Origin of the sequence: Gilvimarinus xylanilyticus, assembly GCF_024195295.1 — a bacterium.
GTDB lineage: Bacteria > Pseudomonadota > Gammaproteobacteria > Pseudomonadales > Cellvibrionaceae > Gilvimarinus > Gilvimarinus xylanilyticus.
Window position 1 is genome coordinate 1,038,089 of sequence record NZ_JAMFTH010000001.1, and the last position, 57,671, is coordinate 1,095,759.

56 protein-coding genes and 2 tRNA genes (2 of these 58 running past the window's edge) are annotated in these 57,671 nt (G+C 53.5%); 16 read left to right on the plus strand and 42 right to left on the minus strand.

What is annotated here, in order from left to right; genetic code table 11:
- Nucleotides 1-717, minus strand: partial view of a microcin C ABC transporter permease YejB gene (locus M6D89_RS04370; protein ID WP_253966805.1) — the 5' portion only. 345 nt of this gene lie to the left of the window's left edge; only the first 717 of its 1,062 coding nucleotides appear in the window; it begins with the start codon at nt 715-717; the stop codon falls past the left edge of the window.
- A 38-nt stretch (nt 718-755) separates the two neighbouring features.
- Nucleotides 756-2,597 (minus strand): extracellular solute-binding protein, encoded by a 1,842-nt coding sequence (locus tag M6D89_RS04375; protein ID WP_253966806.1) that lies wholly within the window; start codon nt 2,595-2,597, stop codon nt 756-758.
- 258 nt (nt 2,598-2,855) lie between these two features.
- Here M6D89_RS04375 and M6D89_RS04380 point away from each other — a divergent pair, with 258 nt between their 5' ends.
- On the plus strand, nt 2,856-3,461 hold the full coding sequence (locus M6D89_RS04380) for a histidine kinase (protein WP_253966807.1): 606 nt from the start codon (nt 2,856-2,858) through the stop codon (nt 3,459-3,461).
- A gap of 20 nt (nt 3,462-3,481) precedes the next feature.
- Nucleotides 3,482-4,444 carry a GGDEF domain-containing protein gene (locus M6D89_RS04385; protein ID WP_253966808.1) on the plus strand — a complete coding sequence of 321 codons (963 nt, stop codon included), beginning with the start codon at nt 3,482-3,484 and terminating at the stop codon, nt 4,442-4,444.
- A 60-nt stretch (nt 4,445-4,504) separates the two neighbouring features.
- Here M6D89_RS04385 and M6D89_RS04390 read toward each other — a convergent pair whose 3' ends face one another.
- The 14 genes from M6D89_RS04390 to ffh all read right to left on the minus strand — a co-directional run bounded on the left by M6D89_RS04390 (nt 4,505) and on the right by ffh (nt 22,521).
- The gene (locus tag M6D89_RS04390) at nt 4,505-6,370 is read right to left on the minus strand and encodes a SurA N-terminal domain-containing protein (protein ID WP_253966809.1); all 1,866 of its coding nucleotides are present in this window, start codon (nt 6,368-6,370) and stop codon (nt 4,505-4,507) included.
- 144 nt (nt 6,371-6,514) lie between these two features.
- Complete coding sequence (hupB, locus tag M6D89_RS04395; protein WP_020209663.1) at nt 6,515-6,787, minus strand: nucleoid-associated protein HU-beta; 273 nt, start codon at nt 6,785-6,787, stop codon at nt 6,515-6,517.
- Between the two features lie 270 nt (nt 6,788-7,057).
- Complete coding sequence (gene lon, locus M6D89_RS04400) at nt 7,058-9,472, minus strand: endopeptidase La (RefSeq protein ID WP_253966810.1); 2,415 nt, start codon at nt 9,470-9,472, stop codon at nt 7,058-7,060.
- A 132-nt stretch (nt 9,473-9,604) separates the two neighbouring features.
- Nucleotides 9,605-10,909 carry an ATP-dependent Clp protease ATP-binding subunit ClpX gene (gene clpX, locus M6D89_RS04405; protein WP_253966811.1) on the minus strand — a complete coding sequence of 435 codons (1,305 nt, stop codon included), beginning with the start codon at nt 10,907-10,909 and terminating at the stop codon, nt 9,605-9,607.
- A 116-nt stretch (nt 10,910-11,025) separates the two neighbouring features.
- Nucleotides 11,026-11,664: an ATP-dependent Clp endopeptidase proteolytic subunit ClpP gene (gene clpP, locus M6D89_RS04410; RefSeq protein ID WP_253966812.1), complete on the minus strand. Its 639-nt coding sequence runs from the start codon at nt 11,662-11,664 to the stop codon at nt 11,026-11,028.
- 174 nt (nt 11,665-11,838) lie between these two features.
- Nucleotides 11,839-13,146, minus strand: a complete 1,308-nt coding sequence (gene tig / locus M6D89_RS04415) for a trigger factor (protein ID WP_253966813.1) — start codon at nt 13,144-13,146, stop codon at nt 11,839-11,841.
- An 85-nt stretch (nt 13,147-13,231) separates the two neighbouring features.
- Nucleotides 13,232-13,316, minus strand: a tRNA-Leu gene (locus M6D89_RS04420).
- 134 nt (nt 13,317-13,450) lie between these two features.
- Nucleotides 13,451-14,803, minus strand: a complete 1,353-nt coding sequence (locus tag M6D89_RS04425; protein ID WP_253966814.1) for a hypothetical protein — start codon at nt 14,801-14,803, stop codon at nt 13,451-13,453.
- 40 nt (nt 14,804-14,843) lie between these two features.
- Complete coding sequence (gene fadA / locus M6D89_RS04430; protein WP_253966815.1) at nt 14,844-16,019, minus strand: acetyl-CoA C-acyltransferase FadA; 1,176 nt, start codon at nt 16,017-16,019, stop codon at nt 14,844-14,846.
- An 11-nt stretch (nt 16,020-16,030) separates the two neighbouring features.
- A complete protein-coding gene (gene fadB / locus M6D89_RS04435; RefSeq protein ID WP_253966816.1) occupies nt 16,031-18,166 on the minus strand; it encodes a fatty acid oxidation complex subunit alpha FadB in 2,136 nt (711 codons plus the stop codon).
- Between the two features lie 70 nt (nt 18,167-18,236).
- Nucleotides 18,237-18,794, minus strand: coding sequence for a helix-turn-helix domain-containing protein (locus M6D89_RS04440; protein WP_253966817.1), 558 nt, complete (start codon nt 18,792-18,794; stop codon nt 18,237-18,239).
- A 19-nt stretch (nt 18,795-18,813) separates the two neighbouring features.
- Nucleotides 18,814-20,499 carry an NAD-dependent malic enzyme gene (locus M6D89_RS04445; protein ID WP_253966818.1) on the minus strand — a complete coding sequence of 562 codons (1,686 nt, stop codon included), beginning with the start codon at nt 20,497-20,499 and terminating at the stop codon, nt 18,814-18,816.
- Nucleotides 20,500-20,530: 31 nt separating this feature from the next.
- Entirely contained in the window at nt 20,531-20,965 is a 435-nt protein-coding gene (locus tag M6D89_RS04450; protein WP_253966819.1) for an META domain-containing protein, read from the minus strand.
- Nucleotides 20,966-21,141: 176 nt separating this feature from the next.
- Nucleotides 21,142-22,521, minus strand: coding sequence for a signal recognition particle protein (gene ffh / locus M6D89_RS04455; RefSeq protein ID WP_253966820.1), 1,380 nt, complete (start codon nt 22,519-22,521; stop codon nt 21,142-21,144).
- 210 nt (nt 22,522-22,731) lie between these two features.
- Between ffh and M6D89_RS04460 the strand changes: the two genes are divergently transcribed.
- Both M6D89_RS04460 and M6D89_RS04465 read left to right on the plus strand, forming a co-directional pair.
- Complete coding sequence (locus M6D89_RS04460; RefSeq protein WP_253966821.1) at nt 22,732-23,523, plus strand: cytochrome C assembly family protein; 792 nt, start codon at nt 22,732-22,734, stop codon at nt 23,521-23,523.
- Nucleotides 23,524-23,592: 69 nt separating this feature from the next.
- On the plus strand, nt 23,593-24,870 hold the full coding sequence (locus tag M6D89_RS04465) for an HlyC/CorC family transporter (protein ID WP_253966822.1): 1,278 nt from the start codon (nt 23,593-23,595) through the stop codon (nt 24,868-24,870).
- Nucleotides 24,871-24,944: 74 nt separating this feature from the next.
- Here M6D89_RS04465 and M6D89_RS04470 read toward each other — a convergent pair whose 3' ends face one another.
- From M6D89_RS04470 to M6D89_RS04530, 13 genes are all read right to left on the minus strand, one after another.
- Nucleotides 24,945-25,160: a hypothetical protein gene (locus M6D89_RS04470; protein WP_253966823.1), complete on the minus strand. Its 216-nt coding sequence runs from the start codon at nt 25,158-25,160 to the stop codon at nt 24,945-24,947.
- Entirely contained in the window at nt 25,160-25,513 is a 354-nt protein-coding gene (locus M6D89_RS04475; RefSeq protein ID WP_253966824.1) for a rhodanese-like domain-containing protein, read from the minus strand. The genes M6D89_RS04470 and M6D89_RS04475 overlap by 1 nt, the downstream gene beginning before the upstream one ends.
- Before the next feature lie 28 nt (nt 25,514-25,541).
- Nucleotides 25,542-26,933 (minus strand): cysteine--tRNA ligase, encoded by a 1,392-nt coding sequence (cysS, locus tag M6D89_RS04480; RefSeq protein ID WP_253966825.1) that lies wholly within the window; start codon nt 26,931-26,933, stop codon nt 25,542-25,544.
- Between the two features lie 26 nt (nt 26,934-26,959).
- A complete protein-coding gene (locus tag M6D89_RS04485; protein ID WP_253966826.1) occupies nt 26,960-28,663 on the minus strand; it encodes a glutamine--tRNA ligase/YqeY domain fusion protein in 1,704 nt (567 codons plus the stop codon).
- Nucleotides 28,664-28,745: 82 nt separating this feature from the next.
- The gene (gene mltG, locus M6D89_RS04490) at nt 28,746-29,795 is read right to left on the minus strand and encodes an endolytic transglycosylase MltG (RefSeq protein WP_253966827.1); all 1,050 of its coding nucleotides are present in this window, start codon (nt 29,793-29,795) and stop codon (nt 28,746-28,748) included.
- On the minus strand, nt 29,795-30,652 hold the full coding sequence (pabC, locus tag M6D89_RS04495; RefSeq protein WP_253966828.1) for an aminodeoxychorismate lyase: 858 nt from the start codon (nt 30,650-30,652) through the stop codon (nt 29,795-29,797). The genes mltG and pabC overlap by 1 nt, the downstream gene beginning before the upstream one ends.
- Nucleotides 30,653-30,692: 40 nt before the next feature.
- Nucleotides 30,693-31,934 carry a beta-ketoacyl-ACP synthase II gene (fabF, locus tag M6D89_RS04500; RefSeq protein WP_253966829.1) on the minus strand — a complete coding sequence of 414 codons (1,242 nt, stop codon included), beginning with the start codon at nt 31,932-31,934 and terminating at the stop codon, nt 30,693-30,695.
- Between the two features lie 153 nt (nt 31,935-32,087).
- The gene (gene acpP, locus M6D89_RS04505; RefSeq protein WP_253966830.1) at nt 32,088-32,324 is read right to left on the minus strand and encodes an acyl carrier protein; all 237 of its coding nucleotides are present in this window, start codon (nt 32,322-32,324) and stop codon (nt 32,088-32,090) included.
- 188 nt (nt 32,325-32,512) lie between these two features.
- Nucleotides 32,513-33,256: a 3-oxoacyl-ACP reductase FabG gene (fabG, locus tag M6D89_RS04510; RefSeq protein WP_253966831.1), complete on the minus strand. Its 744-nt coding sequence runs from the start codon at nt 33,254-33,256 to the stop codon at nt 32,513-32,515.
- Nucleotides 33,257-33,285: 29 nt separating this feature from the next.
- Entirely contained in the window at nt 33,286-34,221 is a 936-nt protein-coding gene (gene fabD / locus M6D89_RS04515) for an ACP S-malonyltransferase (RefSeq protein ID WP_253966832.1), read from the minus strand.
- A 27-nt stretch (nt 34,222-34,248) separates the two neighbouring features.
- The gene (plsX, locus tag M6D89_RS04520) at nt 34,249-35,247 is read right to left on the minus strand and encodes a phosphate acyltransferase PlsX (RefSeq protein ID WP_256504430.1); all 999 of its coding nucleotides are present in this window, start codon (nt 35,245-35,247) and stop codon (nt 34,249-34,251) included.
- Between the two features lie 25 nt (nt 35,248-35,272).
- Nucleotides 35,273-35,455 (minus strand): 50S ribosomal protein L32, encoded by a 183-nt coding sequence (rpmF, locus tag M6D89_RS04525; protein WP_253966834.1) that lies wholly within the window; start codon nt 35,453-35,455, stop codon nt 35,273-35,275.
- Between the two features lie 54 nt (nt 35,456-35,509).
- Nucleotides 35,510-36,049: a YceD family protein gene (locus M6D89_RS04530; protein ID WP_253966835.1), complete on the minus strand. Its 540-nt coding sequence runs from the start codon at nt 36,047-36,049 to the stop codon at nt 35,510-35,512.
- 142 nt (nt 36,050-36,191) lie between these two features.
- Between M6D89_RS04530 and M6D89_RS04535 the strand changes: the two genes are divergently transcribed.
- Nucleotides 36,192-36,785: a Maf family protein gene (locus M6D89_RS04535; RefSeq protein WP_253966836.1), complete on the plus strand. Its 594-nt coding sequence runs from the start codon at nt 36,192-36,194 to the stop codon at nt 36,783-36,785.
- On the opposite strand, the gene M6D89_RS04540 is transcribed toward M6D89_RS04535, so the two are convergent.
- Both M6D89_RS04540 and rluC read right to left on the minus strand, forming a co-directional pair.
- Nucleotides 36,782-37,423, minus strand: a complete 642-nt coding sequence (locus tag M6D89_RS04540; protein WP_253966837.1) for an HAD-IA family hydrolase — start codon at nt 37,421-37,423, stop codon at nt 36,782-36,784. The genes M6D89_RS04535 and M6D89_RS04540 overlap by 4 nt on opposite strands.
- Nucleotides 37,424-37,426: 3 nt before the next feature.
- Nucleotides 37,427-38,431: a 23S rRNA pseudouridine(955/2504/2580) synthase RluC gene (rluC, locus tag M6D89_RS04545; RefSeq protein WP_253966838.1), complete on the minus strand. Its 1,005-nt coding sequence runs from the start codon at nt 38,429-38,431 to the stop codon at nt 37,427-37,429.
- A gap of 646 nt (nt 38,432-39,077) precedes the next feature.
- On the opposite strand from rluC, the gene rne reads away from it, so the two are divergent.
- From rne to M6D89_RS04580, 7 genes are all read left to right on the plus strand, one after another.
- Complete coding sequence (rne, locus tag M6D89_RS04550) at nt 39,078-42,290, plus strand: ribonuclease E (RefSeq protein ID WP_253966839.1); 3,213 nt, start codon at nt 39,078-39,080, stop codon at nt 42,288-42,290.
- A gap of 139 nt (nt 42,291-42,429) precedes the next feature.
- Nucleotides 42,430-42,520, plus strand: a tRNA-Ser gene (locus M6D89_RS04555).
- A 181-nt stretch (nt 42,521-42,701) separates the two neighbouring features.
- On the plus strand, nt 42,702-43,379 hold the full coding sequence (locus M6D89_RS04560; RefSeq protein WP_253966840.1) for a Bax inhibitor-1/YccA family protein: 678 nt from the start codon (nt 42,702-42,704) through the stop codon (nt 43,377-43,379).
- A 44-nt stretch (nt 43,380-43,423) separates the two neighbouring features.
- A complete protein-coding gene (gene tusD / locus M6D89_RS04565) occupies nt 43,424-43,816 on the plus strand; it encodes a sulfurtransferase complex subunit TusD (protein ID WP_253966841.1) in 393 nt (130 codons plus the stop codon).
- Nucleotides 43,817-43,821: 5 nt separating this feature from the next.
- Nucleotides 43,822-44,181: a sulfurtransferase complex subunit TusC gene (gene tusC, locus M6D89_RS04570; protein WP_253966842.1), complete on the plus strand. Its 360-nt coding sequence runs from the start codon at nt 43,822-43,824 to the stop codon at nt 44,179-44,181.
- A complete protein-coding gene (tusB, locus tag M6D89_RS04575) occupies nt 44,181-44,486 on the plus strand; it encodes a sulfurtransferase complex subunit TusB (protein ID WP_253966843.1) in 306 nt (101 codons plus the stop codon). The genes tusC and tusB overlap by 1 nt, the downstream gene beginning before the upstream one ends.
- Nucleotide 44,487: 1 nt before the next feature.
- On the plus strand, nt 44,488-44,811 hold the full coding sequence (locus M6D89_RS04580; protein ID WP_253966844.1) for a TusE/DsrC/DsvC family sulfur relay protein: 324 nt from the start codon (nt 44,488-44,490) through the stop codon (nt 44,809-44,811).
- A gap of 14 nt (nt 44,812-44,825) precedes the next feature.
- Here the strand turns inward: M6D89_RS04580 and M6D89_RS04585 are convergent, their stop codons facing one another.
- The 10 genes from M6D89_RS04585 to M6D89_RS04630 form a co-directional block, all read right to left on the minus strand.
- The gene (locus M6D89_RS04585) at nt 44,826-46,157 is read right to left on the minus strand and encodes an alanine/glycine:cation symporter family protein (RefSeq protein ID WP_253966845.1); all 1,332 of its coding nucleotides are present in this window, start codon (nt 46,155-46,157) and stop codon (nt 44,826-44,828) included.
- Between the two features lie 19 nt (nt 46,158-46,176).
- A complete protein-coding gene (locus tag M6D89_RS04590) occupies nt 46,177-47,169 on the minus strand; it encodes a 1-aminocyclopropane-1-carboxylate deaminase/D-cysteine desulfhydrase (RefSeq protein WP_253966846.1) in 993 nt (330 codons plus the stop codon).
- A 57-nt stretch (nt 47,170-47,226) separates the two neighbouring features.
- Nucleotides 47,227-47,559, minus strand: a complete 333-nt coding sequence (yajC, locus tag M6D89_RS04595; RefSeq protein WP_253966847.1) for a preprotein translocase subunit YajC — start codon at nt 47,557-47,559, stop codon at nt 47,227-47,229.
- Nucleotides 47,560-47,617: 58 nt separating this feature from the next.
- Complete coding sequence (locus M6D89_RS04600) at nt 47,618-48,055, minus strand: helix-turn-helix domain-containing protein (RefSeq protein ID WP_253966848.1); 438 nt, start codon at nt 48,053-48,055, stop codon at nt 47,618-47,620.
- Nucleotides 48,056-48,378: 323 nt separating this feature from the next.
- The gene (gene bcp / locus M6D89_RS04605; protein ID WP_253966849.1) at nt 48,379-48,852 is read right to left on the minus strand and encodes a thioredoxin-dependent thiol peroxidase; all 474 of its coding nucleotides are present in this window, start codon (nt 48,850-48,852) and stop codon (nt 48,379-48,381) included.
- A 2-nt stretch (nt 48,853-48,854) separates the two neighbouring features.
- Entirely contained in the window at nt 48,855-49,556 is a 702-nt protein-coding gene (locus tag M6D89_RS04610; protein WP_253966850.1) for a GGDEF domain-containing protein, read from the minus strand.
- Nucleotide 49,557: 1 nt separating this feature from the next.
- Nucleotides 49,558-50,439, minus strand: a complete 882-nt coding sequence (locus M6D89_RS04615) for a carbon-nitrogen hydrolase (protein ID WP_253966851.1) — start codon at nt 50,437-50,439, stop codon at nt 49,558-49,560.
- Nucleotides 50,436-51,470, minus strand: coding sequence for an agmatine deiminase family protein (locus M6D89_RS04620; protein ID WP_253966852.1), 1,035 nt, complete (start codon nt 51,468-51,470; stop codon nt 50,436-50,438). The genes M6D89_RS04615 and M6D89_RS04620 overlap by 4 nt, the downstream gene beginning before the upstream one ends.
- Nucleotides 51,471-51,505: 35 nt before the next feature.
- Entirely contained in the window at nt 51,506-52,003 is a 498-nt protein-coding gene (locus M6D89_RS04625; RefSeq protein WP_253966853.1) for a hypothetical protein, read from the minus strand.
- A gap of 14 nt (nt 52,004-52,017) precedes the next feature.
- Nucleotides 52,018-53,733 (minus strand): carboxypeptidase-like regulatory domain-containing protein, encoded by a 1,716-nt coding sequence (locus M6D89_RS04630; RefSeq protein WP_253966854.1) that lies wholly within the window; start codon nt 53,731-53,733, stop codon nt 52,018-52,020.
- Between the two features lie 209 nt (nt 53,734-53,942).
- On the opposite strand from M6D89_RS04630, the gene M6D89_RS04635 reads away from it, so the two are divergent.
- Nucleotides 53,943-54,416 carry a J domain-containing protein gene (locus M6D89_RS04635; RefSeq protein WP_253966855.1) on the plus strand — a complete coding sequence of 158 codons (474 nt, stop codon included), beginning with the start codon at nt 53,943-53,945 and terminating at the stop codon, nt 54,414-54,416.
- Here the strand turns inward: M6D89_RS04635 and M6D89_RS04640 are convergent.
- Nucleotides 54,400-55,200 carry a methyltransferase domain-containing protein gene (locus tag M6D89_RS04640; RefSeq protein WP_253966856.1) on the minus strand — a complete coding sequence of 267 codons (801 nt, stop codon included), beginning with the start codon at nt 55,198-55,200 and terminating at the stop codon, nt 54,400-54,402. The genes M6D89_RS04635 and M6D89_RS04640 overlap by 17 nt on opposite strands.
- Nucleotides 55,201-55,252: 52 nt before the next feature.
- On the opposite strand from M6D89_RS04640, the gene M6D89_RS04645 reads away from it, so the two are divergent.
- The 3 genes in view from M6D89_RS04645 to M6D89_RS04655 are tightly spaced (at most 20 nt apart) and all read left to right on the plus strand, a layout consistent with a single transcriptional unit that may run on beyond the window.
- Nucleotides 55,253-55,543, plus strand: coding sequence for a GIY-YIG nuclease family protein (locus M6D89_RS04645; protein WP_253966857.1), 291 nt, complete (start codon nt 55,253-55,255; stop codon nt 55,541-55,543).
- The gene (locus M6D89_RS04650; protein WP_336297535.1) at nt 55,533-56,108 is read left to right on the plus strand and encodes a tRNA-uridine aminocarboxypropyltransferase; all 576 of its coding nucleotides are present in this window, start codon (nt 55,533-55,535) and stop codon (nt 56,106-56,108) included. Before M6D89_RS04645 ends, M6D89_RS04650 begins: the two co-directional genes overlap by 11 nt.
- A 20-nt stretch (nt 56,109-56,128) precedes the next feature.
- On the plus strand, nt 56,129-57,671 hold the 5' portion of the coding sequence (locus M6D89_RS04655; RefSeq protein WP_253967699.1) for an insulinase family protein. The gene runs 1,379 nt beyond the window's last position; only the first 1,543 of its 2,922 coding nucleotides appear in the window; its start codon is at nt 56,129-56,131; its stop codon lies beyond the right edge, outside the window.

Sequence of the window (57,671 nt, forward strand, 5' to 3'; positions counted from 1 at the left end):
AGAATTCTTGGTCAGCATGGTTAAAGTGGCAAAACCACTGATAACCAAGGCCGTTATCGGCAGCGTTAAATGCCAGAAATAGTCGGCCAACTTGCCTCCAAAGCTCAGCTCGGAGAAATTATCAGACACCAGGCCGCGCAAAGGAAACCAGTCAAGGTATGAACCGCCAGCAAAGACGATAATCAACAAAATGGCAAACAGAAAACCCGGAATGGCATTGCCGATCACAATGACCCAACTGGTCCAAATATCAAATTGACTGTGATGGCGTACCGCTTTGCGTATCCCTAAAGGTATCGAGACTAAATAGATAATCAGCGTACTCCATAGCCCAAGGGAAATGGAAACGGGCAAACGATCAACGATAAGCCCGGTTACCGAATTGGCTTTGAATAAGCTGTCGCCGAAATCCAGTAGGGCGTAATCCAGCAACATATCAAAGTAGCGCTCGTGCATGGGCCGATCAAAGCCAAACTGGGCCTCGATCTGGGAGATAATTTGTGGATCAAGCCCCCGGCTGGCGCGGGTGCCCTGCGCAGGCGCCCCTAAATCATCATTGGCGCCGGTGACCCCCATGGAAACCACACCCTGCATACGTGCAATGGCCTGATCCACGGGGCCGCCAGGGGCCGCCTGAACAATAAAAAAGTTGACCGTAATAATCGCCCATATGGTGGGCACGATCAGCAACAATCGCCTTATGGTATAAGCCAGCAAAGGTCTACCCTAGTCTTCTAAAGATTCAGCATGCAGGATTAAGGTTTTAAGGTTTTGGCTTTTTGTTCGTCATACCACCAGGTATCCAACCCTATTTCCAACTTGGGCGAGCTCGCCGGGCGAGAGAATTTATTCCAATAAGCAACCCGATAGTCCGCCGAATACCAGCGGGGAATGCCATAGAAATTCCAAAGAGCCACCCGATCAAACGCCCGTCCATAAGCGGTAAGCAATTCGTCGTCACCTTGATTGGCCGCAATATTTTCTACCATAGAGTCGATCACCGGATCATTGACACCGGCCGTATTCCAACTGGAGTTGACGTTTTTAGAGTGCCAGGTCAGCTCCATATCGGTTGACGGGTAAGGCATTTCGGTAAAATACAATGACACCATCTGAAAGTCTTTTTCGTGTACCCGACTCATATACTGAGACGTATCAACCTTGCGTATGTTCATGGTGATACCTATGCGATCCAGATTCTTTTTAAAGCTGTTGGCATAGCGCTCGGTACTGTTATCGTAGATCAACAACTCAAACTCCATGGGCTCGCCGGTTTTCTGGTTGACTAAACGGCGATCTTTGAGTGTCCATCCGGCCTCTTTTAACAACGCCAGCGCTTCGCGCATGGCACCGCGAATTCGGCCCGAGCCATCCGTTTGGTTGGGGCGCCAGACCTCGCCAAACACCTCGGGGGGCAACTGGTCTTTATACTGGTTGAGAATTTCAAGCTCTTTACCTTCGGGCTTTCCCTCGGCCTTGTATTTTGTGTCTTGAAAGTAACTTTCAGCGCGCGTGTACTCACCGTAAAACAGGGTTTTGTTCAGCGACTCAAAATCCAGCATATAGTTGAGCGCCTGACGCACCTTGCGGTTTGTAAAGGGCGCTCTTTGGGTATTAAAGATTAAGGCGGTGAGGGGCTTGGGGGCTTTGTTGGGAATTTCCGCTTTGACGATATCACCGCGATTGACGGCGGGGATATCATAAGCCTCTTTCCAGTTGGCCATTACCGCCTCGGCGCGAAAATCATACTCGCCCGCTTTAAAAGCCTCTAATGTAACCGAGCGATCAAGAAAGTACTCGAAAATAATAGTGTCGAAATTAAACAGGCCTTTGCGCGAGGGTAGATCTTTGGCCCAGTAATCCTTCACCCGTGAATAGGTAACGCTAGAGCCCATATCAAAATCACTGACCACATAGGGGCCACTGCCCACGGGCGGAGTGGACAAAGGCGCAGATAGGTCTTTGTCTTGCCAATAGTGCTGGGGCAAGATAGTCAAGCCGGCTAGATCAGTAATGTAATTCTTTTGGGGGCTATCAAATTCAAAACGAACCGTATGTTCATCCACGACTTTGGCGTCTTTGACGTGCTTATACAGCACCGCTATCTGAGGCAGCCCCTGATCCACAAACTTGTTAAAACTAAAGGCAACATCTTCGGCGGTTACCGGTTCGCCATCGTTAAACTGCGCCTTGGGATTGATATTATATTCAACCCAGGTGTAGTCCTCGGGGTAAGTCACCGACTCGGCGATAAGTGGATACAAAACCCCGTACTCATCATCGTTGTCGATCATAAGTGTATCGTAGATGAAACGCTGGTAGGGTTTAAGGCCCTCAGCCACCGGGTCACCCCGACGGGCAAAGCGATTAAAGCTGTCGTAGGTACCCAGAGCAGCCATCCGTAAGGTGCCACCTTTAGGGGCGTCAGGGTTTACATAATCAAAGTGAGTAAAGTCTTCGGAGTATTGCGGTGTGAGATGAGAGGATACCGCGTGTACGGTGTGGGTGACCACCTCTGAAGGCTCGGTTTGGGCGGACGCCGGGGCAACGAAGCTTGCCGCTCCCAGCATAAAAAGCGGAACGATCAATGAACGCATCTGTGAATACATACCCTAATCTCAAATATTGACAACAATAGACAAATTGTACGGAAACTAGTGCCCCTGTGTACAACAGGAAAATAGAAAACTTTGACTTAACATCTACCGGTAAGAACGGCCAATACCGGACAACTAACCGACATAATGCTAGTATTAGCCCTAGGGGACGCCCTTATACAGCGATAAAAATCACGCCACTGGCTGCTTTTTAATCAAAAGTTATGCCATTAATATCTATATGATGCGATGACCGCCATGCTTCTTAGTGAAGACCAACGCGACTGCCTACAGGAAATTGCCAATGTAGCAATGGGGCAAGCGGCCGACCGTCTGGCGCGCCTTTTTGATGCCTTTGTGGTGCTCTCTATCCCCCAAGTGGGCATTTTAACCCCTAGTGACATTGCAATGACCCTGGAAAGCCTGCGGGATCAGAGCAGCCAAAACGAGCCCTTAACCGGCGTGGCGCAGGGGTTCATTGGGGACGGCGTCGCCGGTGAAGCACTATTGCTGTTTAATGGCACCCGCTACCAAGACTTGGCCGAGCTGCTTAAATACGACTACCACCCAAACCTGAACCGAGAGCTACTCATGGACACGAGTAACGTCTTGGGAGGGGCTTGTCTGCACGGCCTAGCACGTCAGCTGGACACCCACTTAAGCTTAGGGCCACCCCACTTACTCGATCCGAGCGACGATATAGATCGGTTGCTTACTCAGCGTGATCTCGACTGGAACAGTGCCGCTGTCGTCGAAATCAACTACACTATCGAACACTATCGTATCAATTGCGATCTTTTGCTGGTGATCAGTGAGAACTGCATTGCCGGCCTGCTGGAAAAGTTAGACTATCTGATTGATTAACCAGAGGATGAGCGCAAAGCATGCCGGACCGTGAGCTGAACTCTCTCCTAAAAGACGTCCATTGGCTAATGGACATTCTGCAGAATATCGACGTTGGTTTGGTAGTCATGGATCGCGACTACAACATTTCGCTGTGGAACCAGTTTATGCAAAATCACAGCGGCAAGTTTCCCGAGGGGGTGTTAGAGCGCAATATCTTCGAATTATTCCCCGACCTGCCCCAGGATTGGTTCCGCCGTAAATGCGAACCCGTGTTTTTATTGCAAAGCGCCACTTTTACAACCTGGGAACAGCGTCCCTACTTATTTCATTTTCCGCACTATCGCCCTATTACCGGCACAGCGCGTTTTATGTACCAAAACTGCACCATCCTGCCCCTTTTGGATACACAGGGAAATGTCTCTCACATCTGTCTTATCGTTTACGATGTCACCGACACTGCCGTTAACAAGCGAGCGCAAATAGAGGCCAATCAACAGCTGCAAGCGCTTAGTCGTATTGACCATTTAACGCAACTCTACAACCGAGGTTACTGGGAGCAAAACCTACATCAGGAGTTTTTGCGCTTCGACCGCTATGAAATCCCGGCGACCTTAATATTGTTTGACATCGATCACTTTAAGAAGGTGAACGACACCCATGGCCATACCGTCGGTGACGAGGTAATCCGCCAGGTGAGCCAATGCCTTCGTGAGCAGCTGCGCGAAACTGACATCGCAGGGCGCTACGGCGGAGAGGAGTTTGGGGTCATTTTAACCGCGACGACTCAAGAAGGCGGTTTAGATTTTGCCGAGAGGTTGAGGCGAACCGTCGAACAAAAAGCGATACAGACTGACCGACAGCAAATACACGTTACTATCAGTCTGGGTGTGTGTGAATTAGCCGCAGATATTAAAACCGAACAAGAATGGCTTCAATTAGCCGACCAGGGGCTTTACTACTGTAAAGAACACGGTCGCAACCAAAGTCGCTGCTACCCTTAACAGCCATCCAATAAAAAAGGCGCAAACCTGATGGGTTGCGCCTTTTTTATTGACGATGAATTAATTCCGTTCGATCTCGGCGGTTTCACGCAGATAATTGACAAATGATTCAAAGTCGGCCGAACCATGCATCCCCGCCAAACCTTGTTTAATCTGTGCCAATTGATCGTCGTCCAGCTCTTGCTCAGGTAAAGCGACACGATCCAATTGAACCACCGTGTACTCACCATTGCGCAACTGACCGGCCACTTGCGGGGCACCGTCTTTGGGGTGCGGCAGTGAAAAAGCGAATTCTACCACGGCGCGCGGTTGCTCCATATTCGCCCGATCAATAGCGCTCAGCTGCACCGCCTCTAACCCCAGCGCTTCGGCAGCTGCCTGCAGACTCGCACCATTTTCAACCTCGGCCACCAGGTTTTGACCCTGCTCAGCCAGCAGATCAGAGGCTTTCTGCTCTTTAACCGTCGCGACAATTTCGGACTCCACTTGATCCATAGGCTGAACAAAACTTGGCTGATTTTCGAGCAGCTTAAGCACTACAACTCGGTCTGAAGCCAACTCTATCAGCTCACTGGAGTTGCCAAATTCAAGCACCTCTTCGCCAAAAGCGGCGGTGATGACCTGGTCGCGGGCAAAAATACCTTCGCCGCCCTGGCGTGAAAAGGGTTCACTCTGCACTGCCTGCAGCTCTAAGGTGTCCGCCACACTAGCCAGCGAATCGGCGTTGTAAGACATGTCTTCCAGGTTGTCGAGCAACTCGACAAAGCGAGCTTCTGCCTGGGCACGCTTTATACGCTGCTCAATACCATCGCGCTCAGCGGCAAAATCCGGCTCGCCGCCACCGGTGGACTCCAGCAATTTAATAAAATGTACACCGGCATCTGTTTCCACAGGCTCCGATACCTCACCTACAGCCAGCTCACTCAAGGCTTGCTCAAACTCTTCTGGAAAAGCATCGCCGGATGAAAGTCCCAAATCGCCCCCGCTGTCTTTCGAACCCAGATCTTCCGAGTACTGGGCCGCCACTTCGGCAAAATCATCACCAGCGTCCAGCGCAGATTGAACCTCGTTGATTAGCTCATCACTGGGCTCTTCGAGCAAAATATGCGCGGCATGACGCTGAACAGTGGGAGTGAAGTCATCGATATTTTCTTCAAATTGAGTGCGCAGTTCAGATTCGCTCACCGACTCATTTTCCATCAGTTGAGCAACACTTAATTCAATATATTCAACAACGACTTTTTCCGGTTCGGTAAACGCCTCGGGATTTTCGTTGTAGTAGCGGCTTATCTCCTCATCACTGACATCAACCTGCTCCAGCAAATTGTCGATATTAAGAGTGACATAAGAAAAGTCGCGAACTTGGCTGTTTAATTCGGCTAAATACCGCGCTTCAGCGGGAGTGGTAAAGTTGGAGCTGGAAATACCGTTGGCCAGCTGGTTTACCGTTAAATCGCGGGAAAGTTCATTGCGATAATTGGTAGGCGTGTACGCCAGGCGGCGCAGCGACATGGTATAGAGGTCCGGATCAAACTGACCCGAAGCATCCTGAAACGCCGGAATCGACAAAATAACTTGATCAATCTGGGCGTCAGAAACCGCCATGTTGGCGTCTTTGGCTGCTTGAGTTAACAATGTTCTCTGAACCAACTGCTCAATTGCAGGCGGGCGCAGGTTTTCGTCATTGAGGAAGCTTTGTGGCACAGAGTCACCAAAACGATTGCGCAAGCGAGATTTCTGCTGCTCGATGGCGCGCTGCACTTCGGTCTCGGTAATTTCCTGGCCGTTAACGGTAAGCGCAACCGGTGCGGTATTGCGACTGCTGAACAGCGCTTCGGCCCCCGATAATGCGAATATAATCACCAAAAGGCCAACCAATATTCCTGCAACAACGCCTTTTGAGTTGTCCCGCATGCTTTGTAACATGTTGTGCTCCCGAACCTAGCTTAAAGCCACTTTTACGTGGCATCACACTTTTTGTTTAGTAAACATAAAAAAGGCGCATCTTAGATGCGCCTTTACCACCGATACAGAAGTAAATTACCGGCGTGTATTCTCAACCGTAGCTGATTAGTTAACAGCGTCTTTCAGCGCTTTACCCGCTTTAAAGCTAGGTACGTTTGCCGCAGCAATTTGAATCTCGGCACCGGTCTGTGGGTTGCGGCCAGTACGCGCAGCACGCTCTTTCACAGAGAAAGTACCAAAGCCAACCAGTACTACCTGGTCGCCTTTTTTCAGAGAATCAGTGATGCCGTCGACAACGGCGTCCAGTGCACGGCCAGCAGCAGCTTTGGAGATATCCGCAGATGCGGCGATGGCTTCGATCAGCTCAGTTTTGTTCACGTTTAACCCCTTAAGTAGATTTTCCAGAACACTTGTTTATAGTTGTGCAGTGTTGTTATTGACTTGGTGACATCAACGGCTAACCCTGTGCGGTTCAGCACCACCACTCACTATTGAATTGCGATTTATACCAAGAGGCAGGTTGCGGGTCAAGGCTACCTTTGCGAATTAAAGACCTATTGGCATTATTGGTCGCGTTTTAAACAAAAGCCCCGCAATACGGGGCTATTCGCAATGATTACAAAGCACCAAAGGTTACTCTTAGTAACATCAGTGGGTGTTAATTCGAGCGGCCTCCGTTTGCTTATCAGCGGCCTCTTGCAGCGCCTGATACTCCTCATCACTCAAAGGCGTAGGCGTATGTTGCAAGGCCACATCCAAAACGTCATCGATCCATTTTACCGGACGAATGGTTAAGTCCGCTTTGATGTTTTCCGGAATTTCTTTTAGGTCGCGTTCGTTATCGGCGGGAATCAATACGGTTTTAATCCCCCCGCGATGCGCGGCCAGCAGCTTCTCTTTCAGCCCGCCGATGCGCAAGACTTCGCCGCGCAAAGTGATCTCGCCGGTCATGGCGACTTCGGCTTTTACCGGAATGCCAGTAAGGACCGACACCAGCGCCGTACACATCGCAATACCCGCGCTGGGGCCGTCTTTGGGGGTCGCCCCCTCGGGTACGTGAATGTGAACATCAACCTTCTCGTGATAATCCGGTGCAATGCCTAACCCTTGGGCTCTGGAGCGAACCACAGTCAATGCCGCCTGAATCGACTCCTGCATGACATCCCCGAGCGAGCCGGTTTTGACAATACGCCCCTTACCTTTCACCGCTGAGGACTCGATAGTTAACAACTCACCACCTACCTGAGTCCAGGCCAGGCCCGTCACCTGCCCGACTTGATCATCATTTTCAGCGCGACCGAAGTCGAACTTGCGAACCCCTAAAAAGTGCTCCAATGCATCAGGGGTAATGTCGTCTATAACCTCGGCATCTTTTTTCACATGCTGAGTGACCACTTTGCGCGCAAGCTTGGCAATTTCGCGATCCAGGCCACGTACACCCGCCTCGCGGGTGTAGTAGCGAACAATATCGCGGACGCTGTCATCGCCCAAGTTAAGCTCGTCTTTTTTCAGCCCATTCGCTTTGATTTGCTTAGGAATCAGATACTTGCGAGCGATATTCACTTTTTCATCTTCGGTGTAACCGGGGATGCGGATAATCTCCATGCGATCCAACAATGGACCTGGAATATTCATCGTGTTTGAGGTGCAAACAAACATTACGTCGGACAGATCGTAATCGACTTCAAGATAGTGATCATTGAAGTGATTGTTCTGTTCCGGGTCCAATACCTCGAGCAGCGCGGAAGCCGGATCGCCACGGTTATCCATGCCCATCTTGTCAATTTCATCGAGCAAGAACAGCGGGTTTTTAACCCCGGCTTTGGCCATTTTTTGCACCAACTTACCGGGCAAAGAACCGATGTAGGTACGACGGTGACCGCGAATCTCCGCTTCGTCGCGAACGCCACCCAGAGCCATACGCACAAATTTGCGATTGGTGGCGCGCGCAATCGACTCGCCCAGCGAGGTTTTACCCACACCAGGGGGACCCACTAAGCACAAAATCGGCCCTTTGATTTTCTTAACACGCTTTTGTACGGCCAGGTACTCGAGAATACGCTCTTTCACTTCTTCCAGGCCATAGTGATCTTTGTTTAAAACGTTTTCGGCGCGTTCTATGTCATGGCGCACCTTGCTGCGCTTTTTCCAGGGAACCTTGACCATCCAATCGATGTACGCGCGCAAAACCGAAGCTTCCGCCGACATCGGCGACATCATTTTTAGCTTGGCCAGCTCGGCGCGAGTTTTTTCGCTCGCCTCTTCCGGCATACCGCTGTCGGCAATTTTTTGTTCCAGCTCGTCGACCTCGTTGGCCTCCTCGCCCATATCACCCAGCTCTTTCTGAATCGCTTTCATCTGCTCATTCAGATAGTACTCGCGCTGGCTTTTCTCCATTTGCTTTTTCACCCGCCCGCGGATTTTTTTCTCCACTTGCAACAGGTCAATCTGGCTGTCCATAAGCCCCAGCAAGGTTTCAATACGCTCGCGAATACTGACGATTTCCAGCACGGCTTGCTTTTGTTCGAGTTCGAGCGCCATATGGGCGGCAATGGTGTCCGCGAAGCGACCCGGTTCATCGATGCCGCTGAGCGAATTCATCACCTCTGAGGCCACTTTGCGTGACAGGCTAACGTACTGCTCAAAATGTTCGCGCGCGGTTTTAATCAAACTTTCGGATTCTTCTTTCTCCAATGCCTCTTCTTCGAGCACTGAGACCGCAACGCGATAGTGCCCGTCGATTTCCTCGGAAGAGTCGACCGAGACTCGCTGCCCCCCTTCAACCAACACCTTGACCGTGCCATCGGGCAGTTTCAGCAGCTGCAAAATAGTCGCTAAAGTGCCCACCGAGTAGAGATCTTCGTTGCGCGGATCGTCGTCGGCGGCATTTTTCTGTGCCACCAGCACGATTTGCTTGTCGGCTTTCATCGCACTTTCCAGCGCTTCAATAGACTTTTCTCGCCCCACAAAGAGGGGGATAACCATGTGCGGATAAACCACTACATCCCGTAGCGGCAATAAGGGTAAATCTGTATTCATAATCTCTTGCTCATTCTGCTGCATACCTGACCACCTATCGGAATTCCAGGGCTTTCCCCTGTTTTGGGGGCGCAAAGTCGGTTTTACAAGTTTTCACCGCTATAAAACGCAAAAAGGGTGCCAAAGGCACCCTTTTATACGCGCTTCAAGATAAGGTCAGTCGTCTTTACTGGCTGTCTTACTTTGAGCGGGTTCGGCATTTTCGTACACCAGCAGCGGCTCGGACTCACCTTTAATCACGGTCTCGTCCACCACAACTTTCTTCACGTGCTCTTCCGATGGAATCTTGTACATGGTGTCCAGCAAGACTGACTCCATAATAGAGCGCAACCCGCGGGCCCCGGTTTTACGGTCCATGGCTTTTTGTGCCACCGCTTCCAGGGCATCGCGACGGAAATCCAGCTCGACGCCTTCCATATCGAACAGGCGCTGATACTGTTTAGTTAAAGCATTCTTAGGCTCTGCCAGAATCTCGACCAGGGCCTCGCGATCCAACTCGTCCAGGGTGGCAATAACCGGCAAGCGCCCTACAAACTCGGGGATCAGGCCGTAACGCACCAAATCTTCGGGCTCCAGCTCGTGCAGTGTGTCGCCAAAGCTCTTGTCGTCGCTTTTACTTTTCACTTCGGCGCCGAAGCCAATACCACCGCGCTCGGAACGATCGCGAATCACTTTATCCAGACCGGCGAAGGCGCCGCCACAAATAAAGAGGATATTGCCGGTATCAACCTGCAAGAACTCCTGCTGAGGATGCTTGCGACCTCCTTGCGGCGGCACAGACGCCACAGTGCCTTCAATCAGCTTTAACAATGCCTGCTGAACGCCCTCACCCGACACATCGCGAGTTATAGACGGGTTGTCAGACTTGCGGGAAATCTTGTCGATTTCATCGATATAGACAATACCCTGCTGCGCTTTCTCGACGTCGTAATCGCACTTTTGCAGCAGCTTCTGGATGATGTTTTCGACATCCTCACCGACATAACCGGCCTCGGTCAGGGTGGTGGCGTCGGCGATGGTAAAGGGCACATTCAACAGCCGCGCCAATGTCTCGGCCAACAGGGTTTTACCGCTACCAGTGGGCCCCACCAGCAGGATATTGCTTTTACCCAGCTCTACGGCGTCTTTCTCTTTGCCCTTGGCCCCGCCTACACGCAAGCGTTTGTAGTGGTTGTAAACAGCAACCGCAAGCACTTTTTTGGCGCGCTGCTGGCCAATGACATACTGATCCAAAATGCTGGAAATCTCACTGGGCGTCGGCAGTTTTTCCGACTGCCCTTCCGTAGCACTCTCTTGAATTTCTTCGCGAATAATGTCGTTGCACAGGTCAACACACTCATCGCAAATAAACACCGAGGGGCCCGCAATCAGCTTGCGGACCTCATGCTGGCTCTTACCACAAAACGAGCAATACAGAAGCTTGCCGTTTTTCTCGCCGTTATCTCCGGTGTGATCGGTCATTAAACCACTCCCAATATTATTGCTACAGATTAAAAGATGCGCCCTTTAACCCTGTTTTTCAAGTCTGGCGGCCGTCAAAGCGACTGCCTCAGTCTGTTGCGCCCGCTACCAGGCTATTATTTTGCCTCAGCCCGGCTCTGGATAACAGAGTCGATAATACCGTATTCGTGGGCCTCGGCCGCCGACATAAATTTGTCGCGCTCAGTATCCAGTTCAATCTGATCCAGCGACTGACCGCTATGATCGGCCAACAGTTCGTTCAGACGACGGCGGATTTTAAGAATTTCCTGCGCGTGAATGTTGATATCTGACGCCTGACCCTGAGCACCGCCACTGGGCTGGTGAATCATCACTCGAGAGTTAGGCAAACCATAGCGCTTACCTTTGGCGCCCGCTGCAAGTAAAAAGGCGCCCATAGAGCAGGCCTGCCCCATCACCATGGTGCTGACGTCCGGCTTGATAAACTGCATGGTGTCGTAAATAGACATGCCGGCAGTGACCGACCCGCCGGGAGAGTTGATATACAAATGAATGTCTTTGTCGGGGTTCTCTGCCTCTAAAAACAGCAGCTGGGCTACAACCAGGTTGGCCATATGATCTTCAACCTGCCCCGTCAAAAAGATGACTCGCTCTTTCAGCAGACGAGAGTAAATATCGTAAGAGCGCTCGCCCCGGGCGGTTTGCTCGACCACCATGGGGATCAGACCGCTTGCTGTAATCTCTTGTTCAGGGCTGTCGGATAACGGGTATGACATCAATGAAACACCTTTCTGTAATACATTCCAAATGTGGGTTTATGCAATCATAAACCAGATAGCAGGGAGCTTAACCTGAGAAGACGTGGTTTGCCAGTAAAGATAGAGAAAAGTAGGAGGGAGGTGGCCGCGAAACAGACGTTTCGCGGCTTTTTTGCTCAAAAAGCGCTATTTTTAGGCTTTTGGCTGCATGATTTCATCATAGGTGGCAGTCTCTTCTGAGACCTCGGCCTGCTTAACAATGTGCTCAACCACTTGATCTTCCAGCACGGCAGACTCGATACCCGCCAACAGTTCACGTTGACTGTAGTAGTAGTCAATCACCTCTTGCGGATCTTCGTAAGTGCTGGCGATTTCTTCCACCATCTTGCGAACCGCTTTGGCTTCTGGCTTGATATCGGCAGACTTAACCACCTCGCCCACGATCAGACCCAATGCCACACGACGCTTGGCGTCTTCTTCGAACATGGTGTCCGGCAGAATTGATTTGGGGTCAAAATCTTTGGGCTGCTGACCAAAGCGCTGCATCATCTGGTTGCGCAACACCTGAATTTCGTTGGCGACCAGAGCCTTAGGCAGATCCACCTCGTTAGCTTCCAGCAGTTGATCCATGACCTGAGACTTAACCTTTGCCTTGAGGGCATTGTTAAGCTCACGCTCCATGTTGGTTTTAACTTCTTTCTGGAAGGTCTTAATGCCACCCTTTTCCAGGCCAAATTTCTGGAAGAAAGGTTTTTTCAACTCGGGCAACTTTTGCTCCGACACTTTATTAACCTTGATGGCAAATTCAGCATCAGCGCCTTTCAGCTCGTCTGACTGGTAGTCTTCCGGGAAGGTAACCTTAATGGTTTTCTCTTCACCGGCTTTCATGCCCACAATACCGTCTTCGAAGCCCGGAATCATTGAGTTGGAACCCAACTCCAGTGTGTGACCTTCGGCCTTACCACCTTGGAATTCTTCACCGTCTTTAGTGCCGGTAAAATCGATATCTACCTGATCGCCTTCGGCGGCCGCACGATCGACTTCTTCCCAGGTCGCCTGGTGCTTACGCAGGGTTTCGATCATTTTGTCGATATCTTCATCGGTGATATCGGCGCTGTAACGAGTCACCTTAAAGCCACTCACGTCACCCAACTCTACTTCGGGGTAGACTTCAAAGGTGGCGACAAACTCAAGATCCTGCCCTTCGCCCATTTGCTTGGGCTGAATGCTGGGCTGACCTGCAGGCTTTACGTCTTCTTTTTGAGCGGCTTCATAGAAAGAGCGGCTGATGACTTCGCCCACTACTTCCTGGCGCACGCCCGCGCCGTAGCGCTGCTTGACGATCTTCAAGGGTACTTTACCCTTGCGGAAACCGTTGATGCGAATGTTTTTCGCGGCCTCTTTAAGGCGCTTTTCAATTTCGCCTTCTACGGTATCAGCGGGCACGCCGATAGTCAGGCGACGCTCAAGACCAGAAGTCGTTTCAATTGAAACCTGCATAGTATCCTCGTGAATCACTGCGATGCTTTGGCATCGGTTCGGGCGCCGAACACTATTGATCAGCGGGCGCTTGCTACTTAATAAATGGTGCGGTCGGAGAGACTCGAACTCTCACACCTTGCGGCACCAGAACCTAAATCTGGCGTGTCTACCAATTCCACCACGACCGCGTTGCCTCAGACAGGCACTCTAAACAATATTCGCAACTTGTTGATTTGGCAGTGATTTTTATCAAAATCATCTTACCCGCTGCGAGAAGGGTGGCAATTTTGCCACAGTCGCACGCGAGGTTCAATAAAAGAGTTTAACAATCCCCAATTCGGGGGATGGCAATCAGAGCAACGGCACCGGCGGTGAAGGCTAGATTCGCCGTGGGGCGAGCCCCGGCAGGCACCAAAAAGCTCTGCTCGGCGGCCAGGGCCTGACCGGCGTAACTGACCCCGGTACCAATGCTCATCAGCAGTTGATAGCGGGACTGACGCGCCAGGGAAAGCTCGCAAGCCTGCTCGGCGCTGTAGCGCCAGACTTCAAAGTCAGAAAAGTCGACAATCTTTTGTGCCTTTAGCCCTTCGACGGGGCAAAACTCCTCACCCAGCGACTGCTCTGCCGCATCCAGGGCAACATTTTGCAGCGCTTCTTCGGTGTCCCAGTGACTTTGGGTCAGCACTTTCTGGGCAAAGGACAAGATTTTGCGCTCGTAGACCGGAGTTTGAAATTCTACCGTGCGAACCCCGTGCAATAGCGAATGGGGAGTATGGCAAGGCACCTGAACAACATCCCCGACGCTTAAGGGCATCACCTGTATAAAACTCTCCATTGCGCGCCGAAGCTGCAGCTCTTGGTGTTGCAGGTCGGCGGGTAACTGTTCCATCCAGGCGTTTAAACTTTCCGGCGGAACCGGATCTGAAATGGCCACACCGGCCGCGCGCTTTAACTGATCCAGTCGCTCATCGATATGGCGGCGCACTCGCTCGTAATCTTGCACCGCCTTTAAGTAGGCCTGCTTAAAGGCATCATCATTGCCATACTGGCTCCGCTGTGCCTGATTAAAGCCATAGCGAATGCCCCCCTGCCCCTCGGGCCATGCGCGCTCATCCACATGAGTGACAACATAAACCTCTTGCTTGTGCTCGTGCATCTCAAAATACAGATCGCCGTACACTTCATCGGGCAAGGGATCGAGAATTTTCAGCAAGGTCAGCTGCTCGGGCGCCCCGGCCGAAAAACGCTGGGGTGCGAGTGCCAGCAGCCAGGGAAGAGGAATGGAGCGACTCTCGTCGCCCACCCGGGCAACACCGCGAGCTTCCATGCCAGTGAACCAAATTTCCCGTCCCCAGGGCTTGGGAATTGTCACAGGCAATAGACTCACAGCACGCTCTATGTACAGCACGGGTGTATCAAACCATTGCTCCAGTTCACCCAAAGCCGCGCCTGGCGACATCTGTTCCACAAAGGCACGGGTAGCTTCAGACTCTTCCAGCAAACAAGCCTGAAGCCCACACTGCCCCATACCCACCACGGCAATTAAGTGAATGAGCTCAGGCTCAGCGAGGTAAAAAGCGAAGTGAGAAAACTGCAACGCGCTCAGCTCACTGTGACCGGCCTTGGCGATATCGAGCAAAAAACGTTCGGGAACCTCGGCGGAATGGATTTTCAATGGACAACACCCAGCTTACAAAATAGCGCAGTTTACCAGATCAGCAGCGCTCCAGGATGGTGGAGATGCCCTGCCCCAAACCGATGCACATAGTTGCCAGCCCGAAGGTGGCATCGCGGCGCTCCATGACATTGAGCAGCGATCCGGTGATACGCGTACCGGAACATCCGAAGGGGTGACCTAGTGCGATAGCACCACCATGTACATTCACCTTCTGATCCATGTCATCCAAAAGCTCAAGGTCTTTTAATACCGGCAGTGCCTGAGCCGCGAAAGCCTCGTTTAACTCTACGTAATCGATATCCGTCATGCTCAGTCCCACCTGGGCCAGAGCTTTTTGCGTGGCCGGAACCGGGCCATAGCCCATAATAGAAGGATCTACCCCGGCAATGGTTTGTGCGATAACCCGGGCTTTGGGCGCAAATCCCAGCTCCTGGCATTTCTGATAGGACATAACCAACATAGCCGACGCGCCATCGGACAGCTGCGACGAACTGCCCGCCGTCACCTTGCCGTTTTTGGGGTCAAACACTGGCCGCAGAGCCGCCAGCCCCTCCAGGGTTGTGTCTTCACGAATAGTCTCATCGTCGCGCACCATTACCGTATTACCGGTTTCATCGTGTCCGGCGACAGGGATAATTTCAGAGTTGAATAAACCTTCGCGGCGCGCACGAGCGGCGAGCTGGTGGGAGCGCAGAGAAAGCTCATCCATTTGCTCGCGGCTTATACCGTGAAGCTGGGAGAGATACTCGGCGGTGACTCCCATATTGCCAGCCGCTTTCGCTACCGATAGCCCGAGCCTGGGGTTGGGATTAATCGCCTCGTACATGGGTAAATGGCCCAGATGCTCTACCCCGCCCACCAAATAAACAGCCCCCAACCCCGCTTTAATATTGGCGCTGGCGGTATGCAGAGCGGCCATGGAGGAACCGCACAAACGGTTAACCGTTTGTGCGGGCACAGAATGCGGAATACCCGCGAGCAACGCGGCGTATCGCGCAATGTTAAAGGCTTGCTCTTCGCGCTGAAGCACACAACCCCAAATCACGTCGTCAATGTCAGCCGCATCCAGCGCATCGTTTCGCTTTAGCAGCGCCGCCATCACGGCGGCGGATATATCGTCAGCGCGCGAATGACGGAAGCAACCATTTTTAGAACGGCCCATGGCGCTGCGGGCAAAATCGACAATGACCGAATCATTTGGCTGTAATTTCACAATTGCCTCCATTAATAGTAGCTAGCTGACTGCTGCGCTTTTTCGAGCAGCAATTCGGCGGGTTGATACAAAGGCCCAAGCGCTTCAAAGACACGCATTTTATCGAGCAATTCAACCGCCCCCAATTGATCCACCCAGTGAAAAACGCCGCCGATATGAGGCGGGAAACCCGTGCCATAAACCATGGCCATATCCGCTTCGGCCGCCGAATCCACTACCCCTTCCTGCAGGCACCGGTTTAGCTCGTTGACCATGGGAATCATCATTCGCAATACAATGTCTTCATCACTTACAGTGGAATCGGTATTCGCATCAATGCCTGCCAATTGCAGAGCATTGGGATTCACCGCTTTTACCGGCTTGCCTTTTTTATCGGTGTCATAGCAGTAAAAGCCCGCTTGGGATTTTTGTCCCAGCAGCTTCTGATTAAACAGCTTTTCCGTAATTGAAGTGTAGTTGCGCTGCAAACGGTCGGGGTAACCCTCGGCCATTACCTGCTCGGCGTGGATCGCGGTATCGATCCCGACCACATCCAACAAGTAGGCGGGCCCCATCGGCCAGCCAAAGTTTTCCATAACCCGGTCAATGCGCTGAAAATCCACCCCGTCTCGCACCAACATCGCAAAACCAGAAAAGTAGGGAAACAAAACCCGGTTGACTAAAAACCCCGGGCAGTCGTTTACCACAACCGGCTTCTTGCCCAAAGCCAAAGCATAGGCCACCACGCTTGCGATTGTGTCGTCTGAGGTTTTTTCACCACAAATAACCTCAACCAGCGGCATTGCGTGAACCGGATTGAAAAAATGCATACCGCAAAACTGCTCGGGCCGCGCCAATGATTGCGCCAATGCGCTGATTGAAATGGTCGACGTATTGCTCGCCAAGACAGCGGCCTCGTCGAGCACCTGCTCCACTTCTTGCAAAACCTTTTGCTTGATTTCGCGGTTTTCTACCACCGCCTCAACCGCGAGATCAATGTGGTTAAAATCATCATAACCCAGGGTCGGATTGATGCGTACTAAGGCCTCTGCCATTGCCTTAGAATCCATTCGGCCTCGCTCTACCTGCTTAGCTAACAGTTTACTGGCTTCGGTAAGCCCCAGATCCAGCCCCTTTTGCTGCACATCTTTCATTACCACATGCACGCCAGAGACCGCCGACTGATAGGCAATGCCGCCGCCCATTATGCCGGCGCCCAAAACCGCCGCTCTGTCGCACTTGCCCTGAGCCTTGGCGGCCCACTTTTTGGCTTTGCGCATGAGCGCCTGGTCGCTCAAAAATACGGTCACCAAGGCCTTGGCCGTTGAACCCAGAGCGACCGATAAAAAATACTTCATTTCGATCACCAGGGCTTCATTCCGCTCACAGGAGGCAGCCTCTTGCATGGCCTTGATCGCTGCGACCGGAGCGGGATAATGTTTACCCGCTTTCGCAGCAACAAACCCTTTCGCCGATTCGAACACGAGCCCCGCCTCGATACGGTTTAACGCCAAGGGGGAATGTTTTACGCCGCGTCGGCCCTTATATTCTCGCTCACCGGCCGCGACCTGCGCGATAATATCGCGAGCAGCGGGAATCAACTGATCTTTGGGCACCACGGCATCCAGAACACCGACATTAAGCGCATCGGCGGCGTTAAATTGTTTGCCACTGCTAATCCACTCAATCGCCGTGTCGGCACCCGCCAAACGAGGTAAACGTACCGTGCCGCCCCAACCCGGGATAATACCCAGCTTAACTTCGGGCAAGCCCAGCTTTGCCCCAGGTTCTGCCACACGAAAATCACACGCAAGCAGCAGCTCCATGCCGCCGCCCAAAGCCATTCCATTGACACACCCCACCGTAGGGAAAGGTAAGGCCTCCAGGCGATTCAGATTATCGATATTTTTTTGCAAAAATCCGCTTACCGCCTTTTCGCCTTGAGCAAATAGAGGCTGAAACTCGGCGATATCGGCGCCGAGAAAAAAATCTTTTTTATCGCTGGAGATTATCAGCCCATCAAGCTCCACCGATTCCAATTCGGTCAGCGCCTGCCTTAACTCGTCGACCGCTTGGGAGGAGAAAATATTAACCGACTGCTGCGAGCTAAACTGCAAATTGGCGATGGCACCATCGACCACGAGTTTCAGAGTGTTTCCGGTAAACATGAAGCCCTCCTATATTTGAAGGTCAGAACGTATGAGAGTGTCGATAGCAACGAGTTGCTAATCGACGCTATTAATCTTCTGCGGCCGAGGCCACCAAAACCACAGCGCGCTCACTCTGCGAAAGATTGAGCGCTTTAAACGGTGTATAGGCGCGCAAATAAAAGGAATCACCGGGCTCAAGGGTCTGCACTTTCACCCCGATGCTTAGCAAAATGCGCCCGGAAAACACGCTGCCCACCTGATCAAAAAAGCTGGTTAAAGGCGCATCCCCCGAATTCGTACCCGGTTCAAAACATAAATGTTTAAGTGTTACCCGGCGCTGGGGCAACTGTTCAGCCACCATTTGCATATAGCCGTAGGGCTTGCTGTGCCGGGGCATCTCCTGCGGCGAAAAAAAGCTCTCGCTGTCATCGGCAACCCCGCAGGAAAAAAAGTAGGATAGCGTCATAGGAAACCCCGCCAGCACCTTTTCTAACGACTGAATGCTGGGGCTCACCTGCCCCTGCTCAATCATGGAAATACTGCTGTTGGTTACGCCCGCTCGCTTGGCCAGCTCACGTTGGGACAAGCCATTGGCCTCGCGTATGGCTTTTAGCTTCAACCCCAGCTGAGCAGAGAGATCAGACATATCTCAACCCGTTTTTATTTTAGAATGACGTGCGCCGATAAGTTCGATAGCGCGGATACCAAAAGTTGGCTTCAACCCGTTCAGCAATCAACGTATCGGGCACAGGAACCGCCACTTCGTCGGCTATGGCCTGGTGATAAACCGCTACGGCTATAGTTTTACTGACCTCGCGGATGTCTTTTAGATCGGGCAACAGCGGACCTGATCCAGTGTTAGCCAGAGGCGACAGTTCGGCCAGAGCCCGAGCCGCCGCCAGCATCATGGCATCGGTCACTTTGCTCGCTTTAGCGCTGATGACTCCGAGGCCAACGCCGGGGAAGATATAGCTGTTATTGCACTGCGCGATTTCATGAATGGCGCCGCCCATATCCACCGGGTCAAAAGGACTGCCGGTAGCCACGATCGCCTGCCCCGAGGTCCAGCGCAAAATATCAACCGGATTGGCCTCGACCCGGCTGGTAGGATTAGACAGAGGTAAAATCACCGGGCGCTCACAGTGAGCCTGCATGGTTTCAATCACCGCTTTATTAAAAAGCCCGGGCTGGCCGGAAACACCCACCAGTACCGTGGGCTGAGCATTGCGCACCACATCCGTTAGCCCAATACGGCCCGGCTTGTCTAACAACCAATCCGCCACCAGGCGGTCGGATTTACAGAACTCCTCTTGGAAAGAGAATAAACCCGCACTACTCTGCGTTAGTAAGCCGTCGCGGTTAAGCAGGAAAATACGGGCTAAAGCCTGATCGCGACTGAGCCCTTCAGCGCACATTTCATCGACAATCTGGCTAGCGATACCACAACCGGCGGAGCCGGCACCTGCGAACACAAAGGTTTGCGCCGATAGTTTTTCTTTTTTCACATGGCAGGCAGCCAACAATGTCCCCACCGTGACCGATGCAGTACCCTGAACATCATCGTTAAAACAGCACAGCTCGTCGCGATATTTATGCAACAAAGGCGTGGCGTGGGTCTGGGCAAAATCTTCAAATTGCAACAGAGCGTTGGGCCAGCGAACTTTCACCGCCTGAATAAACTGGTCGACAAAATCATAGTATTCCTGGTCACTGATTCGCTCGTGGCGCCACCCCATGTACATGGGGTCGTTCACCAGCTGGCGGTTGTTACACCCCACATCCAGAACCACTGGCAAAGTGTAAGCAGGGCTGATCCCGCCGCAGGCGGTATACAAGGCGAGCTTGCCAATGGGAATGCCCATGCCGCCAATACCCTGATCACCCAAACCGAGAATACGCTCACCATCGGTTACCACAATCACTTTCACATTGTGCTTGGTAGCGTTTTGTAAAATATCATCCAAACGATCGCGGTCGGGGTAGGACACAAACAGACCGCGCTTGCGACGATATATTTTGGAAAATAACTCACACGCTTTGCCCACGGTGGGCGTATAAATGAGTGGCATCACCTCTTGCAGGTGCTCAGTGACCAGGCGAAAGTAGAGTGTCTCGTTGGTGTCCTGGATGTTGCGCAAATAAATATGCTTGTCGATATCCGACTTAAACGAGCACAGCTGCTCGTAGGCACGAGCCTTTTGTTCCTCAATTGTCTCAATGCTGTAAGGCAACAGCCCTTCCAAATTAAATTGCTGACGCTCCTGGCGACTGAAAGCGCTGCCTTTGTTCAGCAGCGGCGCCTCAAGCAAGGCGGGGCCAGCGAAAGGAATATAAATGGGTCGCGAGTTCACTCTATCTCCTTGAATATAAAACGTTTACGCGCTACGGGGAAACGGCGGCCGCCTGCAGAGTCGGTGCACCGGACGAATCGGTCATAAATAGGATGCCGTTTTCCCAACGGATCCGATGCACACCGGGTAATACGGACACTAGCCTTGCCTCTTGATTCATCAGTGCAGGCGGGCAGCTCATGCGCGTGCTGCCGATATCATCGGCAATCTGTAATTTATCGCCCTCTAATGTGTAGCGCCCAAAGATTCGATTACAGCTGCCATTGCCGAAAAATTGTCCGTCGGCGGCAAACGTCAATTGCGCCGGGCTGTAATCGATGACGCCGTCTCCGGCAATGTACTCGATCTGCCAGCTTTGGGTGGTTAAGCGTGTGCTCAGATCGCTGTCGTTCTTTTGAGTGTGTGTACATGCCACCATAAGTAATCCCGTGCCCAGTAGGGCTGCTCGGTTTAACCATTGACGCATCTTTCTTTGACTCCTCGCATTTCTGTGACTCTTCGCAAACCGGCTATTAAGCCGGAGAATGACAGATGTGGGAAATACTGCTGAGACTATTGTTAAGATCTTAGCCAGTTTTGCCGTAAATTACACGCGGCCCATACAAAAACACCGAGCAGAGCCCGGTGTTTAGTCAAAACGCGTTAGCGGCCCATGCCGGGTGGCAAACCACCACCGCCGCCAGGCATCATACCGCCGAGGCCGCGCATCATTTTTGCCATGCCGCCGCCTTTCATTTTTTTCATCATTTTGGCCATTTGCTTGTGCTGCTTCAGCAAGCGGTTCAGGTCCTGAATATTGGTCCCCGAGCCCTGAGTAATACGGCGCTTACGAGAGCTGGTTAAGCCATCTGGGTGCTTGCGCTCCCAGGGGGTCATTGAGCCGATCAGCGCCTCCATGACCTTAAACTGCTTACCCATATCGGCCTGTTGCATCATTTGCCCCATGTTGCCCATGCCCGGCAGCTTGTCTAACAGACCGCTCATACCGCCCATGTCCTGCATCTGCTGTAACTGATCGCGCAGATCTTCCAAATCAAAGCTCTTGCCGGTTTTCACCTTCTTAACCAGCTTCTCGGCCTTATCTTTGTCAATCTTGCGCTCGGCCTCTTCGATCAGCGACATGACATCGCCCATACCGAGAATGCGCGAGGCAATCCGATCCGGGTGGAACGGCTCGAGCGCATCCACCTTTTCCCCCATCCCTAAGAATTTGATGGGTTTACCGGTAACGTGGCGTACCGACAAAGCGGCACCGCCGCGCGCATCGCCATCGGCTTTGGTCAACACCACGCCGGTCAGCGGCAGCGCTTCATTAAAAGCTTTGGCGGTGTTGACGGCGTCCTGGCCGATCATGGCATCGATAACAAACAAGGTCTCCACCGGATCGCTGACCCGATGCAGCTGCTTGATCTCATCCATCAGGGTGTCATCAATGTGCAGTCGGCCCGCGGTATCGATAATCAGCACATCAAAAAACTGGCGCTTAGCGTGATCGATAGCGGCATTGGCAATGGCCTCAGGCTTGTCCGCCTCGGTAGAAGGGAAGCACTCTACTCCCACCTCCGTTGCCAACGTTTGCAGCTGTTTAATGGCTGCGGGGCGATAGACATCGGCACTGACCACCAGCACTTTCTTCTTTTCGCGCTCGGTTAAAAACTTGGCCAGCTTGGCCACCGAGGTAGTCTTACCCGCCCCCTGCAAACCCGCCATCAGAATAACGGCGGGTGGACGCGTCGCCAAATTCAACGACTCATTCGCCTCGCCCATGACTGCAACCAGCTCGGACTCGACGATTTTCAAAAACTGCTGACCGGGGTTGAGGGATTTACCCACCTGGGTCCCCAGCGCCCGCGAGCGAACCCGGCCCACAAAGTCTTTTACCACGGGCAGCGCGACATCAGCCTCCAGCAGCGCTTTGCGAACTTCTCTGAGTGTCGCTTGAATATTATCGTCGGTTAGCCTGGCCTTACCGGTAATTTTTTTAAACGTTCCCGCTAGCCGATCTTGCAAATTATCGAACATAAGTACACTACGCCTAGGTCAATCTTTAACCAATTTAAAAGTTTTCAGGTGGTTACCTTAATGCGAGCATTATAACGCCTTAGCCGCCTGTAATACTATTGACCGCCCCGATCCGACTGATTCTCATTTATATGGCTTCTCTTGAACCCCATCCTGTGCGAAACTTCGGCGTTCGCAACCACAAGACCACTTATAGCAGCTGACGCATTAATGTTTGTATTACTCACCAACTTAACAGCCATTGCGCTGTATTTGCTCGCCTGGAGCTATTTACTGCGCAGTCTGAAACGGGCGTCTACTCCCCAGCGTTGGGTGTATGTAAGCCTGACTGGGCTCGCTGTCGCGGCCCACGGGGCTGGCTGCTATCGGCTGATCAACACCCCCGACGGGCTGGCTTTGCAGCTTTTCGCAATGATGTCGTTGGTGTTTTGCTGCGTCAACTTGATCGTTTTATTCAGCTCATTGCGAAAGCCGGTGCACAACCTCTTCCTCTTGCTATTCCCGCTGGCAACCCTGGCCATCGGAGCATCCCTGGCTTTTACCGGCAATGCCAACCTAGTTTCTCTCACATTGGGCCTCGCCAGCCATGTACTGCTATCCATTACCGCCTACAGTGTGTTTATCGTAGCGACTTTTCAGGCACTGTTTCTCGCGCTGCAAAACTACCGTTTAAAACACAAACGAACCCTGGGCCAGGTTAAGCTACTTCCGCCGCTACAAACGATGGAGGCATTATTGTTTGAAATGCTCTGGGCGGGCCAGATACTGCTGACCGCATCCATCATTTCGGGCATTGCTTTCGTCGACGATTTATTCGCCCAGCACCTGGCTCATAAAACCGTATTCACCATTGCCGCCTGGATTATCTACAGTGTTTTGCTTTGGGGGCGTCATAAGCTGGGGTGGCGAGGATATACCGCTATTCGCTGGACGCTGGTTGGTTTTGCTATGTTAATGCTGGCCTATTTTGGCAGCAAACTGGTACTGGATTATATTCTTTAAGCCGGTTGCGCCAGCAGGGCATCTGCTGCAAGATAGCCGGCCCACGGGCAACACAGGCATTTGACACCCTTGAACAACATTTCTTTAGAGCTGCTTTTTGCCATCCTTACCGGCTTACTGGTGATCTCGGCCTTTTTCTCCAGTTCGGAGACGGCCATGATGGCGATTAATCGCTATCGGCTTAAACACCTCAGCAAAAAGGGTGATCGCGCCGCCCAGCGCGTCGAACAGCTGCTGCAGCGACCAGATCGCCTGATCGGCCTGATTCTGATCGGCAACAATCTAGCGAACAACTTCGCGGCCATTGTGGCGGCCATGATCGGTGTGCAACTGCTGGGCTCTGATACCGGCCCGGCTGTCGGCGGCCTGGTGCTGACACTTTTTATGTTGGTGTTTGCCGAAGTGGCGCCCAAAACTTTAGCCACCCTCTATCCCGAGCGCATCTCCTTTTTTGCCAGCCTAATTCTCAAGCCCCTGTCTTACCTGCTCCGCCCGGCGGTTGTATTGGTTAACAGTATCTCCAATGGTGTTACCAAGCTGTTCGGGCTGGATAAGACTCACAGCGGAATGGAACACCTTGACCCGGACGAGTTGCGCACTGTCGTCGATGAAGCGGGCGAGCTGATTCCAGACCAGCACCAGGGAATGCTCCTGAATATTCTGGATCTGGAGAAATCCAACGTCGAGGATATTATGATTCCTCGTAACGAGGTCGCGGGCCTGGACCTGGAGGATAGCGTCGATGTGCTGCTAGAGAAAATCAGAACCTCCGAATACACCCGCCTGCCCGTCTACACGGGGGATCTTAATAACGTTGCCGGCATCCTGCACCTTCGCAATGTGGCGCGTTTTCTCAATGGCGCCGACACCGAGGTCACGCGCGAACAAATAATCAGTTACGCCGACGAGCCCTACTTTGTCCCCGAGTCTACCCCCCTTCACACTCAGCTTCTGAACTTTCAAACCCAAAAAAGCCGTATCGCGCTAGTGGTCAACGAGTATGGCGAGGTACAGGGCATTGTCACCATGGAAGACTTACTGGAAGAGATTGTGGGGGACTTCACCACCAATATTGCCGAAGATACCGAGCAGGACATTATTGCCGAAGCCGACGGCTGGTTCCGTATTCACGGCGGTACTTTCATACGGGATATCAACCGGCATATTGACTGGTCACTCCCCACCGACGGCCCCAAAACCCTAAACGGCTTGGCGATGGAGTTGCTCGAGCGTATTCCCGACGGCAACATCAGCTTTCAGATGGATCAGTACCTGTTTGAAACAGAGGAAATTTCAGACAAAATGGTCACCTGGTTCCGGGTAAAAATGCTCGACGCCAATCAGTGAACTAGCTGAATTAAGAACCAGGAACCAGTCGTTAGAACTAACCATTAAACATTGAGAATAAAAAGGACAGACAGCTAACGGCGGCGAGTCAGCAAATGCAGCAACCATCCTGTGAAAGCCGCCAGAGCGATTAGCATCCCTAAAAGCGCAAAAGCGATCAAAGCGTAAGTCGCGACATCTTTTAAGCTAACGCCCCAGCCCCAGACCGCCAGACCGATAAAACAGGCACAAGCGAGAAAACAGGTGGCCGCCAAGCGCCGGTACCGCCCTAAACTTCGGAACAATCGCATCAACGCCCGCCCTGCTTGTCAGAAGCCAAGCTTTCTTTATAGCGGCGCGCACCGGCGAGTGACTCGGCGTTGTATACATTGCTGTAGCCACGCGCTTTGAGCACCTGTAAAGCGATATCCGCCCGCCGCCCGCTACGACAATAAAGCACTACGGGGGCGTTCTTGGCCAACGCCAGGTCGTCAATTTGCTTGCCGATCTGCTCATGGGGAATATTTAGCGCCCCATCTAAATGCCCGCCCGCGTACTCTTCAGCCGTGCGGACATCGATCCAGGTCACTTTTTCTTGCCCGGCGCTGACCGTAACCGCCATCAGCATCGCCACAACGGCCAGAATCTTGCCAATAAGTTTCATCACACCACCTTTGGTTTCGGTGAATTATTTACTCCCGACGCCACTTAGTTCCCTTAGCGGAATCTTCTAAGACAATGCCGGCGGTGGTTAATTCATCGCGAATCGCATCGGCCCGAGCAAAGTCTTTATCAGCTTTGGCCTGAGCGCGCTCGGCAATTAAACGCTCGACCTGATCGGCGGGCATAGCATCACTCCCGGCTTCCTGCAAAAAGCTTTCGGGCTCGCTGTTTAACAGCCCCAGCACCTGTCCCATGGCCTTTAATGCGGCGGCCATGGGACGAGCGCTCGGCTCGTCTTTTTCGGCATTGACGGCACGTGCCAACTCGAACATAGCGGCCAGCGCTTCACGGGTATTAAAATCATCGTTCATGGAATCCACAAAACGTTGATAGTAAGGGTCATTGTTTAAATCACCCAACTCCGCGGATTCTAGTGCGCCAAAGCGGCGCAGCGCGCCGTAAAAGCGATCCAGCCCTGACTTGGCCTCAACCAAATTATCCTCTGAATAATTGATGGGGCTGCGATAGTGGCTGCTGATTAATAAATAGCGCACTACCTCGGGATGGTACTTTTGCAACACATCGCGAATAGTGAAAAAGTTGCCCAAAGACTTGGACATTTTTTCCCCGTCCAGACGCACAGCCCCGGCGTGCATCCAATAGTTGGCGTACTGGCAACCATTGGCGGCTTCGCTTTGGGCAATTTCATTCTCATGATGAGGAAACGGTAGGTCCGGCCCCCCACCATGAATATCGAAATTGCTTCCCAGGCAATGTTTGCTCATGGCAGAGCATTCAATATGCCAACCGGGACGGCCGAACCCCCAGGGCGACTCCCAGCCCGCTTCGTCCTGTTCGGCGGCCTTCCATAGCGCGAAGTCACGAGGGTCTTCTTTCTCACTGGCAATATCCACCCGCGCCCCGGCAAGCAATTCATCGGGGTTTTTGTTGGTTAACTTACCGTATTCATCAAAGTGCGCCACGCGGTAGTAAACATCACCATTGGCAGCACGGTAGGCGTAGTCCTTTTCTACCAGCGTTTTAATCATGGCGATGATATCGTCCATATGCGCTGTTGCTCGAGGTTCTTGCGAGGGCCGCAAAATTCCCAAAGCGGCTTCGTCTTCGTGCATGGCCTCGATAAATCGAGCGGTTAACTCGGTGTATTGCTCGTTATTTTCCTGAGCACGGACCAAAATTTTATCGTCGATATCGGTAATATTGCGCACGTAATTTACATCCCACCCTTGCGAGCGCAAATAGCGGGTAATGACATCAAAAGCGACCAGAACCCGGGCATGGCCAATATGACAGTAGTCGTAAACGGTCACACCACAGACGTAGAACCCAACCTTGCCCGCAACCAAGGGGGTAAACGTCTCTTTTTTTCCGCTCAGGGTGCTGTAGATTTTTAATGTCATAACGAACTTAACTACCGATTGTAAAATTAATGTTGCTGGGAAATTTTGGCCCAGCTGTCTCTTAGGCTAATGGTGCGATTAAAGACCGCTCGCCCCTGCTCGCTGTAGTGCTCATCCAAACAAAAGTAACCCTCGCGCTCGAACTGATAGGCGCTTTCGGGCTTGGCATCCACCAGCGAAGGCTCCGCCATGCAGTTATTCAGCAGCTGCAAGCTTTCGGGGTTGATCGCCTGGAGAAAATCCGTATCGCCACTGCCCGGATTGGCCTCAATAAACAGGCGGTCATACAAACGAACATCGCAGGGGATGTGATTGCTGCCGCACACCCAGTGAATCACCCCCTTGGGTTTAACACCATCTTCAGGGTCGCAGCCCACGGTGTTTTCAATCACTCGCGCCAGTACTTCGATAATATTGCCGTCGGCATCCTTGACGCAGTCTTCGGCCTCAATCACATAGGCGTTACGCAGACGTACTCGCTTGCCAATCACTAGACGCTTGTACTTTTTATTGGCCTCTTCACGGAAATCCTCGACATCGATGTAAAGGGTGCGTGAAAACGGCAACTCCCGCGTGGCAAAATCATCGCGATTGGGATGCCCCGGGGCGACGAAAGTTTCTATCTTATCTTCCGGGTAATTGGTCAGCGTCACTTTGAGCGGGCGCAACACACACATGGCACGCGGGGCATTTTTGTCCAAATCATCGCGCACGCAGTACTCGAGCATGCCCACATCCACCACACTGTCAGAACGGGTCACCCCAATACGCTCACAAAAATTGCGCAAGGCCGCCGGGGTATACCCGCGGCGACGCATACCCGAAATGGTCGGCATGCGCGGGTCGTTCCAGCCGTCCACATGCCCTTCATCCACCAGCTGACGTAACTTGCGCTTGCTGGTGACCGTGTAGTTTACATTGAGCCGGGCAAATTCATATTGCTTAGGCTCCGCGGGCACCGGCAAGTTGGCGATAAACCATTCATACAAGGGCCGGTGATCTTCAAACTCTAGCGTACAAATTGAATGGGTAATCCCTTCTATCGCGTCGCTCTGACCGTGAGCAAAATCGTAAGATGGATAAATACACCACTTGTCGCCGGTATGGTGATGACGAACTTTTTTGATTCGATAGATAACCGGATCGCGCAAGTTAATATTAGGCGCGGCCATATCGATTTTGGCGCGCAGCGAGCACTGGCCTTCGGCAAACTCACCGGCGCGCATTTTTTCAAATAACGCCAAGTTCTCATCGACACTGCGATCGCGATAAGGACTGTTGCGCCCGGGCTCGGTCAAGGTGCCGCGATACTCACGGGCCTGATCGGGCGACAGATCACAGACATAAGCTTTGCCCGCGCGGATTAACTCCAGCGCCCACTCATGCAAGGTGTCGAAATAGTCAGAGGTAAAACGTATGTCGCCGGCCCACTCAAACCCCAACCAGGTGACATCGCGTTTAATTGACTCCACAAACTCGTCACTTTCTTTTTCGGGGTTGGTGTCATCAAAACGTAAATTACACTGGCCGCCAAACTGCTCGGCCAAACCAAAATTAAGGCAGATCGACTTGGCATGGCCAATATGCAGATACCCGTTCGGCTCGGGAGGGAAACGGGTGGTAATGGATGTTACCTGCCCCTCATCCAAATCGCGTTTGAGGATATTTTGGAGAAAGTGTGACGGCTTTTCCGTTGCAGAAGGCTTGTCCGTGTGAGGAGTATCGCTCATATACCTGGTAATCCAACTCAATAATGAAATAAATAACGATGGCCTATTGTATAACCTGGAGGTTAATTTTGCCTAACCAGGCCTAAGGCGCTGACAGTGTCGAGCGGTAGTCGCCCCGGCGTTGCAATTGGTATTCCCGCACGGCCTTATTGTGGGCCTCAAGCGTATCGGAAAATACATGAGTGCCGTCGCCCTTGGCGACAAAATAGAGCGCACTGCCGGGCTCTGGGTGCAGGGCCGCGTAGAGCGCCCCCTCGCCCGGCAAAGCAATCGGCGTAGGAGGAAGGCCACTGCGGGTATAGGTATTGTAAGGTGTATCGCGGCGCAAATCGGCCCGCCCGATCTTGCCCTGATACTGCTCACCCATGCCATAGATCACAGTGGGGTCTGTCTGTAACCGCATTCCCCGCTGTAAACGACGGACAAATACACCGGCGATTTTACGCCGCTCCCAGGAAGCGCCTGTCTCGCGCTCTACCACCGAAGCCATCACCAGCGCTTGGTAGGGTGTTTCATAGGGCAAGCCCGGATCGCGCTCGGGCCATAAACGCTCCAGGTGCGACTGCATCTGCCCATAGGCGCGCTTTAATATCGCTACGTCAGTGTCGCCGCCGTGGTACTGATAGGTATCCGGGAAAAACCAACCTTCGGGATGATCAATCGGCAAATCCAAAAGCGCCAATTGCTCGGCGGCCGTTTTACCTTGCAGCAGACTTTTTACCCGAGGCGCCTGGGCCAGAGCATTAACGGCCTGAGCGAAAGTCCAACCTTCAATCAAGGCCACCGAATACTCAATAACATTGCCCGTATGAAAAATAGTGACAAACTGGGCAGGGGTCGTGCCGGGCTGCAGCTGATAATCACCGGCGCGTACATGAGACTGCCCTGTTATTCGGGCGTAAAGCAACAGCACCTTAGGATGCTCAATAAGCCCCCGCGCTTGAAAATCGCGCACTGCGCTACCCAAACTGCTACCCCAGGACAGCTGATAAACGAGACCTTCGTCGCCTAACACCATGGGCTCGTGAAGCCAGGAATTAAAATACTTATAGGCCCCAAACCCCGCTACCAGCAGCGCCAGCAGGCCTAGCAAGAGACATTTTTTAATGAGATTAACGGCCAGCTGTACCATTAACGTATTGCCTTACTCAGATAGTCGCGCACGGCCTTTTGCAAAGCTAAACCGCGCTCGGTTGATTCACTTTCCCAGAAGAGCCCGCCCTCGGCATCACAGATACGAGCAATCGGCTGAACCCCTTTGAGGCTGTTGCATATAAACGCCTCCCTTGCATCGCGCAAGGTTTCCAGGGTAACGCGCCCCACCCGGCTAAGGTTGGCGGGGATAACGCGGTTTAGTAATAGCTCGCGCATCACGCCATTCACACCCGCCTCGGTCAAATCCGGGGTAAGCCACTGGTTGTCGTGCCAGACGAATACATTGTGCGCAGTTGCTTCAATCACGGCGCCCGTGTCATCGCACATCAAACCCTCAGCAATGGCCGGATCGGTCCACTCAGAACGCGCTAACACCTGCTCTAAACGGGACATATGTTTATGCCCGGCCAAAAGCTTGTTACGCCCCAAGGTGGCCTCGCATAACCGCACGACACAGGGCGATGCAGCAGGCAAAGACGCATCGGCAAAGTAAATGACGATAACTCGACTTTGCTCTGCGCCGACAGGACTGTAGCCCCGGCCACCCAGGCCACGGGTCAACATAATTTTGATAACCCCCTGGGACTCCGGGGTCAGCGCGTCGTAAAGCGGCTCCAGAGATTGCTGCAAGTGAGATTGCGCCAGTGGAATCGATAACGCCCGAGCCGAGCGCCGGAGGCGAGATACATGCCAGTCGAGCAGCGGCATAACACCGCCACGCAAGCCAATGGTTTCAAACAAGCCATCGCCGTAGGCGAAACCGCGATCGAGGGGAGAGACCCCCTCGGCTCGCTGACCATCAACCCAGATAAGCGGTGCATTCATCTCGGCCATTACATGCCTTTAGAAAGGTGCAGCCAGAACTAACCGTCTGCTAGTCCACGCGGTTAAAAATCAATGAGCCATTGGTGCCGCCAAAGCCAAAGGAATTAGACAGCACGGCGTTGATTTTGCGCTCTTGGGCGGTGTGAGGAACCAGATTGATATCACACTCTTCGTCTGGATTGTCCAGATTAATCGTGGGCGGCGCCACCTGATCGCGAATGGCCAGAACACTAAAAATAGCCTCGACCGCGCCAGCGGCGCCCAGCAAGTGACCAATCATGGATTTGGTAGAACTTACCGCCACCTGATCCACAGCCGCGCCCATAATCGACTTGACTGCGCGACACTCGGCCACGTCCCCGGCGGGTGTGGAAGTGCCGTGAGCATTGATGTAGTGAATATCGGCGGCATTGATTCCGGCATCGGTAATGGCGTTTTGCATCGACAGCGCCGCGCCCGAACCATCGGCCGGGGGTGACGTCATGTGGTAGGCGTCGCCACTCATGCCAAACCCAGTCAGCTCGGCGTAGATAGTGGCACCGCGCGCCTTGGCGTGTTCGTATTCTTCCAGCACCATAACACCCGCGCCATCACCCAGCACGAAACCGTCACGATCTTTATCCCAGGGGCGGCTCGCCGCCTGAGGATCGTCGTTGCGATTGGAAAGCGCGCGCGCAGCGGCAAAACCACCCAAGCCTACGGGTGTCGTGGCCATCTCGGCGCCACCGGCCAGCATCACATCCGTCTCACCGTACATAATGGAGCGCGCCGCCAGACCAATGCAGTGGGTCCCGGTGGTGCATGCTGTAGTCACGGCGAGGTTGGGTCCACGCAGACCATAGTGGATAGACAGATTACCGGCAATCATATTGATAATGGCGCCGGGGACAAAGAACGGCGACATGCGGCGCGGCCCTTTGTGCTCTACCACCAAGGTGCCGTCTTCGATGGTGCCTATGCCACCAATGCCCGAACCGATAGAAACGCCCATTCGGGCGCTGTTTTGTTCGGTCACTTCCAGTCCGGAATCGCGCATGGCCTGAATACCGGCAACCATACCGTACTGAATAAAGCGGTCCATTTTGCGCGCGTCTTTGGCGGCAAAGTAACCGTCAACCGAAAAGTCTTTAACCGAGGCCGAAAATTGAGTGCTGAATGCCGAGGCATCAAAAGCGGTAATGGGAGCCACACCACTTTTACCTTGTAAGATTCCATCCCAGGTTTCGGCGACAGAATTTCCCAGTGGACTGACCATACCCAGTCCGGTAACCACTACTCTTTTACGCGACACTTCACTCATTCTCCGTAGCGGATGCGCGATCGCTCCGCTGGTTAAATACATCTTTTTATACGCTTTTGCCCATACCCAAATGACAAAAGAAAAAGCCGTACTATTTTACAATAATACGGCTTCCGCAAAATCTGGATTCAAAGAATACGCAGATTAGGCCAGATTGGCATTGATATAATCGATGGCCAATTGAACGGTGGTGATTTTTTCGGCTTCTTCATCTGGAATTTCAGTTTCAAATTCTTCTTCCAGAGCCATCACCAGCTCTACAGTGTCCAGAGAATCCGCGCCCAAATCTTCAACGAAAGAAGCCTCGGCTTTCACTTCCTCTTCTTTAACGCCCAGTTGCTCAGCAACGATTTTTTTTACGCGTTCTTCAATGCTGCTCATGATCTAATTCAACTCCTAGTAGGTAGTATCGACGAAACCGTCACCCGAACCACAGTGGCGGTTCCAGATTGTCTACGGCGAAATCGACGCGCATTTTACATCGAATTTCACCGTGTTGTAACGCATCGGGCAAAAAAACTTTGCCCTTGTGATATTTTTTTATAAAAAACAATCACTTAAAAAAACAATTAACCCATGTACATGCCGCCGTTAACCTGAATCGTCTCACCTGAAACATAGCCTCCGGCGTCAGAAGCCAAAAAGCAGACAACCGCAGCGATCTCTTCGGGCTTGCCCAGCCTGCCAAGGGGAATACGATTTAGCAAGTCCGCTTTTTGCTCGTCGGGCAATCCACGCGTCATATCGGTATCGATAAAGCCCGGCGCCACCGTATTTACAGTAATGCCGCGCGAGCCCACTTCCGATGCCAGAGAGCGCGCAAAACCGGCGACACCGGCTTTGGTGGCGGCATAGTTGGCTTGCCCTGGATTCCCCATTGAGCCGACCACCGACCCCACATTAACGATGCGACCCCAGCGCGCCTTCATCATTCCACGAAGCACCGCTTTACTGAGACGATAGACCGCACTGAGATTGGTATTGATGACATCAAACCACTCTTCGTCAGACATCCGCATCAGCAAGTTGTCTTTGGTGATACCGGCATTGTTAACCAAAATTGTGGGCACGCCATACTCATCGGCAATCGCCTTGAGCACACCCGCGATCGAATCGGCGTCGGTCACATTGAGCACCATACCCGCGCCCTTGTGGCCGGCACCGGCAATGCGATCGGATATCGTGGCGGCACCTTTTTCACTGGTGGCGGTGCCGATCACAATGGCCCCGGCAGCGCCCAGCTGATCGGCAATGGCCGCGCCAATACCGCGGCTTGCGCCGGTTACTAAAGCAACTTTACCTTCTAAATTCATAACTTCACCTTACTTCCTTAATGTAAATTCTATGCACTGAGGGCGCTGTCAAAATCTGCCGGAGTCTCGAGTGATACCGCGCTCAAGGAACGGTCAATACGTTTGGCGAGCCCCGCCAAAACTTTTCCCGGACCACATTCGACCAACTGCTCAACCCCCGCCGCTTTCATCGCCGCCACACAGTCAACCCACAACACCGGCGAGTAAATCTGCTCAATCATCAAAGCTTTAATCTTGGCCGGATCAGTCTCGGTAGCACCATTGACGTTGTGCACGACCGGAACCTCCGGCGCGTTAAACTCGGTCTGCTCCACGGCCGAAGCCAGCTTATCGGCTGCAGGCGTCATCAACGAGGTGTGAAAAGGCGCACTTACCGGCAACGGCAAGGCGCGCTTGGCGCCAGCGTCTTTACAGGCTTGCATGGCGCGCTCAACGGCGGCGGCGTGCCCCGCAATAACCACCTGTCCAGGCGAGTTAAAATTAACTGGCGCCACTACTTCATCGCCCGCCTGAGCTTCACAAGCGGCTTTAATGTCGTCGTCCGCCAGACCAATAATCGCCGCCATGGCACCAACACCTGCCGGGACGGCTTCCTGCATTAACTTGCCGCGCTCGCGCACCAACGCGACCGCGTCGGTAAAGGCCAGCACACCGGCGCACACCAGCGCCGACCACTCACCCAAGCTGTGCCCTGCCATCAGCGCCGGGGTGGCGCCGTCGCGCTCTTGCCACACACGCCAACAGGCGACGCTGGCGGTCAGCAGCAACGGCTGGGTGCATTCGGTTAGGTTAATGGCCTCCTGAGTGCCATTTTGCACAGCGTCCCACAGATCATAGCCCAGAACCTGCGAGGCCTCGCGAAAGGTTTGTTCGACAACAGGATACTGGCTGGCCAACTCGGCCAACATACCAATTTTTTGCGATCCCTGACCGGGAAAGACAAAAGCAAGATTTGCAGTGGTCATAAATATTAACTCTATTATTGAAACGAATTACTGAGCCGCCACAGCATTGGCAATGGTGCCAGGCACATCTCGCCTGGCCTGCTGTGCGGCCAATTCGAGAGCGTTGATGGTAGCCTCAACCCCAGCGCCCCCGTGACTTTTCACCACGACGCCGTTCAAGCCCGCCAAAACGGCGCCATTATAAGCATCGGGATTAAATTCTTGGCGCCAGCGGCGCAAAATAGGCCAAATTAAAACACCCGCTACGCGCCCGGAGAAAGACGAAAAGCTGTGCTGAATTCGCCGCCCCAGCACCCGGGCCACCCCCTCGCTGGTCTTAAGGGCAATATTGCCACTAAACCCATCGCAGACAATCACCTCAACCGAGCCGGTAAAAATGGAGTCCGCCTCGACCGACCCCTGGAAATTGAGCTCGGGCGCCGCCTCAAGTAACTCGGCCGCCTCGCGAATAAGACGCGTGCCCTTACCCGCTTCCGAGCCGATATTAAGCAGCGCGATGCGCGGATTATCGTAACCCGATGCACGCGCCTGAATCTGACCCATACGGGCAAATTGCAATAACTGCTGAGCACTACAGTGCAGGTTCCCGCCCAAATCCAGCATAAGCGTGTACCCAGACTCAACGGGCATCGACTTACTGAACGCAGGCACTTCTACGCCGGGAATCACCCCTAAAACCCGCCGACTGATCAGCATTAATGCGCCGCTATTGCCCGCACTGACACAGGCTTGAGTCCGGCCATCGGCCAGCGCCTGCAACGCCTGCCACATAGAGGACTCGCGCCCATGGCGCAGGGTGTGCCGGGGTTCGGCGTCCATAGCAATAACGTCACGACAGGGGTGGATACTGATATTGTCAGCCAGCACCGTGCGGCCAGCCGCCCGCTTAATCGCCTCGGCATCGCCAAACAGCGTTAGGTGGGAATCGGGGGAGCGGTGCGCAAATTTTTGCGCAGCGGGGATAGTAATACGGGGACCGAAGTCCCCGCTCATCGCATCAAGTGCTAGTCGTATTGGAGCAGACAATGTGAAATCGTCGCGCCAGACTGGCTTACTCGTCAGCGACTTTGTCGATCACCTTGCGGCCACGGTAGAAACCGTCGGCGCTCACATGGTGACGCAGATGTTTTTCACCACTGGTGGGATCTACAGACAAAGTCTGCCCGGTCAGCGCATCGTGCGAACGACGCATACCGCGCTTAGAACGTGTCTTCTTGCTTTTTTGAACGGCCATGATTAACTCCTATATGACAAAAAACTGAAGCTGGGGCGCCTCTGGTAGACCCTGCTACTTTTTCGGCGTTCCTTTAAGTTGCTCCAGAACTTGAAACGGGTTTTGCTTGGGCTTTTCGTCCGCCTTAGCGTCCGGCGCCTCACTGACAAAGTGTTCACTGGGAACACACGCATGATCGTGATAAGCCACCGCCGGCAAACTCAGCAACAGCTCTTCTTCGACAATGTCGTAAAAGTCAGCTGCACCCTCACCTACAATCCAAGGATCCAAATCGCGCGGCAAGGCCCGAGCCTGATCCTCACTCCACACAATTCCGAGCCTGATGTCGCCGCGCAAGGGCTTTTTCACGATATCCAAACAGCGTTGGCAGATCAGTGCGACCTCGCCCTCCACTGTTCCCTCGAGAACCCTTTTGTGGTCTTCATCAACCCCGAACGATAAAACGACGTTAAAACTTGCCTTATCTTCCACCACCTCTTTAAGACGTGGCAGCTCCTCAAGATCCACAGTACCTGCGAGCTCAACGCCCTGTTGGGCGTATTTGCGCGGGTCTCCCCGGCGCGGTAATGACTGATTTGAGGGTGCTTGGGACATAAGCGCGCAATAATAGGGAGTTGGGAACGCTCTGTCAAAGAGAAATCCCCCTTTAGAGGCAATTATTTACCTCTAACACTAAAGAAAGGCCCTTCACCAATGCCATAATGCGCCTTTTACCTCGAAGGAGTCCATTAATACGATGCCTAATTTGGTTTTAGCCTCAGGCTCACCCTATCGCCGCGAGCTCTTAGCTCGGCTTAAACTACCCTTTATATGGGACAGCCCATCAACCGATGAAACACCCGTTGACGGAGAGCCGGCCGCCGAGCGCGCCAAACGCTTAGCTCACCAGAAGGCACTCAGCCTACGCACCACCCACCCCAAGAGCCTGATTATCGGTAGCGACCAAGTGGCCAGCCTGGAAGGCAACATCTGTCGCAAACCCGGCAACTTTGACTCAGCCTTTAACCAGCTTAAAGCCGCCAGTGGCCGCGAGATGACATTCCATACTGGCCTGAGCCTTATCGACAGCCAAACCGGCGCTCACTACCATCATCTGGCCCAATACCGAGCGCGCCTGCGTCCCTTAACCGACGCGCAGATTACCTATTATTTAGAGCAAGATCAGCCCTACGACTGCGCCGGCAGCTTTAAATGCGAATCCTTAGGCATCAGCCTGTTTGAATCTCTCAATGGCGACGACCCCAACACCCTGATTGGCCTACCGCTGATCGCACTCACCAGGCTACTCGCACAAGCCGGACTGGACGTACTATCGCCGCCCAGCGACTAAAGTGGGCGCCAGCGCAGAATTTCGCTAAAACAATCCATACACAATTCGGGTTCATAGGGACGCAAACGATCAATGTGGTGCGCCCCATAACTGACGGCTAAACGAGGCATGCTCGCACGCCGCCCCATTTCCATATCGTATTCGGTATCTCCCACCATTACGGCGTCGCGGGCGGGCAGCGCAAAGTGATCGAGCAACTCTTGCAACATTAAAGGGTCGGGCTTGGAGGCGGTCTCGTCGGCGCAGCGACTGGCGTGAAAGAAGCCATCCAGCTCCAGCCGGGCCAGCACCCGATCGAGCCCTGCCCGGCTTTTGCCGGTAGCAATGGTTAAGGTGTGCCCCTCCCGGCGCAAGCTGTCCAGCGAATCCAGCACCCGAGGGTAAAGCTCGGCCGGACTTTCCTGATCTAAGGCCAGGTAGTGCTTGCGATAGCCATCGCGTATCTGCGCCCAGTCGCTCTCGGCCACTTCCGGGTACAGCTCGCGCAAAGCCTCGGGCAACCCCAAACCGATAATATTGCGAACCGCCTCTGTCTCCGGCACTCGCCAGCGCAACTCGTCCGCCGCCCGCTGCATGGCGGTGACAATAGTGCCGGTGGAATCGCTGAGCGTCCCGTCCCAGTCAAAAATATACAACATACGCTATTTCGAACCTTCTTTAAGCGCCGCCAAAACGGCTTGCAAGTCATCGGTCAGAGGCGCCTCGACACTCACCCACCGTACCTCGTCACCCGGCAGAGGAAAGCGCAGCGCACTGGCATGCAAGAACAATCGCTTTGCACCTTTGGCTTTCATGGCTTTATTAATGTCATCCACACCATATTTATCGTCCCCCAAAAGCGGACACCCTTTATATTGGGCGTGCACACGTATTTGGTGGGTACGGCCGGTAATGGGCTTCGCCTCCAGCAAGGTAAAGCCATCGAAAGACTCTAAGACTTTAAAGCGTGTAAGGCTGGGCTTACCGTCGGGGTGGATTTTTACAATGCGCTCGCGCCCTCCCGATGCCTCAAGCTTCAGCAAGGGCGCCTTTACTTCCAGGGTGCGCGAGGGCCAGCGCCCCACCACCAGTGCTTTATACACCTTAACAATGCCGCCACCTCCGGCGCTTTTTTGCCGCAACGACTGCTGCAAAAAGCGCAAATAACTGCGCTTTTTTGCCACCATAATGCAGCCCGAGGTCTCTCGGTCCAAGCGGTGCACCAACTCAAGGTAGCGAGCCTCGGGACGCAGCTGGCGCAAGGCTTCAATCAAACCCAAATCAACCCCACTGCCGCCGTGCACTGCTATACCCGGCGGCTTATTCAGCACCAGCATGCCATCATCTTCGTACAAAACGGCTTTTTCCAGTACTCGTCCGAGCCCTTGGCTGAGCTGTTTAGGGGGCGCTTTAGCCGCCACACGAATGGGCGGCAAACGCACCACATCGCCTGCATCCAGGCGGCGCTCGGCGCGGGCCCGGCCTTTATTGACCCGCACCTCGCCTTTACGCAACAACTTGTACACATGGGTGCGCGGCACCCCTTTTAAGCGTGCAACCAGGTAGTTATCGATTCGCTGGCCCGCCTCATCGGCGCTGATAGTCAGATACTGCACCGACTGAAAAGCCGGGTTAAGAGAGGGATCTTGGGGGGAGTTTTTGCTCATGGCGCGCATTTTAGCAGCAAATGACCTCCGACCCTACCGAGACAAGGAAAATAGGTTTGCCGTGCTTTACCTTAGCTGTTATATTCCGACCTGCTGGGACAGGCAGGTTTCCGGACATAGCGTATCAGGCGTGTCGCGAGGAAATACCGCTGCCAGCCAGGCCCGCGCCAATAAAAGGCGGGCCCTGTAAGTAATGAGAGGTGCGACGCGCGCCCACTATTTGTCCGTCAATGAACGACCCGGGCAGCGCGAACACCAAAACCATTGCGCAGCTGGCGCAATGCGATTAATCCGCTCGATGTGTTTTGTAGATATACCAGGCTTAATTCTGGCAGACATGAATGATGAGGAGCCCAGGGCTCCCGCCAAGCTCATAGGAAATGGCCGAGGCCACTGCCGAGACCGATAGATGAAAGCGCCGGAAAACCCCGGCTTATTTGGTAAAACGGATTTTCATAAACAATATTGACACTTCGGCGTGCACATACATTTTTCTGTGCACACGCCGACGACGAAGTTCAATAACAATCCGACAGCCGCCCTGCGCCCGCACACTATGCGTAAATGCGCCCCGGCTGCACAAGACACACAGCGTTGATTAGTCGCGAGGGGCCCGCTGCGCCCAACACGAAAGACTAGGAAACGCATGAAAAGAATGCTAATTAACGCCACTCAGCCCGAAGAGCTGCGCGTGGCGCTGGTAGACGGCCAATGGCTGTACGACCTGGACATTGAAAACCGCAACCGCGAACAGAAAAAAGCCAACATATACAAAGGCCGCATCACCCGGGTTGAACCCAGCCTAGAAGCCGCTTTTGTCGACTACGGCGCCGAGCGCCACGGCTTTTTACCCCTCAAAGAAATCTCCCGCGAATATTTCGTCAAATCTCCCGGTGACATCGACGGCCGCGTCAAAATCAAAGACGTAGTCAAAGAAGGTACCGAAGTTATCGTTCAGGTCGACAAAGAAGAGCGCGGTAACAAAGGGGCTGCCCTTACAACGTTTGTTAGTTTGGCGGGCCGCTATCTGGTGCTTATGCCCAACAACCCCCGCGCCGGTGGCATTTCGCGCCGCATCGAAGGCGAAGATCGCGCCGAATTACGCGAAGCGCTGAGCCAGATCGAAATCCCCAACGGCATGGGCATTATTATCCGCACTGCCGGTGTGGGCCGCAGCGCCGAAGAGCTGCAGTGGGACTTAAACTACCTGCTGCAATTGTGGGAGTCGATCGATAAGGGCGCACAAAATGCCCAGTCCCCCGCCTTTTTGTTCCAGGAAAGCAACGTTATTATCCGCGCCATCCGCGACTATTTGCGTCAGGATATCGGCGAAGTTATTGTCGATAACAAGCAGTCCTTCGAGCTGGCATCGGGCTTTATTCGTCAAGTCATGCCCAACTTCGGTAGCAAAGTAAAACTCTACGAAGACGACATCCCGCTGTTTAATCGCTACCAAATCGAAAGCCAAATCGAAACCGCCTTTCAGCGCGAAGTAAAACTGCCCTCGGGCGGCTCAATTGTGATCGACGTTACCGAGGCCATGGTGTCCATCGACATCAACTCCTCACGCGCCACTAAAGGTGGCGACATTGAAGAAACCGCGTTGCAAACCAACCTGGAAGCGGCCGATGAAATTGCCCGCCAGCTGCGTTTGCGCGACATGGGCGGTTTGGTCGTGATCGACTTTATCGACATGCAAGCCAGCCGCAACCAACGCGAAGTAGAAAACCGCATTCGCGACGCCCTGGCCATGGACCGCGCGCGGGTACAAATTGGTCGCATCTCTCGCTTTGGCCTGCTGGAAATGTCCCGTCAGCGCCTGCGCCCCAGCCTGGGCGAAGTACACTCCAAAGTCTGCCCACGCTGTAACGGTCAGGGCACCATTCGCGGCACTCGCTCACTGGCACTGTCAATTCTGCGCCTGGTGGAAGAAGAGGCACAAAAAGAGCGCAGCGCAGAAATCCGCGCGATTGCGCCCATGTCAGTTGCCACCTACCTGCTGAACGAAAAGCGCAAAACCATTTTCAGCATTGAGCAGCGCAACAACACTCGAGTAGTTGTAGTTCCCAACGCCGAGATGACTACCCCGCATTTCGAAGTTCAGCGCCTGCGCGATGACGACGATGGCACACTGGAAACCAGCTACAAAATCGTCGCCTCAGACGAGCACACTGAGCAGGAGCAAATCACCGACGAGCCGCCGGTTAATATTCCACGCCCGCTGGTGCAACCCACCGCACCTACCGAGCAGGCCCCTGCCCCAGCTGCCGCCAAAGCCGAGCCCGGCCTTATTGCGCGCCTTATCAGCTGGCTGCAAGAGCTGTTCGAATCGGATGAGAAAACCGAGCAGCCCGCGCAAAAGTCATCGCAAAACCGCTCCAACGGCGGTCGTCGCAACAACTCCCACAGCCGTCGTCGCCGTCAAGGTGGCCGTGACAACAGCAATCGCGACAATAAGGGCGAGCGCGACAACAAAGGAAAAGCCGATAACAAAGGCAACAAAGATAAAAAAGACGACAACAAAGATCGCTCTAACGACGAGTCGCAGGGCAACAATAAGCAGCGCTCAGATTCGTCACGCAACCGTCGTGGCCGCAATCGCAACCGCAATCGCAACCGCGATGACCAGCGCAATCAGAGCGAGGAGAACAAAACTTCGCAAGCGGATAACGCGCAAGCTCAGAACGCAGATCAGGATAACGGCAATGACGAGCAGCGCCCGGCCAAACGCCCTTCAGGTCGTCGCCGCAGCCAGCGCCGTCGTCGTCGCGACAACAGCAATAGCGCCGCCGAGCAAAATGAGCAACTGAGCCAGGTAACCGCAGCCCAGCAGGCCAGCAAAGAGCCTTCGACGCAACAGGAGCCCTCAGCGAAGAAAGAGCCCTCAGTGAATGAAGAGCCCTCAGCGAAGAAAGAGCCGCCGGCACAAAAGGGGCCCTCAGAGCAAAAAGATAAGCCTGAAGCGACACAAGCCGATGCTTCTGCAAAGCCAGAGCCCTCAACCAATGAAGAGCCTTCAGCGAATGAAGAGCCCTCAGCAAATGAACGGCCCTCAGCTGATAAAAAACCTTCAGCCGGCAAAGAGCCCTCGGCGACGACGAAGCCTTCTGCATCAGCCAGCGAACAGCCTTCAATCAATGAAGAGCCTACCGCTGAACGCAAACAGGCCCCTTCCGATGAAAACGACGCGCCCGACAATGGTAAACAGGCAGCAACTCCGGAATCTAAGCCTTCGGCAAAACCGGAACAAGCCAGCGCACAGGTCTCAGCCCCAAAAGCAGAGAACGACACCAAAGCGCAAGGCGAGCCTGCCGCAGCTAGTTCGGTCGCAGACCAAAGCAAAACAGAGGCTCAGGCAGCAACCTCAGAGTCGGCGGATACGGTTAAAGCGCAGCAGCCTGCTGCCACGCCAAGCACCGAGCAGCCTGAAGCGGATGCCGCAGCACTTGCGAGCACCGCACCGAAAGCAGACGGCGGCGCACAAGATGCCTCTATAGATGCGGACAATGCACCCGAGGTGGAGACCGAGGAGAGCGTTGCAAGCAATGCGGTACAAGCCCCTGCCAAGAGCGAAGCCCCCGAAACCGAGGCCGAGCCCGCGGCGGATACGCAAACACTGACAATTGCCGACAAAAACGGCGCGCACCAACAAGTGCGCCAGTATGTTCGCGCAAGCAATGACCCACGGGTGACTCCGCGTCCAGTGCAGGATGTTCGCATTCTCACTGAAACACGCGATCACCCCCAGGCCCGGGCGCTGGATACCAGCCAGCCGGCGCGAGTTAATCACAACCCTCGCCCGTTGCAGCGACCCAGCAATGACCCTCGGGTCAGCAAAGAGCCAGGCGATAAAGCCTAGTTCTTAAGCAAGTTGAACAAAAGCCGGGCAATGCCCGGCTTTTGTTTTTGAGACAGAAGGTAAGTTGCGGAAAAATAGTGTTTTTTTCGCTTTCAGGCCTTGCCCCAAATAAAATCCCATGTATAATTTGCCCCACTTCGGAAGGGTGGCAGAGTGGTTGAATGCACCGGTCTTGAAAACCGGCGTAGGTTAATAGCCTACCCAGGGTTCAAATCCCTGCCCTTCCGCCATTATTTCAAAAAGCGCCTTTTTAAGGCGCTTTTTTTATGCCCCGCCTCCGCAGCAATGCACCTTGAAAAACAACCCCAAAGGCCTCATGGTCTAGGCTAGATACGCTTGCGTTTGGGCTATTGCATTGCCCCCGCAAGCTTGTATGATTAAGCGCAGTTTAAACCAATCCGGAGAAAGATCATGGAACATGTACGCACTGTTGATTCTGCTTTAGCGCAGTCCACTGAAGTCAGTCGCGTTTTGCGCAACACCTATTTATTACTCTCAATGACGCTTGCCTTCAGCGCCGTCACTGCGGGTATCGCCATGGCTATGAATATGCCCCACGGCGCCGGCCTGATCATGTCACTGGTCGCCATCGGCCTGGTTTGGTTTGTTTTGCCCCGTACCGCCAACTCACCAACGGGTCTGGTGGTCGTTTTTGCCTTTACCGGCCTGATCGGCGCCAGCCTTGGCCCCATGCTTAATTACTACCTGTCTACCGCCAACGGCACCAGTATCGTGCTGCAAGCGCTGGGCGGCACCGCTTTTACCTTTCTAGGCCTGTCAGCTTACGCGTTAATCACCCGCAAAGACTTTAGCTTTTTGCGCGGCTTTGTAGTGATGGGCGTTATGATCATGTTGGCTGGCATGCTGTTATTGTTGGGCGCTTCTTTGTTTGGCTACCACCTAGAAGCTCTGCATTTGGCATTCTCAGCCGGTATTATTTTGCTGATGTCCGCCATTATTTTGTATCACACCAGCGCCATTATTCACGGCGGTGAGCGAAACTACATTATGGCCACCACCAGCCTTTATCTGGCCATTATTAATATCTTTACCAGCCTGCTTCACCTGCTGGGCGCCAGCGAAGACTAAGCCTGTAAAGCCAAGCCCCTTTTGGGGCTTTGCCTTTTCCCACGATGAAATTTACTCTTGTCATTTTAGGCGCCCCCTACTCCAGCGCCGCCAGCTTTTCCGCGTGGCGATTTTGCCGCGCCGCCTTAGAAAACAACCAACAAATCACCCGCTTATTTTTCTATGCCGACGGCGTGCACAATACGACCGCTTTGGCGGCGCCCCCTCAGGATGAAATCGATCTGCCCGCACAGTGGAGCACACTGATCCGGGAGCATAATCTAGATGCCGTGGTGTGTATTGCGGCAGCGCTTAGACGCGGCGTGTTAGATGAAGCCGAGCGCGATCGCTATCGCAAACAGGCGGCAAACTTAGGCGCCGAGTTCTCCCTCAGCGGCCTGGGACAGCTGATTGAGGCAACCGCCCACAGCGACAGAACCATCACCTTCGGCCACTAAATCCTATGCGCGATATACTCTGCATCAGTCGTCATTCGCCCCAGTCGGGCCTGCTCGCCAAAGAGGCGCTGGACACCGTGCTGGCGGGCGCCACCTTCGATCAATCGATAAGCTTATTATTAATGGACGAAGGCGTCTGGCAGGCCTGCGCGCCACTGGGCACCGAATTATCTGCCTTTAAAGATCTCAGTAAAAACTTAAACGTCTTAGCCCTCTACGGTGTGGATACCATTTATATTCACGCGAACTCGCTAAAAGCTCGCGGACTAAACGCCCATGAGCTTTCTAGTGGGAATACAACCTTACTTGATCAAGCCGACACTCAAGCGCTTATGCGCGACCATCAACATATTTTTAGTTTCTGATGAGCACGTTACACACCGTCAATAAGTCACCCTTTCAAAGTCAATGCTTGTACAACTGCACGGACCTGATTGCTCCGGGTGACTCACTGGTTCTTATTGAGGATGGTGTCTACGCCCTAAAGCTTGGAGGCGAAGAGCGCGCGCGTTTGCTAAATGCCATTAAACAAGGCACTAGGGTTTACGCTTTGAACGCTGACCTACAGACGCGCGGATTAGATTCGTCCTGGGCCGAGATTAAAACCATTGATGATTCTGAGTTTGTGGAGCTGTGCTGCAAACATCAGCGCATACAAAGCTGGTACTGATATGACAGACACCGAACTGCCACCATTGGATAAAGACGGCTACCTAATCAATTTGCAAGACTGGTCACCCGAAGTGGCAACCGAGCTGGCCGCGCGTGAGAAGATCACCCTGGATGAGCGGCACTGGGAAATTATTACTCTGATACAAAAGTTCTATCACGAGTTCGAGCTATCACCGGCAAGTCGCCCCCTGGTTCGCTACGTGCAACAACATTTGGGGGCGGAAAAAGGCCGCAGCATTTATTTAATGCAACTTTTTGCACCGCATCCGGCCCTACTGGTCAGTAAAATTGCGGGCTTGCCCCGACCCGCTAACTGTTTTTAGTGGCCGGCATGTGTTTACTTTTTGTAGTCGCGGGTCAGCTTAACAACTACCCCCGATAGCAAGACGAGCGCAATCAGATTGGGGACAGCCATTAATCCGTTTAACACATCGGCAACAATCCACACCACCGCCAAATCAGCGGTCGCGCCCACGTAAATTGCCAATACCCAAAGAACTCTAAACGGCATAATCACGCCGCGCCCGAACAGAAACTGGGCGCAGCGCTCGCCGTAATAACTCCACCCCAGCAGCGTGGTAAAGGCGAATAAAACAATCGCCAGGGTGATAAACGCCTCGCCAAAGACCAAGGTACCGCCAAACGCGGCCTGGGACATCTGCGCCCCCTGGGCACCGCCCTGCCAGGCACCGGTGCATACAATCGCCAAACCAGTAATTGAACACACGATAATGGTGTCGAGAAAGGTCCCCAGCATCGCCACCATACCCTGCTCTACCGGGCTGTTGGTTTGCGCGGCGGCGTGAGCGATGGGCGCGCTGCCCAGGCCTGCCTCGTTGGAAAACACCCCGCGTGCCACACCAAACTGAATGGCCATGGCCACACTGGCGCCCACAAAGCCGCCGGCGGCTGCCGCGCCGTTAAACGCACTGTCGAATATAAGCCCTAATGCCGCCGGTACAGCTTCAGCGTTTAGCCCTATAACCACCAAACCGCAGAGCACATAAGCAAGCCCCATAAACGGCACCAGGCGCCCTGCCACATCGGCAATGCGCTTAACGCCCCCGATAAGCACCACAAAGACCAGTGCCATTAATGCCAGCGCCGTCGCCCACTTGGGAATCTGCCAGCTGCCGTGAAGCGCGTCAGCTACCGAGTGAGCCTGCACGGTATTGCCAATCCCAAACCCGGCCAGGCACCCAAACAGGGCAAAAACACCCCCCAACCAAAACCAGCGAGCACTCAGACCATTCTTGATGTAATACATGGGCCCGCCCACATTCTGGCCATCCGCGTCCTTCTCGCGGTAGTGCACTGCACAGACGGCTTCGGCATATTTGGTCGCCATACCGATTAAGGCCATACACCACATCCAGAACAATGCCCCAGGCCCGCCTAAACCAATGGCCGTCGCCACCCCGACGATATTGCCAGTACCAATGGTCGCCGAGAGTGCGGTCATTAAGGCATTAAATGGGCTAACCTCGCCATCGGCCTCGCTGCGACGCCCGCGCCACAACTGCGCGAATCCAGCCAGTAGGCGGCGTAGAGGGAAGCCCGCCAACCGAAACATTAAAAAAAGACCCGCCAAAGGCAGCAGCCAAAGCAGAAAATAAGGCCCCCAGATAAAACCACTGGCGGCGGAAAAGAATGCTTCGATAGACCCCATATTACCCTCTACCCTCAATTTATAACTGCAGCGCCTCGCGCTCGGGAAACACCCCAAAGATGCCCCCGGTATGAATAAACACAATATCCCTCTGCGCAATCGCGCCTCGACGCATTAATTCGGCAATGCCGTAAAACGCTTTGCCGGTATACACCGGATCCAGAATAACCCCGACTTCGCGCGCGAGCTGCTGAATCGTTTTATAGAGCGCCGGGTACCCTTTAGCATATCCTGGACCAATAAATTCGGCATTCACACAATAATTGCTGGGCATCCGTAAACCGCTTTGTGGGTAGACGTGCTGCGCTTTGGCAATATCCTCTCTTACCCGTTGCTCAAAATAGGCCTGGCTGTCGCAAACGGCAATGCCCAGAACCTCAGCCTCGGGACAAAAATGACCCAAGCCCGCCGCTAAACCTGCCAAAGTACCGCCAGAACCCGCAGCGCACACGACTAACGGCTGCTGGATACCCAATGCCATAAAGTCTTGCGCCAGCTCCTGCGCGGCCTGAATATAGCCCCATAACCCGATTTCATCGCTGGCACCTGTGGGAATAATAAAAGGCTTTTTCCCTTGGGTTTTGAGCCTCTCGGCCGTCTGGCGCAACAATAAAGGCAGATTGCGATGATAATCCGGTGCCCGGTAGCAGTGGTAGGCTGCTCCAGCCATAGCGCTGAGCAGCAAATTACCATCCAGGTTATCGGGTTTGTCACCCCGCAATATTAGTTCGCACCCCAAACCATGGGCGGCGGCCGTTAAGGCTGTGGCACGACAGTGGTTCGACTGCAAGCCGCCGCAGGTTACTAATGTGTCAGCGCCTTCGGCCAACGCCTGCGCCAGAACATACTCGAGCTTGCGAATTTTATTACCACTTAAGGCTGCACCGGTTAAATCGTCGCGCTTAATCCAGAGACGCTTATCTTGAGGGGTATCAGTCAGCTGTAAAGGCTGTAAGGGGGTAGGAATTTGCGCTAGGGGCTTACGAGCGGGAAAGACTAGTTCGAAGGTCACCTTAGGCTCCAAATTGACATTGCATCAGTGAAGCCTAGGGTAATTGCTAAGCAAAAATCAAATGGACTTGATTGTGCCTTTGGGCAGTACCGCGTGAACCGCCACTTTCTGGAATTTGAGCTCAATATTGCTGCCTGTTTCCAGAACAATGTAGTTATCGTCAACCTTAACCACTTTACCCAGCATGCCGCTGGTCAGCAGTACTTCATCACCTTTTTGCAGCGCGGCAACCAGGTTTTGGTGCTCTTTTTGACGCTTGCGCTGGGGACGAATAATCAACAGATACATAAACAGGAACAGACCGCCGAACATCAACAGGTTGATGTACATTGGTGCGCCCTGGGGGGCCGCCTGGCTTTGCGCCCAAGCGCTTTGAACGAAAAATCCCATGATCTAACCTCGTTAATAGAAAAGGCGTAACTCTACCTTTTTTAATAACGTCAGGCAATCAGGCATAGTCGCGAAATAGCTTTCTGAACACACTGGGAGAGAGATTCGTCCAGCGTTTAAAAGCGTTGGTAAAACTGGTGCGATCAGAGAAATCCAGTGCCGATGACACCGAATCAACGCTCATGTGCTCGTCAATCAGATATTTAATCGCGTAGTGAAACCGTAAGCTGTCGCGCAACTGGGCAAAGCTCGCGCTTTGATGCTGCAGCCGACGCTGTAGGGTGCGTTTGGACAGGTTCAGATCCTGGGCAATATGCTCAATGGCCATCGACGAATGCCCTACCCGCTTCTGCAGGGCTTCGATAACCTTGGCCGAGACACCTTCCACCTCGGGCAAGTGAGCCAGAACAACATATTCATGGTATGAGCGAATTCCTGAACGAGCAAAGCCTTCTTGATCTGAATTCTGGGGACTTAACCGCTGCAACTGAATCATTTGGCTCTCCTTGTGCCGCTAAAGACGGGCATAGCTACGCATCTCTAAGGGGTTACAAAAATATATAGTTAACTCGGTACAAAAACAATCAATCATGGCGCATTATTAAGAATACTATTGCCAGATATCGACCAAGCTTAGAAGCCTGTGGCATATATATCCACCACAGAACCGACATCGAGAGGAAATTATAGGGCAAGTGGGAGCCAAGTAGAGACAATGTTACACATTTTATCAATTTTTATGCAGCGGGTCACAAACCCGCCGCTTAAAGGTCACAAAACCTGTAAAAAGAAGAGCTTACGAGACTTTTTTAACGGTCGTTAAAAGTTATCCCGCAAATAATCCAGCACATCCTGATCGTGGCTTTTGGTTTTAACCGTCTCAAAGATATGTCGTAAACGGCCCTCTTTGTCGATAAAGAAAGTGGTGCGCAGCACGCCCATAAATTCGCGCCCCATAAACTTTTTAAGCCCCCAGGCGCCGTACTTTTCCGCCACTTTATGGTCTTCGTCACTGAGCAGGTCAAAGTTCAGCTCGTGTTTTTGTTCAAACTTCTCAAGCCGCGCTACCGGATCGGGGCTGATAGCAAGCACCACTGTGTCCAAGGCGGCCAGCTCAGATTCGGTATCGCGAATACCGCAAGCCTGAGTGGTACAACCCGGAGTCATGGCCTTGGGGTAAAAATACAGAACCACATTCTTGTTGCCACGAAAATCTTTTAAGGCGACTTTTTCACCGCGTTGGTTCTGCAAGGTAAAAACCGGGGCCAAATTGCCAATTTTAGGAAAACTCATATTCACTCCTGGTGTTCATCTTGATCGTCATCGCGCAGCATAGCGAACAATACTGCCTTTTCTTCATGGGTGACCGACTCGGCCTTGTGCAGCCCGTCTTCGGCCACGCACACCCGGTTACGCCCCTGCTCTTTAGCGCGATACAGCTGCTTATCGGCCAGTTCTGTCAACTCGGTGACACCGCCCAGATTTTCGGGTTTGAAACTGGCTACACCAAAACTCATGCTGACTTGGGCGTCGCAGTCGTCTAATAGCTTTTGCCTGGCAATATGCGCCCGAATGCGCTCAGCCACCGTCTGGGCCAAGTTTAAGGCGGTACCGGGAAGGATAATCGCAAACTCTTCACCGCCAAATCGACATAAAACATCCAAGCGCCGCAGCTGACACGAAAGTTGCTCAGCCAGCGCCTTTAGGAGCCGATTGCCCTGTTCGTGACCATAAGTATCATTAAAGGCCTTGAAGTGATCCACATCCGCCAACACCAGCGCCAAAGGCTGTCCCGTGCGCTGCACCCGCTCTATTTCATCACTGAGGGCTTGCCGAAAATGGCGGTAATTATACACTCCTGTAAGCGCGTCGGTGTGCGCCTGCTCGGCGAGACTCGCCACCTGTTCGCGAAGCGCGGTTAACTCTTGTTGCGCCAAACATTCCTGCCCTTGGGAGGGACAGTAAAGCGGTTCTACCGGGCGGCTGGAATCGGTCAAACTAATCTCGCAACAGCTTGGTTAAATCGCCGTAATGGTCAATACGCCGGTCACGTAAAAAGGGCCAAATCCGGCGCACATTTTCCGAGCGTTCGCGATCGACCGCGACGACTTTAACCGCCTCGACAGGCTCCTCCAAACGGGCCAAAAACTCACCCTGAGGACCGGCGATAAAACTGTGGCCCCAGAAATCAATGCCCTGCCCGCCCTCGGGGTCGGGCTCGTGCCCGACGCGGTTAACACTGACCACCGGGACGCCGTTGGCCACCGCGTGGGAGCGCTGAATCGTCACCCAGGCGTCGCGCTGGCGCTGCTTTTCGGCCTCGTCATCGCCTGGGAACCAGCCGATGGCGGTGGGATAGATAAGAATCTCGGCCCCTGCCATGGCCATTAAGCGCGCCGCCTCGGGGAACCACTGATCCCAACACACCAGGACCCCGAGGGTGCCCACTGAGGTTTTGATCGGACTAAAGCCTAGATCGCCGGGGGTAAAATAAAACTTCTCGTAGAAACCGGGATCGTCGGGAATATGCATTTTGCGGTACTTGCCCGCGATTTCGCCGTCACGCTCAATGACCACGGCGGTATTGTGGTAGAGGCCAGTCGCGCGTTTTTCAAACAGCGAGGTGACAATCACCAGGTTTAACTCGCGCGCTAACTCACCAAAAACCTGAGTGCTAGGCCCGGGTATGGTTTCGGCCAGATCGAATTCATCCACGTCTTCGCGCTGGCAAAAATACAGGCCGCGGTGCAGCTCTTGCAGCACCACCAGCTCGGCGCCTTCGGCTGCGGCGGCGCGAATACCATCAATGCTTTTCGCGATATTCGCCTCCAGATCGGCGCTGCAGGCGTGCTGTACTAAACCTATTTTTAGCTCACTCACGGAGTTATCGCCCCTTCTGGTAATTGCATGGTAATACAGTGCAGACTACCGTGTTGTTCAATCAATACACGGCAGTCAATGCCTATTATTTCATAACCGGGAAAGGCGCGGCCAACCACCTGCAACGCAGATTCATCTTGCTCATCTTGATAGACGGGCACCAGCACCGCGCCGTTTAGAATTAAGAAGTTCGCGTAGGTGGCGGGCAAACGATTGCCTTCGGCATCATAAATGGCTTGCGGCCAAGGCAACGGATAAAGGGTGTAGGGGCGATTATTGGCATCGGTCATCCCCTCTAGCTGATGACGCATCTGCTGCAGCTCGTGGTAGTGCTCATCCTCGGGGTCATCACAACTGACATGCACTAACCCACCTTCGGGAGCGAGCCTTGCTAAGGTATCAATATGGCTATCGGTATCATCTCCCGCTAAATAACCGTAATCCAGCCAGTTAATGCGTTTGGCACCCAGGTGCTTTTGCAAAAGCGCCTCTACTTCGGCTTCAGATAAGTGCGGATTGCGATTGGGGTTGAGTAGGCAAGCGCGGGTTGTAAGCAAAGCGCCCGTTTCGTCGATCTCAACGGCGCCGCCTTCGAGCACCATATCAATCTGCGTTAATGAAACCTTAAAGACACCCTGAGCATCCAGACGCTGATTGATCTGGTTATCCAGATCGGCGGCAAATTTATTCCCCCAACCGTTGAAGGTAAAATCCAGTATTTTGAGCTTGCCGGCGTGCTCAACGGTCAAGGGACCATGATCCCGTGCCCAGGTATCCTGGGTATCGGCATCCACCAGGTGGCAGCGCGCGCAATCCACCTGATGAGCGATTAAACAGTTGCGAATAACAGAATGGGTTTCGGCGGGCGCGGCAATAATTAACTCGGCCCGGCGACAGATCTCGCGCGCCAAATGCCCGTAGACCGTTTCCACTTCATCTAAAAGTGGTGCCCAGTCAGTCTTTGCATGGGGCCAAGTTAATAAGACCCCGTCTTGAGGGGCCCATTCCGGCAGTAGCCTAAATTGATTCATACTGTTCTCAGCAAGACCACGGTTTATTATCGAAGCTAATACACGGTTTCGCGTGCCTTAAACGTCACCGACGCCTTGGACGTGGTTTTACGTGCGCGACTCTGTTCCGTATCCCCTACTCGCACCACAAACCCTAAGGCCTGCCGGTTAAGCGACTGAGATTCCATGTCGGTCACAATTAAGGTCACATTATATACGCCTGAGGCGGCACTATTGAAAGCCAAGGGATGACGCGCAACACCATCTTGAGCAGCCAACTGGAAAGTGTCGGGACCACTGAGTGTCAGTCCATCAGGCATGATAATCCGCACTTCTAAACGAGTTTGCGCTCCAGGCGTTTTTAACTGTAACTCCAGTTCGTTTGCACGCTCATCGGGCAAGACAAAGTGGCTTGCGGCAAGGCTTACACCGAGTGACGGTTTGCCTCCCGTTTTCCCCTGGGCAGCTTGCGATTGAAGTGGCTTGTTAAAATCGTCCGATGCTTCGCCTGCCTGCGCCCCGGTGCCCGCCAATAGCAGGACAAACATTGTCATTGCTAACCTTTGCATTATTCTCCCCCCGCTAGCGAAACGGACAAATTAAAACAACTGGGCTGATAAGCGCTCTGCCCAATCGCCGGATGATCGGCATAGTCGTAAACGGACAAAATATACTCTTCATTACCCTCCAACTCGACTTCGAGCGATTCGCTGCCGGCGTCGTCAGTAAAACCGCGCGCTACCAGCCCCCCGCGCCGATAAACTTCAATATCTGGGTCGGAATTTGTTGAGGCAGCCTGAGTCTGCTCTACGCTTATTTCGTATACCGCCGTATTCATGGGGCGAAAGCGCACAAAGCGGTGCACGCCCAGCTTGTTGAAATTGCGCTCAAAGCCTGATTGCGCCGAGCCGTTTTTCTGGCTGCTGCAAACTTCAATGCTTTGTCCGAACAATGACTGCAAGCGCAAATACAGTGGTAAAACATTAGCCGTGGCGCCATTGTTACGCTCACCCGCGCCATAGCGATCGCGCGAATTCATTCGTTGCTCACGGTATAGATCGAAGAACTCTGCGGCGGCGCTGTCTTGCGCGCTACCCCACACGTTATCGGCTTGGCGGCTCGAAAGAACATCGGCAAATAAAAACACACTGACTAATGCGCTGTTTTGGCGAAAACTCTCATCGGTAATCACCTCGTAAAATGGGGTAATTCCAACCTTTTCCAACCAGTGATAGAACACAGCCTGAATGGACGACTCGCTAAACCAACCGGGATTACTAACGACGTCCTGGGCAATATCAAAACCAGCAACTTCGGATTGGTTTACCCCCACGCTATCAAAATACAATGGGTCGTCTAAAGTAAAACCGGCCAACGCATTCGCCACCCCCTCGGAATAAGCCACCCGCATATCCAGTTTTTCACCCTGAGCGTGGGGACCGCCGATGGTATCAATCCGGGCCAGAGAGTCCTCCAAAAAATGAGCCCATTCATGGGCAATGATATGGCGGTCGTATTCGTCGGTGTCTGAGTCTTCGGCCCCTAAAATATACAGCGCCTGGCCGTCATAGTAGCTGGTGCCAATATCCCCATCCGTAACCAAGCCGTCTACCGGCGCATTATTGGGCGACCAGCGAAAACGTGCCGCCGGCAGCTGCAATTGCGGGTCGGCCTCACGCAAATGCTGTAATACCTCCCAGGCGGTATCCAAAATAGCAAAAGGCGCAGCGGCCCGTGGCTCGCCATAACCGTCCCCCGTCCACCCCGACGGCGCATGTAGATCGCGCTGGGTGTTTACACTTTCCACGGAGATAACCTCGCCCTCCATACGATAGAGGGCGTTGGCCCGGGTATTATCCTCTACTTGCAGGGTCCAACTTTGCTCACCATCAAACCGTGACCTGGCCTCCACCTGAACCTTTACCTGGGTACCAGTAGCCACTGAAAACTGATAGCGCCCTTCGTCGTCCGAGAGCTGAGTTTGCACCAGGCTACCCTCGGCATCCACCAGATTCACCACCGCCCCCCGAATGGGCCGTTCCTCAGTCTGCGAGTAATTGAGGCCTCCGCTATCGAGGGGCACAAAGTCGTAGGTTAAGCGGCCCGATAAATTAACCTGCCCATCTTGACTTTGGGAGGAGCTGGATGAAGCAGCCGGTGCACTGCTGGTATTATTATCAATATACTCGGAAAACTCCCCTCCCGAGCCACCACCACAAGCGGCTATTAGGGCGATAAACCCCAAACACCACATATTCAATAAGCCGCGACCTAAACGCCCCATAAAACCTCCATTTTGATCCTGCTCGAAGGATACCCGAGAGCCCGATCGATAGCGACCTGCACCGGTGAATTGGCGTCTTTCTCGACCCTGACGCCTTAAACGCTTCCGAGCCCAACGGGCATTGACGATTCCTGTTAAACTCGTCACGTAAAACCGTATTTTAACCTTGGCCCGCTCGGGCCATTTATTTGAGAGAACGAGCCAGCCACATGTTCAGACTGCTTCCGATACTCTTGCTGCTGGGGTTGATTGTATTTGGCTACTCCTGGCTTAAAAAGCAGCCTCCGGGCAACCGACGCAAAGCCATTTGGCAAATACTGGCCGTACTATTGGTGGCGCTGTTGGTGTTTTTAACCGTGACTGGCCGTATTCACTGGGTGGGCGCCGTGCTGGGTAGTCTTATTGCTCTGGCCAAACCCTTGCTGGGGCTGGCCGTACAAGTCTTACCCTTCTTAAAACGCAAGCCTGCGCAAACGAGCACCGCAGGGAAAATGGATGCCGCCGAGGCGGCCGCCACCTTGGGACTGGAACAGGCGTACCAAGACCAAAGCCTCAACAAAGAGCAAGTGGTGGAGGCTCACAAAAGGCTGATGCAAAAGCTTCACCCCGACCGCGGTGGCAATGACTATTTAGCCAGCCGGATCAATGCGGCCAAAGAAATATTGCTTAAGAATTTCGCCTAAGCAGCAGGTGAATATAGCGTCCCAGATCGGCAAACGGCGCCTGGCGAGAGTGAGCCAGCTCAAGCTCAAGCACACTGTCGGGGTCGCGCTGGCGCCGCTCGGGGTCGAGTATATAGTCGCAAAATACCCGAATGCCACTGGAGCATAAGAGCGTAAAGCCCCGCTCGCGACAATGCTCGCGGACGACTTCGGGCTGCAACGGATTGATCGGCGTCAGACTGCCTCGCTGAGCTAAATAGTCGCGCCGTTGCACTTTTTTATAGTTAGCGCGCAACAGGTTTTTGTACACCAGCCCATGCTGGTTGTAGAAAATCAGCGATGCGGTGCCACCGGGCTTTACCTTACTGAGTAACTGATCCAATAAAGGCATAGGCTCTACTACCCACTCCAGCAGAGCGTGACACAAAACAATATCAAAGCGCTCGCCCGGTGCAACCTCTTGCGCCGCAACTTGCTGCATAGTTACATTTTGCTCGCACCCTAAGTGCTGGGCCCGATCACGTGCCCGCGCCAACATATTGGCCGAGATATCAGACAGTAAAACCCGGTGCCCGGCAGCCGCCAACGGCAGGGAAAAATGCCCCTGACCGCCACCGGCATCGAGAATTGTCATTTGCCCTTGCGGACTCATAGGCACATAGGGGGCAATGGGTAAAAAATCGGCAAAGTCGCGATTCAACACCGCGAGCCTTATCGCGCCTTTTAAGCCGCCGTATATATTGCGATCAAACCGTTCGGCAAGATCGTCAAAATTGCGGTCGAGATGATTTTCCTGTTTGGCCATTTCGCCTCCAAAGGCGCTCGCAGTCTGGAACCGGCGGCGCTATTATAGGCGAATGTGGTATCTCTATATAATCGAATGCGACAACGCCCAAGTCTATACCGGCATTACCACCGATATCCAAAGACGCTGGCAACAGCATTGCACCGGCAAGGCCGGGGCGCGTTTTTTTCGCACCTGTAATCCGCTGCGAGTATGCTATTTGGAACAGCAGCCCGACCGCTCAGCGGCCAGCAAACGCGAAGCCTGGATTAAGAAACTCACCCGAGCGCAGAAACTGTCGCTGATTGCCGAGGGCTCACCCCACCCGCTTCCCGATTTGGCGCCCCTTGATTGTGAAGCCTAAGCGCAACCTTTGTCCGCACTGTCTGAAACCTCCAGCGCGCTGCCTGTGCGATTATATTGTGCCCACACCCAATAAAGTTTTTGCTTTGATTTTGCAGCACCCGAATGAAGGGGGACACCCTAAAAATACTGGCGAGCTATTGCACCGCTCCTTACGCAACAGTGAGCTTCAGGTAGGTGAGAGTTTTACGCCTGCATCATTAGGTGCTTGTTTAGACAATGCGGTTTTACTTTACCCCGGTGAAACCGAGGAGCAGTTAGAAAAGCTGACGCCTCCGGAGCAGCCCAGCACCCTGATTATTCTGGATGCCACCTGGCGTAAAAGCCGAAAGATGCTACATCTAAACCCGCAGCTAGCCCGGCTGCCACGGGTATCGCTAACCGACCCGAGGACATCGACCTACCGTATCCGCAGCGCCGAACACCAACACCAGCTTTCCACACTGGAAGCAAGTTGTTACGCTCTGCAACAACTGGAACAAAACCCCGATCGCTATCAGCCGCTACTGGATGCCTTTGCCCAATACATGGACAAACTGGTTACGTTTGATCCTAATCGGCGATAAATTGAATGATTGAGCTTACTATGACAGAACTGCAGCACCCGGCTTTTGAATGTGAACGACGCGTCCACCTGGATGCCCTTAACCTGACGGTAGAGTTATACCGACACCTTAAAACCGGCGCCCAGCACATTCACCTGGCCTCCTCCAACCCCGAAAATGTGTTTCTGGTGGCACTTCGAACTGTACCGCAAGACTCGACCGGCGTAGCCCACATTTTGGAGCACACTGCCCTTTGTGGCAGCGCCAAATACCCGGTGCGCGACCCCTTCTTTATGATGACCCGGCGCTCACTCAACACTTTTATGAACGCCTTTACCAGCTCTGACTGGACCGCTTATCCTTTTGCCAGTCAGAACCGCAAAGACTTTGACAACTTGCTGGACGTTTATCTGGATGCGGTGTTTTTTGCCAGCCTTGATCCCCTGGATTTTGCCCAGGAAGGACACCGTCTGGAATTTGCGCAGTCCGACGACCCGAGCTCAGCACTGGTGTACAAAGGGGTGGTCTACAACGAAATGAAAGGCGCTATGAGTTCCGTGCCGGCCCAACTGTGGCAAAAACTCTCTAGCCATTTATTTCCAACTGCCACCTACCATCACAACAGCGGCGGCGATCCGGAACACATTCCGGATTTAACCTATGATCAGCTGCAAGGCTTTTATCGCCGCCACTACCATCCCAGCAACGCTATTTTTATGACCTATGGCGACATTCCCGCCGCCGAACACCAAGCCAAATTTGAACAACAAGCGCTGAACCAGTTCGAAGCGCAGGACATTCACATCGGTGTGAAACCCGAGAAACGCCTACACAGCCCCATTCGCGTAGAGGACGCCTACCCGTTAGAGTCGGGAGAGGAAAGCAGCCAGAACAAAACCCATGTTGTCATCGGCTGGTTACTGGGCCAAGCCACCGATTTGGAGGCTGCGCTGGAGGCCCACCTAGTGGCCAGTATTCTGCTCGATAACAGCGCCTCGCCCCTGTTAAAAGCCCTGGAGCAAACCAAGCTGGGGCAGGCCCCCTCGCCCTTGTGCGGGTTGGACGATAGCCAGTTCGAAATGAGCTTTGCCTGCGGGTTGGAGGGCTGCGACAGCGAAGCGACCCAAGCGGTTGAAGCGCTTGTACTGGAAACCTTGCAAGAAGTGGCCGACCAAGGCGTTGACCCGCAGGTGATTGAATCTTCTTTGCACCAACTGGAATTGTCCCAACGCGAAGTAGGTGGCGATGGTTTCCCCTATGGGTTGCAACTGATTATGACCGCCCTTACCGCCGCTACCCATCGCGGCGACCCGGTCGCCCAGCTGGACCTGGATTCGGCGCTTGTCAGCTTGCGCGAAAAAACCGCCGATCCCGAATTTATTCAGCAGCGGGTGCGGGAGTTACTGCTTGAAAACAACCATCGGGTCACACTCACCTTAAGGCCCGACACGCAGATGGGTCAGCGCACCGCCCGCGCCCAGGAGGAAAAGCTCGCCGCCATTAAAGCCGAGCTAAGCGAAAGCGAACGCCAGGCTATTATTCAACAAGCCACGGCGCTGCTGGCGCGCCAAGAGCAAGAAGACG

Excerpts from the sequence above, each read along its gene's own strand:
- M6D89_RS04375 (WP_253966806.1), bottom strand. The coding sequence starts at position 2,597 with ATGCGTTCATTGATCGTTCCGCTTTTTATGCTGGGAGCGGCAAGCTTC.
- M6D89_RS04380 (WP_253966807.1), top strand. The coding sequence starts at position 2,856 with ATGCTTCTTAGTGAAGACCAACGCGACTGCCTACAGGAAATTGCCAAT.
- M6D89_RS04385 (WP_253966808.1), top strand. The coding sequence starts at position 3,482 with ATGCCGGACCGTGAGCTGAACTCTCTCCTAAAAGACGTCCATTGGCTA.
- M6D89_RS04390 (WP_253966809.1), bottom strand. The coding sequence starts at position 6,370 with ATGTTACAAAGCATGCGGGACAACTCAAAAGGCGTTGTTGCAGGAATA.
- lon (WP_253966810.1), bottom strand. The coding sequence starts at position 9,472 with ATGCAGCAGAATGAGCAAGAGATTATGAATACAGATTTACCCTTATTG.
- clpX (WP_253966811.1), bottom strand. The coding sequence starts at position 10,909 with ATGACCGATCACACCGGAGATAACGGCGAGAAAAACGGCAAGCTTCTG.
- clpP (WP_253966812.1), bottom strand. The coding sequence starts at position 11,664 with ATGTCATACCCGTTATCCGACAGCCCTGAACAAGAGATTACAGCAAGC.
- tig (WP_253966813.1), bottom strand. The coding sequence starts at position 13,146 with ATGCAGGTTTCAATTGAAACGACTTCTGGTCTTGAGCGTCGCCTGACT.
- fadB (WP_253966816.1), bottom strand. The coding sequence starts at position 18,166 with ATGTTTACCGGAAACACTCTGAAACTCGTGGTCGATGGTGCCATCGCC.
- M6D89_RS04440 (WP_253966817.1), bottom strand. The coding sequence starts at position 18,794 with ATGTCTGATCTCTCTGCTCAGCTGGGGTTGAAGCTAAAAGCCATACGC.
- M6D89_RS04450 (WP_253966819.1), bottom strand. The coding sequence starts at position 20,965 with ATGCGTCAATGGTTAAACCGAGCAGCCCTACTGGGCACGGGATTACTT.
- ffh (WP_253966820.1), bottom strand. The coding sequence starts at position 22,521 with ATGTTCGATAATTTGCAAGATCGGCTAGCGGGAACGTTTAAAAAAATT.
- M6D89_RS04460 (WP_253966821.1), top strand. The coding sequence starts at position 22,732 with ATGTTTGTATTACTCACCAACTTAACAGCCATTGCGCTGTATTTGCTC.
- M6D89_RS04470 (WP_253966823.1), bottom strand. The coding sequence starts at position 25,160 with ATGCGATTGTTCCGAAGTTTAGGGCGGTACCGGCGCTTGGCGGCCACC.
- M6D89_RS04475 (WP_253966824.1), bottom strand. The coding sequence starts at position 25,513 with ATGAAACTTATTGGCAAGATTCTGGCCGTTGTGGCGATGCTGATGGCG.
- cysS (WP_253966825.1), bottom strand. The coding sequence starts at position 26,933 with ATGACATTAAAAATCTACAGCACCCTGAGCGGAAAAAAAGAGACGTTT.
- M6D89_RS04485 (WP_253966826.1), bottom strand. The coding sequence starts at position 28,663 with ATGAGCGATACTCCTCACACGGACAAGCCTTCTGCAACGGAAAAGCCG.
- mltG (WP_253966827.1), bottom strand. The coding sequence starts at position 29,795 with ATGGTACAGCTGGCCGTTAATCTCATTAAAAAATGTCTCTTGCTAGGC.
- pabC (WP_253966828.1), bottom strand. The coding sequence starts at position 30,652 with ATGGCCGAGATGAATGCACCGCTTATCTGGGTTGATGGTCAGCGAGCC.
- acpP (WP_253966830.1), bottom strand. The coding sequence starts at position 32,324 with ATGAGCAGCATTGAAGAACGCGTAAAAAAAATCGTTGCTGAGCAACTG.
- fabG (WP_253966831.1), bottom strand. The coding sequence starts at position 33,256 with ATGAATTTAGAAGGTAAAGTTGCTTTAGTAACCGGCGCAAGCCGCGGT.
- fabD (WP_253966832.1), bottom strand. The coding sequence starts at position 34,221 with ATGACCACTGCAAATCTTGCTTTTGTCTTTCCCGGTCAGGGATCGCAA.
- rpmF (WP_253966834.1), bottom strand. The coding sequence starts at position 35,455 with ATGGCCGTTCAAAAAAGCAAGAAGACACGTTCTAAGCGCGGTATGCGT.
- M6D89_RS04530 (WP_253966835.1), bottom strand. The coding sequence starts at position 36,049 with ATGTCCCAAGCACCCTCAAATCAGTCATTACCGCGCCGGGGAGACCCG.
- M6D89_RS04535 (WP_253966836.1), top strand. The coding sequence starts at position 36,192 with ATGCCTAATTTGGTTTTAGCCTCAGGCTCACCCTATCGCCGCGAGCTC.
- M6D89_RS04540 (WP_253966837.1), bottom strand. The coding sequence starts at position 37,423 with ATGTTGTATATTTTTGACTGGGACGGGACGCTCAGCGATTCCACCGGC.
- rluC (WP_253966838.1), bottom strand. The coding sequence starts at position 38,431 with ATGAGCAAAAACTCCCCCCAAGATCCCTCTCTTAACCCGGCTTTTCAG.
- rne (WP_253966839.1), top strand. The coding sequence starts at position 39,078 with ATGAAAAGAATGCTAATTAACGCCACTCAGCCCGAAGAGCTGCGCGTG.
- M6D89_RS04560 (WP_253966840.1), top strand. The coding sequence starts at position 42,702 with ATGGAACATGTACGCACTGTTGATTCTGCTTTAGCGCAGTCCACTGAA.
- tusD (WP_253966841.1), top strand. The coding sequence starts at position 43,424 with ATGAAATTTACTCTTGTCATTTTAGGCGCCCCCTACTCCAGCGCCGCC.
- tusC (WP_253966842.1), top strand. The coding sequence starts at position 43,822 with ATGCGCGATATACTCTGCATCAGTCGTCATTCGCCCCAGTCGGGCCTG.
- tusB (WP_253966843.1), top strand. The coding sequence starts at position 44,181 with ATGAGCACGTTACACACCGTCAATAAGTCACCCTTTCAAAGTCAATGC.
- M6D89_RS04580 (WP_253966844.1), top strand. The coding sequence starts at position 44,488 with ATGACAGACACCGAACTGCCACCATTGGATAAAGACGGCTACCTAATC.
- M6D89_RS04585 (WP_253966845.1), bottom strand. The coding sequence starts at position 46,157 with ATGGGGTCTATCGAAGCATTCTTTTCCGCCGCCAGTGGTTTTATCTGG.
- yajC (WP_253966847.1), bottom strand. The coding sequence starts at position 47,559 with ATGGGATTTTTCGTTCAAAGCGCTTGGGCGCAAAGCCAGGCGGCCCCC.
- M6D89_RS04600 (WP_253966848.1), bottom strand. The coding sequence starts at position 48,055 with ATGATTCAGTTGCAGCGGTTAAGTCCCCAGAATTCAGATCAAGAAGGC.
- bcp (WP_253966849.1), bottom strand. The coding sequence starts at position 48,852 with ATGAGTTTTCCTAAAATTGGCAATTTGGCCCCGGTTTTTACCTTGCAG.
- M6D89_RS04620 (WP_253966852.1), bottom strand. The coding sequence starts at position 51,470 with ATGAATCAATTTAGGCTACTGCCGGAATGGGCCCCTCAAGACGGGGTC.
- M6D89_RS04625 (WP_253966853.1), bottom strand. The coding sequence starts at position 52,003 with ATGACAATGTTTGTCCTGCTATTGGCGGGCACCGGGGCGCAGGCAGGC.
- M6D89_RS04630 (WP_253966854.1), bottom strand. The coding sequence starts at position 53,733 with ATGGGGCGTTTAGGTCGCGGCTTATTGAATATGTGGTGTTTGGGGTTT.
- M6D89_RS04635 (WP_253966855.1), top strand. The coding sequence starts at position 53,943 with ATGTTCAGACTGCTTCCGATACTCTTGCTGCTGGGGTTGATTGTATTT.
- M6D89_RS04640 (WP_253966856.1), bottom strand. The coding sequence starts at position 55,200 with ATGGCCAAACAGGAAAATCATCTCGACCGCAATTTTGACGATCTTGCC.
- M6D89_RS04645 (WP_253966857.1), top strand. The coding sequence starts at position 55,253 with ATGTGGTATCTCTATATAATCGAATGCGACAACGCCCAAGTCTATACC.